The organism is Acetobacter farinalis, assembly GCF_011516935.1.
Classification (GTDB): Bacteria; Pseudomonadota; Alphaproteobacteria; order Acetobacterales; family Acetobacteraceae; genus Acetobacter; species Acetobacter farinalis.
Map to the genome: position 1 here is coordinate 1 of NZ_WOTF01000015.1, position 53935 is coordinate 53935.

Here is a 53935-nt window from a genome sequence, read left to right on the forward strand (position 1 = left end):
CCCCATGACCCTGCCCGATATCTTCATCGATCATAACACCCAGGAAGCCCAGTACGAGCAGGCAGAACTCACCGCCCCCCACATCGTCAAAACCGCTCTCAGCGCGCTGGGCATCGGAGACATGCTTGCAATAAACTTGTCAAACCGTGCTACGGGAACAAAATCATGAGCATGAAAAGTATTTCTCTTCGCGCAGGGCTTGTGCTCGGTCTGGGCATGACACTGCTTCCCGCCGCGGGCATCACCCCGCTTGCTCCCGCTGCACTGGCGCAGGGCGCCCCGGCCAGCGCTGTCAGCGCTCCCGTTCAGGCGCTGTATGCGGCCCTTGATAAGGTCCAGCACGCACACAGCAGCTTTGCAGAACGCAGCCAGATTGTCGGCGCGGCTGTTGATCAGGCTTATGATCTGGATGCCGTGCTGCACGCCTCCATCGGCCTGCGCTACCAGTCCCTCACGCCGGACGACAAGACGAAGCTGCTGGCAGCCTTCCGCAATTTTACCGTTGCGCGCTATGTCTCCAGCTTCAAACCGGGGTCTGACGCCCGATTCACTGTCAAACCGGGCCTTGAAAATTCTCCCGTAGGCGGTAACAAAATTGTGAATACCTATATCGGGGCCGAGGACAGCATGCCCGGCACACCGCTGAGCTACATCATGCACAATGATGCATCCGGCTGGAAAATTGTGGATGTGCTTCTGGGAGAATCCCGCATCAGCCAGGCTGCCGCCCAGCGTTCTGATTTCAGTTCAACACTTGCTTCTGGCGGCGTGTCAGGCTTGATCACCGTCCTCGACCGTAAAGTTAAAACTTTTTCCAACGACTGAGCAGGATAACGAATGTGATGCGTAGCGGACGTACAAACTGCCCGGTTATGGGCCGAATAACGGCTGGTTTGTAATGTCCGCCTTCTCTTCCGCAGCGCTGGCCAGCGGTGTCCTGGCGGTTGCTGGCTGTATTCAGTCCGCTGCCGGGGCCTCTCTGCTTGCCCGCTTCCGGCGGACCGAGCGTCGGCCCGTCACACTCACCCCCCTGCCCCCCGTCACGATTCTCAAACCCCTGTATGGGGATGAACCCCTGCTGGAAGAAGCGCTGGAAAGCTTCTGCACGCAGGATTACCCCGAAATCCAGATTCTGTTCGGGGTGCGGGACCATGATGACCCGGCCATCCAGAGTGTGCGTCGCCTTCAGGCGCGCCACCCGCATCTGGATATGAAACTGGTTGTTGACCCGACCGTACACGGGCTGAACCGCAAGATCAGCAATCTGATCAACATCCTGCCGCATGCACGGCATGATCTGCTGATCATTTCCGATTCTGACATTCATGTCAGCCCGGACTATCTGCTGCATGTTGTCAGCGCCCTGCACAAACCGAATACCGGTCTGGTCACGACACTCTATGCCGGTCTGCCCGCCCGCCCCTCCATTGTGCAGATGCTGGCCGCCTGCCAGATCAACCAGAACTTCCTGCCCGGTGTCATTCTCTCCCGCTATCTGGGGCGGCAGGACTGTCTGGGCGCCACCATGGCGCTGCGGCGCGATATGCTGGCGGCCGTGGGCGGACTTGAAGCCCTGCTGCCACATGTGGCGGATGATGCCCTTCTGGGGCGTCTGGTCCGGGCGCAGGGCAAAGATATTACCATTGCCGACTGCATGACCTGGACAACCATCGCGGAAGACAGCTTTTCCGAACTGCTGTCCCACGAGTTACGCTGGGGGCGGACGGTCTGCACGCTGGCTCCGGCTGGCTATGCGGCTTCCTCCATTCAGCTCCCGCTCTTCTGGGCAACTCTCGCGATTCTACTCCAGCCTCATGCCCTCTGGCCGCTCGTGCTGTTTGGCTGCATATGGGCGGCCCGAGCCGTCACGGCACTCATTATCAATCGCGCCGTTGGCGCGCGCGCCCTCTGGCCGCTACTGCTCCTGCCCGCGCGGGACTGGCTTTCTGCCGCCATTATGGTGGGGAGCGCCAGCGGCACACGGGTGGACTGGCGGGGGCAGACCATGCATGTGGCGCGCCACCCGGTCGGGCCTCCCGCAAGCGGCCAGTTATCACCAGAACGCTGAGACGACTTGTCTCGCCCCTTCCGCAAGAGTAAGTCCCTTCCCATATTCTCTGATTGATTCAGATCACCACGCCCTGTCAGGACACAGACCAAATGATGAGAACCCTCTTTCTTCAGCCTCCTTCCTTTGATGGCTTCGATGGCGGGGCTGGTTCGCGCTATCAGGCGAAACGTGAAATCAAATCGTTCTGGTACCCCACATGGCTGGCCCAGCCCGCCGCCATGGTGGAAGGCAGCCGCCTGATTGACGCACCTCCGGCCCGCATGGGCATGGACCCCATTCTGGAAGACGTGAAGAACCGCGATCTGGTTATCCTTCACACCTCCACCCCGTCCTTCGCCAAGGATGTGCAGGTGGCCCAGATGCTCAAGGATGCCAATCCGAACATCAAGATCGGCATGGTTGGCGCAAAGGTTGCCGTGCAGCCGGAAGAAAGCCTGCTCAAGGGCGCCCCGATTGATTTCGTGGCGCGCAACGAGTTTGACTTCACCATCAAGGAAATTGCCGAAGGCCGCGATTTCAAGGATGTGGACGGCATCACATGGCGCAACAAGGATGGCGTGCTTGTTGCCAACCGTGACCGCGCGATGATCGAGGACATGGACAGCCTGCCCTTCGTGACTGAAGTGTACAAGCGTGACCTGCGGATTGAAGATTACTTCATCGGCTATCTGATGCACCCGTATATCTCCATCTACACGGGCCGTGGCTGCAAATCCCGCTGCACCTTCTGCCTCTGGCCGCAGACGGTTGGCGGCCACCGCTACCGCACCCGCAGCCCGCAGCATGTGGCGGCGGAAATCCGGCTGGCGCAGCAGTATTTCCCGCAGGTGAAGGAATTCTTCTTTGATGATGATACCTTCACGGATGACCTGCCCCGCGCGGAAGCCATTGCGCGTGAACTCGGCAAGCTGGGAGTCACCTGGTCCTGCAACGCCAAGGCCAATGTGCCGCGCGAAACGCTGAAGGTTCTGCGTGACAACGGCCTGCGCCTGCTTCTTGTTGGCTACGAAAGTGGCAACCAGCAGATCCTGCACAACATCAAGAAGGGCATGCTGGTTGACGTGGCGCGCGAGTTCACAAAGAACTGCCATGAACTCGGCATCAAGATTCACGGCACCTTCATTCTGGGCCTGCCGGGCGAAACCAAGGAAACCATTCAGGAAACCATCAACTTCGCCAAGGAAATCAACCCGCACACCCTTCAGGTCTCTCTGGCAGCCCCCTACCCCGGCACAGCCCTGCACAAGCAGGCAACCGAAAACGGATGGCTGGATGAAAGCAATGCGGAGCTGATTGACGAAAACGGCGTGCAGATGGCCCCGCTGCACTACCCGCACCTGTCCCACACCGAAATCTTCAACAGCGTGGAAGAATTCTACAAGAAGTTCTATTTCCGCGCCCCGAAGATTGCCTCCATCGTGGGTGAGATGGTCCGCTCTCCGCAGATGATGAAGCGCCGCCTGCGCGAAGGGGTGGAATTCTTCCACTTCCTGCGCGACCGCAACGCAGCCTGAGCACACGGATCCTGCCCCCGCCCGGCTTCTGCCGGGCGGGGGCAGATCTTTTCAGCCCATGAAACGCGTCATCATTTCCGCCGATGATTTCGGCCTCTCGGTCGAAGTCAATGAAGCCATTGAAATTGCTCACCGTGATGGCCTGCTGTCCACAGCAAGCCTGATGGTGGCTGGCCCGGCGGCAGAGGATGCCATCGCACGTGCAAAGCGCCTGCCCACACTGGGGGTTGGCCTGCATCTTGTGACGATTGAAGGGGCTTCTGTCCTCCCCCACCAACAATTACCCCTGGTGACCGGGGCTGATGGCTGGTTTTCCTCCTCCCAGCTCGGGCTGGGTGTGGACTACTTCTTCCGCCCCGAAGGCCGTCGGGAACTGGCGGCGGAAATCACCGCACAGTTTGAGGCTTTTGCCCGCACCGGTCTGCGGCTGGACCATGCCAACGCGCACAAGCACATGCATCTGCACCCCACAGTGGGCCGGCTGATGATTGATATTGGCCGCCGCTATGGGCTGCGGGCCATCCGTGTGCCGCTCGAACCGCCGGAACCGCTCTACGCCGCTGGAACCTATACCGACACACTGGGCGATGCCGCCCTGCGCCGCTGGACCCGCCTGCTCCGCCATCAGGCCCGTTCAGCAGGCATGGCAACCAATGACTGGTGCTTCGGTCTGGCCTGGAGCGGCCACATGACACCGGACCGGGTTGCCGCACTGGCTGCCCATCTGCCCGCAGGGGTTTCGGAAATCTATTTCCATCCCGCCACCCACAAAAATGCCCTGCTGCAGAAACTCATGCCCACCTATGAGCATGAGGCTGAATTTGAGGCCCTGTGTTCCAGCGGCTTCCGCGCGGGTCTGGCGCATGCGCACGCCACACCGTGTGGCTGGCAGGACATCCTGCCAGCCTGAAAGAGCGGTCTTGTTATAACTAACTCTTGTTATAATATGATATTTTTACCACATGTTCCGTAATTTGTATTTCAGGGGTGCTCACGAGCCTGTCATCACCCGCAGATCGCGTTGACCGCCCCCCGGCTTTCTGATTGTAATCTTGACTGACCACTTAAATAACAATCAAGAAACGGTCTCCTCATCATGTCAGAATGCCTCTTCCCGCATTCGTTTTGCCAGACAGCTTCTCAGGCTGCCTCTCGGGAAGAACGGATTAAGCGGCTCCTTCGCTTGCTTCCAAGCGTATCAGCCGGGTTTTGCAGGTTTCCTGAATACCGCCCCCTCCGGCAAGGCTATCCCGCCTTTGTACGGACACTCGTCGGGCGTGTAGTCACGGCCAGTTTCTGAAGCCAGACAGACCTCCGTCTGGCGGCAGGCGCCCCCGAAAAGCTGGGCCATGCCGGTTTTCCAGCCAGCACTGACCAGCCCATATCCCTCATAAAAATAATAAAGATTGAACGCGGATATGACCTTCACAAAACCACGCCGTTCCCTGCCGCATTGTGCCTCTCTGCGCACCCGGCTTTGCTTTACGTCAACCCTGCTTGGCGTTCTGGCCGTGCAGGCTGGCACCGCGCATACGGCCTTTGCCGCCCCGCTTTCGGCACAAACGCCTGCTGCATCGGTCTCAGGCGCCACCGTCAGTCCGGCCAGCACAGCACGGGCCAAACCGGCCACAGCGGCAAAGCCGATGGATGCAGAAGCGATCGGGCCTGACCCGACTGCCATCAAACGCCCTTCCAACACGCCGATTCCTGCCAGCGGTGTGCCGAGACTGCCGTCAGCCGGCTTCGCGACCATGGACTTCAGCCCGATGACGCCCTCGGAAACCAAGAAATCCGCGCATCAGGTTGAGTTGGACGCCCTGCTCCCCACGGAAGGCCCCTCCGCCCTGCTGCCCCCCGGGCTGGATGCCCTGCGTGACTCTGATCTGAATGACCCGTACTACGTCCCCACTGCTGGGTCCGGGCATCTGGTTCAGGCAATCACCCCCATGCGGGAGTGGTTGCGCCAGCGTGGCTTCGTTTTCTCCCTTTCCTATAAAGGGGAAGCCATGGGGCTGATCAGCGGTGGCCTGAAAAAGGGCATGAGCTATGTGCATGAGGTGACATTACAGGGGATTTTCGACCTCCAGAAAATGGCAGGCCTGAAAGGCTGGTCCGTGCATACGCTGGTGATGGAACGCGCCGGGAAAGCTTTGCAGAACGGGCGTGTGGGGGAATATTACGTCGCCCTGCAGGAAGTCTACAGCCTGTCCGGCAACGTGGCCGCGCATCTGGTCGATTTCTATGCCGAAAAGAAAATGATGAACAACCGGCTGGATCTGACCTTCGGCCGTATGTCCCTCACGCACGTGTTCGCCACCTCTCCGCTGCTGTGCTCCTTCATGGTCACCTGCTCGGCCCCCGTGGGCCTGAAGCAGAATGCAGCCATGAGCGTGTACCCGAAAGCCACATGGGGCGGGCGGCTCCGCTTCCGCCCGACGCGTGATACGGCTGTGCAGGTCGGGGCTTATTCTGTCAGCGCACTGACAGACAACCCCAGCGGCTGGGCATGGGGCGCTGAAGACGCCACCGGCCTTGCCCTGCCGATTGAATTCACGTGGCAGCCCTTCCTGACCCGCAACCATCTGCCCGGCCACTACGTGATCGGCTATTCGCACGATACAACCCGCTATGCCGATAAAATCGGCTCCGTGTATCCCAAGAAACTGGCGAACACCCTGCCGGGCACGCGCTCTGCTCCGGCAGACATGATGTGGGTGGAAGCCGACCAGATGATGTATCGTCTGGGTGGGCGTAACATGATGGCCGGTGGCTATCTGATGGCGGGTTACGTGCACACAACGCCTCGCGTCGCGAATATTTCAGACGAGGCCTATGGCGGCTTTTCCATGGTCGGGGTTATCCCGACCCGCGTGACGGACCGCTTCGGGGTGCTGTATTCCTGGTATCATGTCAGCAACAGACGCCGGCTCAGCCAGCAGCTTGCGGAAGATGCAGGCCTGCCGCTTGGCCCCAGCATTCATGGTGTACAGAGAAACTCTCACATCATTGAAGCCTATTATGCCATTGATGCGTTCCCCGGAATCCTGATCCAGCCGGAATTCCAGTACATGATCCACCCCGGCGAGACTCACCGGATCCCCAATGCCACCATGGCGGGGCTGAAGCTGATCGCCAATCTCTGATCGGTTTCCGATAAAAACCAAAGGCCGGATGCGGGCGCGCCCTGCCCGCATCCGGCCAGAACGCCGCCTTCAGCGGCTGATGCACAGGCACGGACCCTAGGCATGGCAGCATCGCTCTGCTACTCAGCAGGACGAACGTTCATTTCCGTGATCCTGGCATGACTGACACGCCTTCTTCCTCCCCCCCGTCCGGCACCCGGCTTTCTCCTCAGGCGGAGACAGCACAGGCAGCGCGCGCAGCCCGTCAGGCCGCCGCCCTGCGGGCCAACCTGCGCAAGCGCAAAGAGCAGGCTCGCAGCCGGGAAGAGATGGAAGCACAGGCCGCCATCAGTCAGCCGGATGCCTCTTCCCCACCTTCCGGGCCAGATGAACGTATGGCCCGACAGACCTCATCCGCTTCCCAGAAGCCGGATAATGGAGATACAGCACCATGCCAGTGATGCCCGATACATGGATCCGCCGTATGGCGCAGGATCACGGCATGATTGAACCGTTTGTGGAATCCCAGAAGCGTGAGAACGTGATTTCCTTCGGTCTGTCCTCCTATGGCTATGACGCCCGCGTGGCGGATGACTTCCGTATTTTCACGGACGTGAACAACGCCATTGTGGACCCCAAGAATTTCAGCCCCGATGGCTTTGTCTCCCGCAAGGCGGATGAGTGCATTATTCCGCCAAACAGCTTCGTGCTGGCCCATACCATTGAATATTTCCGCATCCCGCGGGATGTTCTGGTGGTCTGCCTTGGCAAATCCACCTATGCACGCTGCGGTATTATTGTGAACGTGACACCCCTGGAACCCGAATGGGAAGGCCAGGTGACCATCGAGATCAGCAACACGACACCGCTGCCCGCGCGGATTTACGCGAACGAAGGCATCTGCCAGTTCCTGTTCTTCAAGGGGGAAACCCCGTGTGAGACCAGCTATGCGGACCGGGCCGGTAAATATATGGGCCAGCGTGGCGTTGCCACGCCCCGGATGTAAGCCCATGGATCGTTTCATTATCCGGGGCGGACGCCCCCTGCACGGCGAAATCACCATTGGCGGCGCGAAGAACGCGGGCCTGAAACTGCTGGTTGCGGGCCTGCTGACCTCCGAACGACTGGTCCTGACCAATGTGCCGCATATTGCCGATATCGGCACCATGCGCGCCCTGCTGGTCCAGCACGGCCTTACGGTGGAAACCGTGGGGGGAGACAAAACCAAGCTCTCCGTGGGCGGTGAAATCACCAGCACCGAAGCCCCGTATGACATCGTGTCCAAAATGCGGGCCTCCATTCTGGTTCTCGGCCCGCTGCTGGCCCGCTGCCGGGAAGCCCGGGTTTCCCTGCCCGGCGGGTGCGCCATTGGCACCCGCCCGGTGGACCTGCACCTGAAAGGGCTGGAAACGCTCGGTGCAAAAATCACGCTGGAAAACGGCTATATCAACGCCCGTGCCCCCAATGGCCTGACGGGTGACCGTATCGTGCTGCCATTCGCCTCCGTGGGTGCTACGGAAAACCTGATGATGGCCGCAACCCTTGCCCGTGGCCGCACGGAAATTGTCAATGCGGCGCGTGAGCCGGAAATGGTGGATCTGGCAGACTGCCTGAACGCCATGGGCGCACGCATTACCGGAGCAGGCAGCGGGCATATCATTATTGATGGTGTAGAAGCCCTGCACGGGGCGGAACACCGCATTATGCCGGACCGCATCGAATGCGGCACCTATGCCTGCGCCGCGGCCATTACCGGGGGTGACCTGCGGCTGGTTGGCGGCCAGATGGACCACCTGAGCGCCGTGGTGCGTGCATTTGAAGAATGCGGTGTGGAAGTCACGCAGGAAGGGGACACCATGCGCGTGCGTCGCACGGGCGCCCTGCGCGGCATTGATATCATGACGGAACCCTATCCCGGCTTCCCCACCGATATGCAGGCGCAGTTCATGGCCATGCTCTCCGTGGCCGAAGGGGCGTCCATGATCACGGAGACCATTTTTGAAAACCGCTTCATGCATGTGCCCGAACTGAACCGCATGGGCGCGCGCATTAACGTGCATGGCTCTTCCGCCATTATCCGTGGCGTGCACAGCCTGTCTGGCGCACCGGTTATGGCCACAGACCTGCGAGCCTCTTTCTCCCTCATTCTGGCGGGTCTTGCCGCGCACGGGGAAACCATCCTCAGCCGCGTCTATCATCTTGACCGTGGGTATGAGGCTGTTGAACGCAAGCTGGCCGCCTGTGGCGCCAAGATTGAACGCGTGAAGGACTGACGTCCTGCCGTTTTTGCGCAGACAATAAAAAAGCCGGATCGGGATTTCTCCTGATCCGGCTTTTTTTGTAAGTCAGGTCTCGTGAATCAGGCGGATTTTATTCCCACCAGACCGACAGAGACCGCACCCCCTGCGCCCCGCGGATCAGCACACCCTGAATATCCGCTGTCGCGGAAGGGCCGCTCATCAGCACACCATAATGCGCGGTGTGGAACTCCGGGCGCTCGGCATAGGCAGTGTGCATGTTGGCCGTCAGATTCTGCTCGGACAAGATCACAACAATATGCTGCGTCAGATGGGCTGCGGAATTCAGGCTGTTGAGCTGAGCCTCACTCAGGAAAATGGAGCCCATTTCCGCAATCCCGAACGGGCTGCGCACAACCAGCACATCCGTTGCGGCAGCCTGCTGGGGAGAGGCCACATCTTCCAGACGAATGGTCCCTTCAAAATCCGGCACTGCCGAGCAGATGACATTCGCATCGGGAAAGCGCTTTGCAATGGCGGACGCCAGAGTGCCTTCTTCGTCAGGGAGCAAAATCTGCCCGCCCAGAAGATGCAGGGCCGCTTCAAAACGCGCCTTGCCTGCATCCATATCTCCCAGCATGGCAACGGGGGGCAGTGGATGGGCCGCAGGATCCGGGCGGTTGGCCCGGAGTGTTGCCAGAATTGTCTCGCGGGACCCCATTATGCTTCCCCTTCTTTTGAGGCCTTGCCATCTTTCAGGCGGTTTTTCTTGTACCAGCTATGAAAGGTCTGTTTGACCGGCTGCGGCAGTTCCCTGTGCTTGCCCCACGGGTTCAGCCAGTTATACAGGATAAAGCGCGGCAGCGTGCTCAGCGCGACCTCCGTGCCATTAATGGCCGTGCGATACAGGGTGGGCTGCCCCATCAGCTTGCCCGCCATATGCATGATCTCACGTTTGACAAACGGCAGTTCGTGATGCTCTGCCAGCACCCGCCGCCATTTATAAAGCTGCTCGTGAATATTGATTTTCACCGGGCAGACATTGGTGCAGCTTCCATTCATGGTGGAGGCAAACGGCAGGGTGCTGTATTTCCGCTCATTAAAGGTCGGGTCAATAATCGCACCAATCGGCCCGGAATACACCGCCCCGTAGGACAGACCACCAGACCGCCGGTAAACCGGGCATGTGTTCATACACGCCCCGCACCGGATACATTTGAGAGACGTCCAGAACTCTTCCATGCCCAGGCGGGCGGACCGCCCGTTATCCACCAGCACGATATGCATTTCTCCACCCTTCTGCGGGCCACGGAAATGCGTGGTGTACTGTGTGATGGGAGAGCCCAGCGCACTGCGGGAGAGCAGACGCACAAACACCCCCAGATCCGCCATGCGCGGCACGAGACGCTCAATGCCCAGTGTGGCGATATGCAGGCCGGGCACGGTAGCACTCAGGTCCGCATTCCCTTCATTGGTGCACACCACGAACGTGCCAGTTTCCGCCACCAGGAAGTTCCCCCCGGTCATGCCGGCATCAGCCGTCAGAATAACCGGACGGGCCGCCATGCGCTGCGCTTCCGCAAGGGATTGCGGGCTGTCGTCATTAGGGTCTGTATTATAATTCTTCGCGAAAATCCGTGCCACGTCCGGCACCAGCTTATGCACCGCCGGAACCACGATATGGCTGGGAAGCTGGTCATCAAGCTGCTGGATCCGCTCACCAAGGTCCGTTTCCGTCACGGTTACGCCGCGCGGCTCCAGATAGGCGCGCATGTCGCATTCTTCCGTGACCATGGACTTGCTTTTGATCAGGGATTTTGCGCCATGTTTCTCCAGAATCTCGCTAACGATGCGGTTGTGCTCCGCCGCATCTGCCGCCCAGTGAACATGAATGCCGTTCTTTTTGGCATTGGCTTCAAACTGCTCAAGATATTCGGGCAGATTGGCCAGAGTATGTTCCTTGATTTCCGAAGCACGCGTGCGCAGGTCCTGCCATTCGGGCAGCAGGTGCATCTGCTGGTCACGCTTCTGGCGCATGTCCCACAGCCGCTCATCATGAAACTTCAGATGCGGGGCATCTTCCAGAAACTTTTCCGCCGCCTTGGCATGATTGACGGGTTTGACCTTCATGACTGCGCCCCATTCAGGATTTCAGCAATATGAATAAACCGGATCGGCACACCTGCGCGCTCGGCACAGCCCTGCTGATGCATCATGCAGGACGTATCAGCCGAGACAATATATTCCGCTCCGGCCTGATGATGGTCACGCACCTTGTCCAGACCCATGCGGGAAGAAACAGCTTCTTCCGTTACGGAAAACGTGCCGCCAAACCCGCAACATTCATCAGGGCGCTGCGGTGTTGCGAAGGAAATACCCTTGACCTTGGAGAGCAGGTCCATCGGTTTTGAAAAGAAGGGTTCCCCCAGTTCCGACATGCTGGCCGAGCGCAGCGAGCGCAGGGTGCCGCAACTGTTATGCAAACCAACCTTGTGCGGGAACTCCGCCCAGGGGAATTCTTCAACCTTCAGAATATCGTGCAGAAATTCCACCAGTTCAAAGGTGTTTTTACGAACATGCAGGACTTCTGGCGTCTGCGGGATTGCATCAAAATTATCCCGCACATGGTGCGTGCAGCTTCCGGAAGGCATGACAATGGCATCATATTTCGCAAAGTTGCGAACAAAAAGCGCCTCGGCTGCCGCTGCATCGGAATTGCAGCCGGAATTGGCCATGGGCTGGCCACAGCAGGTTTGATCCAGCGGGTATTCCACATCCTGCCCCAGCTTTTCCAGCAGTTCCAGCGTGGCAATCCCTGCGTTTGGATAAAACGCATCAATATAGCACGGTATAAAAAGACCTATTTTCATGCAAACCTCCGATATAAAAGCAGGTTTTCAGCCTGTTGTAATCATGATCTCAACAAGGGATGGACCATCGGAAGCCAGAGAAGCCTCAATGGCGGGAGCGATATCAGAGGCGCGTGTGACCCGGCAGGACGGCACACCCATGGATTTTGCCATAGCCTGATAATCGATAACCGGATTAACGATATCCATTGCAGGATATTTCCCTTCACGCGCTGAAAGATAATCCTTTTGCTGTCTCATGAAATTTTTAAGAACATTGTATTCCTGATTGTTCATGACCACGAACGTGACAGGAAGTTTCTCATGCGCCGCAGTCCAGATCGCCTGTGGCGAATACAGGGCCGCACCATCTCCCACCAGTGAAACCACGCGGTCTCGCCCAAGCCCCAGAGAAGCCCCTACGGCGGCGGGCATACCCCAGCCCAGCGCCCCACCCCGCAGAAAAGAATACTGGGCAGGCCATGCACTTTCCAGAAACAGCCGGACATCGGAAGAGGTGGCAATTGCTTCATCCACAATCGCTATATCCGGTCCAATGGCCCGCACAGCCTCCCATGCCGCAACACGCGGCGGAATGGCGTCCTCATTCCGCCGGGCCATGGCTTCTGCCACAGCTTCGGCGCGCTGGGCACGGCGTGCCTGCGCGACCTGCTCGGCCTGCGCCGCATACTCAGCCTGACGCGGCCTTACCGCATTCCGCAGGAGCGGCAGCAGGGCCTGCAGGGAGGCCCGAATATCCCCCACCACGGAGAGAGGCGTATTGAACGTCCGCCCGAGATCACGCACATCTGACGTCATCTGATACACGGAGCAGCCGGGGGGCAGAGCCGGGCCTTCGGTATACAGAATGGTGATGAGCGATTTGCCGCCCAGCGCAAAAATCGCATCATAGGCACTCAGGCGTTCTGCAATGGCGGTTGCCTGTGTTGGCAGGTTTCCACACCAGAGCGGGTGCGCTGTCGGGAACGGCACTCTGGAAGGCCATGAAGAGCCATAAACCGGCGCCCCGAGGCACTCCGCCACTGCGGCCACTTCCGCCGCCGCATCGGACGCATAAACCTCATCTCCGGCTATCAGGGCAACGCGGCCCGGCGCAAGGGCGGCCAGTGCCTTAGCCAGATCCTCCAGCCCGCCCGCAACGGACGCGCGATTGATGACAGACGGCCTGCCGATATCCACCCCGCTCATTTCTTCCATCACATCCATGGGGAGGGAGAGAAACACCGGCCCGGTAGGGGCTGCCATGGAATCATGAAACGCCCGGCGCAGCAGGACGGGCAACTGGTCCGCATGGGCCACTTCCTGCGCCCATTTCACGGCAGGGCGGGCAATCTGCACCAGATCTCCAAACAGGAGCGGGTCGGAAATGGTATGGCGGGAATCCTGCTGGCCTGCGGTCACCACCAGCGGGGTCTGTGAGACGCTGGCATTGAGCAGATTGCCCATCCCATGCCCCAGTCCGCCCGCTGTGTGCAGGTTGAGGAAACCCGGCTTGCGGGCCGCCTGCGCGTAGCCATCCGCCATGGCAACCACACTGGCTTCCTGAAGGCCGAGAATGTAGGCGACATCCGGCACTTCCAGCAGAGCATCCATCAGGGGCAGTTCGGTTGTGCCCGGATTGCCAAAAATATAGTCCACACCTTCACTGCGCAGAATTTCAAGCAGCACGGCGGCTCCACGCTGCACCCCACTCTGCCCTGCTGCATCAAGCGATGAAACCTGCATTCCCATGATCCTTCTGTTGTGCCCTGCCAGAGCAGCCAGCCTGCTTACAGCCTGCCCAACCCGTTATGGCACTCCAGAGAGTATCTGGTAACTCCCACCCGCGTGCCGCAAAGCGCACTCTTCCCTGCCCCGCTGAGGCACAGAGTCCCCTTACGGGAAAAACGATGAGTATCCGGCATATCCAACCTTTGGTCCGCATGTGGCGCTTTCTGTTATAACAGAAAGCGCCACATGAAAACAGCCGGAAACGGATTTGTGTTCTCTCCGGGTTCAGGCTGCTGCCGAGGTCTCCCCAAGCTGGGCCAAAGGCTTCATCAGCAGAGCGTTCTGGGAATAATCAACCGGCACGGCAATCACCACCGGCCCCTCACACTCCATGGCGGCCTTCAGGGCTTCACCAACCCCCTCAGCCGAGGTCACGGTCATGCCCCTGGCGCCGCAGGCCTGAGCATACAGGGCGAAGTCAATCGGCCCGAAATCCACCCCGGACCCACGGCCATATTTCTTCTTTTCCTGCATTTCCACCATATTATAGGCCTGATCAATCCAGACCATGTGGATCAGGTTGCATTTCAGGCGCACAGCCGTTTCCAGCTCCATGCTGGACATCATGAACCCGCCATCCCCCGAAATGGAGATCACTTTCTGGGCCGGGTTCAGCAGGCTTGCGGCAATACCCCACGGCAGACCGACCCCCATGGTCTGCTGGCCATTGCTGATAAGCACCTGCCGCGCCCGGAAAGACAGCAGATACCGCGCCAGCCAGATGTGGAACGTGCCCATATCCAGACATAGCGTGACATCCGGCGTTACAATCTGCTCAAGCTCCCGCACGATCTGTAACGGATGCACAGCGGTGTTACTGGTGCTGCGCGCGTCCCGAAGTGCTGTTGAGCGGGCAAGCTTGTAGCCTTCCAGAATCGCTTCCAGTCCGGGGGAGCGGGCCAGCTTCCCCGTCTCCCGGGCCAGAGCCTTGACCGTAGGAGCAATATCGCCCACCAGCTCAACCACCGGCACAAAGGCATTGTCGAGTTCGGCAGCCACAATATCAATGTTGATGATCCTGCGGGCATCATTCACGTTCCACAGCCACGGATCATATTCCACCGGGTTATACCCGATGGCCACCACCACATCCGCTTCATGCAGAAGCTGATCCCCATGCTGGTTGCGGAAAAGCCCCACGCGGCCACCAAACCGGTCCACCAGTTCATGCGAGACCGCGCCCGCCGCCTGATAGGTTCCCACCACCGGCACGCCTGTTTCCGCCACAAAGGCACGAACGGCCTCTGCCACATCCGGGCGGCTGGCCAGCATACCCAGCAGAACCACCGGACGCTGTGCCTGCTTCAGGAGTCTTGCCGCCTCTGCACGAGCATCCGCCGCAGCCGGGCCGGGTTGCGGCACGGCACGGTCTGCCAGAACAGGCGCCTCCACAGGCATGGAAAGCACATCCATCGGGGTGCTGACAAACGCAGCCCCCGGCCGGCCACTTTCAGCAAACCGGAAGGCATTTGCCATGACTTCCGAAATAGCCTGCGGATTGGTAATTTCCACACTGTATTTGGTAATCGGCCTGAACAGGCTGACTGTATCCATGGTCTGGTGCGTCAGCTTGAGGCGGTCTGCCAGTTTCACGGCCCCGCCAATGGCCAGAACCGGGTCTCCTTCCGAATTGGCCGTTGCCAGACCTGTGACAAAATTGGATGCACCGGGGCCGGACGTTGCCAAAGCAACGCCTGCCCTGCCTGTCAAACGCCCAAGGCCACCGGCAATAAACGCGGCATTCTGTTCATGGCGGGTCACGACTGTCTGGATAGGAGAGTCAACCAGCGCATCAAACAGGCGGTCAACCTTGGCGCCAGGAATCCCGAAGACGTGTGTGACGCCATGCGCCACCAGATTTTTGACAATAAGCTCCGCACCGCACTGTGCGGTGTGATCAGACGATCTGCTCATTTCATTACGCCCTGTAAAAAGACCACAGCACCGAGGTGCTGTGGTCAGAAAAGCCTCAGCCGCCTTCAGCAATCCGAATGGCTTCACTCAGATAATCAGGATTAAGGTTTGCTTTTGCAAACTGTTCTGTCCGTGGAAGCTGAATTTCAAGATCAGAGATCACCGCAACTTCAAGCTGCCCCCGCACCAGCCTGTATTCCGTCACATGGCCGCCGCGTGTCTGGTCTTCTGTCAGGAAGTGCAGATGGTAACCCGCCACATTCACCCCCTGCATATAGACCGGCGTGCGGAATCCGATCATGGTTCCTGTTACGGAATTCATGGTCAGGGTCGGCTGTTTTTTCACAACATCCAGCATATGCGGATACGGCTTGCACTGGCAGAACACGGTGCGTGTATCCACCCGCTCAAACTGCCCGGTGAACCGCACAGCCGCAAACAGGTTCGGGTTCCCCACCAGATGATCAACCAGCGCTTCAAACGTTTCCTTTGTCTGCGGTGCATCGATCATGAGCGTTTTTTCCGGCTCAAAAAAGGTCACGCAGGCAAATGGCGTTTTCAGGGAACCCGGCACCGTGTCCGCCTGCCCTTCCGCCCGAAACTGGCGCACCACACCCTCTGTCACAATCATCTCGCCATCCAGCGCGTTGAATGTGCCAAGGCCGAAGTTCCCGTGGTGCAGCACTTCGTCCAGCGTGGTTTCACCATCATAAACAGCATCCAGCAGGGCCGCCATGGTCGAGGTCTGGTAAAGACGGTTCGCCACCGGCTTTTTTCCGACCCCATTCCCAAGTGCGGAAGACCGAACGTCCATATCAGTCACCGGGCTGTTCTTCATGCTGCGCACTGTTTCAAACTCGTTGTTGCTGATCTCACAGGGACAGACGTTATAACGGCGAAACCCAGTCTTCCAATATATATTGAATGCATTATCCATATCGAATAAATATGCATTATGGATATCAGACACCTGCGCTACTTTGTGACTGTGGCAGACCACGGCAGCATTACCCGTGCCGCCGAAGAGCTGGGCATGGAACAGCCTCCCCTGAGCCAGCAGATCAAGCAGCTTGAACAGAAGCTGGGTGTCGCCCTGTTTGAACGGCAGACACGCGGCGTAACGCTGACAGAAATCGGGGCGACTCTTCTCCCCCGCGCCCGCACAATTCTGGATCTTCAGAGCCAGTTTCTTGTAACCGCCCACGGTCTGGCCCGTGGCGAACTCGGGCATATCCGACTGGGCCTTGCCGGGGCTGTGCCCCTCCTGCCCGTTATTCCTCTGGCCATCAGACGTTTCAGGGAGAGCGCGCCGGATATCACGCTTTCTCTGGAAGAGAGCAACACACCGGCCTTATGTGCCGCCCTGCATGACGCGCGCATTGATATTGCCATTGTCCGCCCACCTCTGCCGGACCCGTTCCGTCTTTCCGTATTTCCTTTGCTTGATGAACCCACCGTTATCGCCCTGCCGCGCGGGCACCGGCTGGCGCATCACCCCGTCATCAGTCTGGACACCGTAGCGGATGACCCGCTGATTATCTTCCCTCGTGAGCTGGGGCCGGGGTTTCATGATGCCATTCTCTCAGCCTATCAGCGCGCGGGTGTCACCCCTACCATGGGGCAGCAGGCACCGCAGATAGCAGGCACCGTGCCGCTTGTTGCGGCGGGGCTGGGAGTATCTGTTGTTCCCCACTCACTCAGCCAGATTCACGCAGGGGGCGTGACGTTCCATGCCCTGAGTGAACCGGCTCCACGGGCCACACTGGCTGTCGCTGTCCGGTCCGGCCAGACCATGCCACTGGTAACAAAATTCCTGAAAATTCTGCGCGCAGCGTGCCGGAAATGGGAGGCTGACCCTACGGAAGACCTGCTCCCTTCGCCATGACTCCGGGCAAGCTCTCCTGCGAGAGTATAGAGGCCGTGGCCGAGACAATGACGGACTTTTGCCGTTCGAAGAGAATGGGGTTTTGAGAGAATGAGCGTCCGGCCTGATATTTTCATATCAGGCCTTCATATCCCACCTTCTCAAATAGATCTTTTCACCATCCGTCGGTTCCCGGTCCTGAAACAGAGCCTTAAAGACCAACAAGCTTTCTGATAGCGGGTTCCGCACTGATCATCAGGCCACCGGCCGAGAACGCCGTGCTGGAAAAAGACCCTGACAAATCGGCCGAGCTGTTAAGAAGCGTGTCTTCATGGTCAAAAATCTGCTTTTCTGCCGCTGAAAGTTTCACCTTGTGTCCATTCAGGGCTTTCAGCCCTGCACTGGCCATCACCGCCAGATTATGAGACGCCGGAATGGCTTCTGAAAGCCCACGGACCGTTGCAACCTCCTGAAAAGCTGCATCGTTGTCCTGCCAGATCTGCAACTGGGCTTTCAGGTCTGGCACCACTGAATGATCCCCTGCGGCATACCGATCCACAAGCTGTGCAAACCGCACCGCCGGGAATGGGTCAGGGGAAGCCACCTCACCAATTTCATCCAGCGCGTGGTTATGGTGGGCAACATAGCGGTTCATCACGTAATTGCGCAAAGGCACCGTTGCACCGGCCAGACACGCCACCGGGTCCGCATCGCCGGGGGACAGACGCAGGGCCATCCGGTGTGTATTGGCCTGCGCCTGAAGCCCTGTTATCTGGAGTTCAGCATTCACCACAGCAAGACGCCGATACATGTCCGGCACATCCCGCACGGACGCAGGGGACCAGAAACGCTCGGCAATAGCCGCAGCACGCGGCCAGAAGCGGGCATCCAGCATTTCATCCGTCACCAGTTCGGACCATAGCGGGGCTTCGCCCCCCAGAATATAAGACTTCTGCTCATCGGTCAGCGGTGGCGGCGCAGGCTCCTTCAGGAAGGCATTCACCAGATCAGGCCTGCCTCCTTTTGCCAGCAGGGCATCAGCCTGCGCCCGCGTGATCCCGTTTGCGGCAGGGTCATACGGGTCAACCAGATAATGCTGGGAAGCAGGCTGCAAAAGATCCAGATAATATCCGGCGGAAACAATAACCGGATGATGATCAGCCGAGGCGGATGAAAGGAACTTGGAACTTCTCCACACATCCATAACAACATCTTTCGGGATGGGCGCTTCACTCACCTCATCCCACCCGACCATGATCTTGCCCTGGTCAGCAAGGATTTTCTGAACTTCCACCGTGAAATGCGCTTGCAGGGCCTGGGGCGTCGCGAAGCCATTTTCTTTCATATAAGCGACAATTTTCGGGTTCTTGAGCCATTCATCCGGGTCCACCTCATCCCCCCCCGAATGGAAATAGGCATCTGGGAAGAGCCTGCCCATTTCAGCATAAAGCCTGCGCACCAGCCGCAATGTGCCCGGAACAGTCGGGTCCAGAGCCGCTGTATTTTTATTCTTCGGGTCCGGGTTCACCGGGCTCTGGGCCGCCAGTTCAGGGTGTGCTAGCAGCAGGGCCAGCGCATGGCCCGGCACATCGAATTCCGGCACAACACGAATCCCGCGATCCGCCGCGTACGCCACCAGATCTTTCAGTTCACGCTGCGTATAATATTGCCCGTGCGACCCTTTTGCCGTCAGTTCCGGCAGCGTTTTGCTTTCAACACGGAAGCCCGTGCCATCACTCAGGTGCAGATGCAGGACATTCAGCTTGAGCAGTTCCATCGCGTCAATCTGCCGCTGGAGCGTGCTGACCGCCATGAAATGCCGGGATGTATCAATCATGATGCCGCGCCAGGGAAAACGCGGACTATCCGTAATATCGGCAAAGGCCAGCTTCGGGCCGTTTTCATCCCGCGTAACAAGCTGCGCAAGTGTTGCCAGACCATGCACAACACCATCCGGGCCGTCCGCCGTCAGGGTCACGCCGGTTGCATTCACCTGAAGACTGTAATTTTCCTTTGCGTGCACAGTCAGGGCATCGGGGTCTTCTCCCACATGGATAAAGACCGGGATACTGGCAACCTGCCCGCCTCCCGCAGCACCACCCGCAACAGGGAAAACACGTCCCGCAAGCGCATCAACCCGGTGTGTAAAGCGTTCAGCAGCGCGGGCCAGCATGGGGGAAGGCGCGTGATCCCACCGGATTACAACGCCGCCTGAAAGCGGAAGCGCCCCTGCCGGAAGAGAGACGGACACGGGAACTGGCATGAGCGCTGGCGCTGCCGCTGTCACAGCCATGGCAGCACCAGAAGGCTCTGTGACCGCCGTGCCCGGACTGGCACTGGCAGCATGGACCGGAGCACTCAGGACTGCCAGACCAGCAGCACTTCCCAGAAGCATACGACGAAATTTTGAAAAACCCTGCTCTGTCATGGTCTATCCTGTTCTTTTGCACTATCTGCTTAAGGGCTGGGCCCCGATCGGTCGCCAGCGTTATACGGCCAGAAGGTCTCGCAGTTCCGGATCATGCTGCATCTGCCACAAAATGGCGTCACGCTGGGAAAGGCGAGACGCCGCGGCTTCATCCAGCACCACAAGGCAGCGGGGATGAAGTTGCAGGGCGGAGCCCGGCACCAGAGCAGTGAGCGGCCCTTCAATAACCCGGCCCACAATTTCGGCCTTTGTATCCCCCGTAACCACCAGAAGCGCTTCCCGCGCATCCAGAATGGTTCCTGTACCCATGGTCAGCGCCCGTGTGGGCACGCGCGCCATATCATTCCCGAACATTCCGGCATTCTGCTTCAGGGTTGCCTGCGCCAGTGTGACGACATGCGTGCGGCCGCTCAGGGCGGAAAGTGGCTCATTAAAGCCAATATGACCATTCTCCCCCAACCCCAGAAGCTGGAGATCAATTCCGCCGGCTTCACGAATACGCTCTTCGTAAGAGCGTGCCTCAGCCTCCGCATCTGCTGCGGTTCCATCAGGAACATGCGTGTTTTCAGCAGCCACAGTCACATGCTGAAAGAGATGGGCCTGCATGTAATAGCGGTAGGATTGCGGGTGCTCCGCGCCCAGCCCGATATACTCATCCAGATTGAATGTGGTCACACCGCTGAAATCAATAGACTGCTGCCGGGCTGTTTCCGCCAACAATCCATAAATGGCTTCCATGGTGCGCCCGGTTGCAAGCCCCAGCACGGATGCCGGCTTGGTTTTGACCTGCCTGGCAAGAACCTGTGCCGCAAGCCAACGCGCCCGGTCTGCATCTGGACAAATAACAATTTTCATAAAAACTCAGTCTCCCGCCATGGTAACGCGTGATTTTGCAACGGGAGCCCCTGTTTTGGCACGCAGCGCCAGCGCCCAACCCCCGATAAAAAGATAGGACGGAATAGCCAGCACCATGAACGCCAGTACATTTCCGAGCAGGGGCGCCGCATGCACAAAAAGCTGCGGCAGCACGGCGCCACCGGAATAGGCCATGACCAGAAAAGCCGTTGCCTTCCCTGCGTCAGGCCCGGCCTCCGCCAGCACAATGGGGAAGAGGGCGGGCAAAATCATGGCATTGGCAAAACCAAGCAAGGCAACACAAAAAACCGGAATGATGCCGGGAGCCACCAGAGCCACAAGGCAGATCAGAATGCCGAGCAGGCAGCAGGCCAGCATATAGCCATCCTGACTGATAAAGCGCGGCACCACCACCATGCCCACCAGATACCCGGCCATCATGGAGGCCAGCGTGAGCGCCGTGAGGTATTTTGTAATATCCAGAGAAAGCCCGAAAGAATGCCCGAAGAGGCCTATGGCATCTCCAGCCATCACCTCCACCCCCACATACAGGAACATGGAAAAGACGCCCGTCAGAAGCCAGAGCGGCTGAGCCTTGCGCACAGGACCTTCAGAGGCGGACGCAGCCTCCAGAGAGATCTCCGGCAGAGGCGCGCGGGCCACAAGAACAGCCAGCAGAACCAGAAGTGCTGCCATCGCCTGATACGGCACATGCACAGCATGGGTGAACTGCGCCAGCACACTCTCCCGCTCGGGGCCAACAGGTGTCTTGCTGATATTGGCCACCACCTGCCCGACGTCCGGCATCACCACCAACGCGAACAGAACCGGCGCAACAATCCCGGCAAATTTGTTGGCAACCCCCATAATCGCAATACGCTGGGCGGCGCGGTCATGATCCCCCAGCAGACTGACGTAAGGGTTGACGGTAATCTGAAGCAGGGAAAGCCCCGCCCCGATCACGCTCAGCCCGCCAAGAGCCCCCGCGTACCACCGGCCATTCACACACTCCCCAAACAGCAGGGTGCCCACAGCCATAACGGCAAGAGCAACCACAAGGCCGCGCCGCAACCCGATCCGCTTTGCCAGCAGCGTGGCCGGCAGTGGAAAAACCAGATAGGCAAGGTAGAAACAGACCGGCACCAGAAAAGAGGCCACATCACTCAGGTTAAACGCAATCTGCACAAACGTGATGAGCGGCCCGTTCAGCCAGGTCACAAAGCCGATACTGAAAAAGAGCGCGGCCATAATCAGCACAGGCCACCAGCCATAGGCCCCTGCAGGACTTGTCATCGGAAACCTGAGCACTGCGCTCCCCTTTCAGCTGCGGGCCGGAGAGGGGCTCCGGCCTGATCAATCTGTTTGATGCCCGGCTGTTTGATGCCCGGCGTGTGGGCGGTGCGCACCGCCCACCCCGGCCGCCCCCCTCAGAACCCGGTCGAGACCGAGACCATAGCGGCAAACACACCCCCGACATAGTAGACCGGAGCGCTCCCCGCCGCGACAGCCCCGGTGGAGGTGACATGCGCATGCGCATTCGACGTATAGCTTGACCCGGACAGATAGTGGTTATCCCCGATATTGGTCAGGTTAAGCTGGATCTGCGGATGCTTGAGGTAGCTGAAGGATTTCATGCGATACCCCAGTGTCAGGTTGGAGGTGACATAGGCGGGCATTTTTTCATCATTCATGAATGTGGTGTACTGTGTATCCACATACCGCACATCAAAGTTTCCAAAGAACCGTCCGTCATCATAGCTCAGGCCGATGGCACCGGTAAATTTGGGAGCCTGCACCGCCACTTTCCCGGCTGTTGGCAAATAACCCTTTCCGGTATTGAAATTATTATCAAACGTGGAGTGCAGGAACTGCCCGGAAATATACGGACTGAAGTGGTGCCAGCGCGCCAGACCGAATTCCGCCTGCACACCGCGGGATGTCTGGCCGCCAATATTGATGGGTGAGGAGACCATCATGTTTGTATTGGGGATATAGCCTGTGGACGTCACCTGATGGTTTGTCAGATTGATGTTAAACAGGGACATAGAGAAATTGTAGAAACTGCCCTGATGCCGGTACCCGAGTTCTTCACTGATGGAATATTCCGGCTTCAGGCTCTGCGGCTGCATGACGGCATGCGAGGCATTGGGGTCAAAAATCTGGGAATAAGCTTCCACAGATTCCGGCGCACGGAAGGATGTCGCGCCATTGAGGTAAATCTGATCCTTCGGCGTGATCATGTAACTTGCCGAAAACTGCGGCAGCGGTTCAAAATAGTTCCCCTGCATCTTATATGGGTCCGCACCGGGAATAAGGTTCGTACCCTGGCGAGACACCATGGCGACGCGGAAGCCGGCACTCAGTGTCAGCTTATCGTGCAGAAGCTTTTGTGTATCAGCAATGAACAGCGTGTTGACCTGCTGCATGAAGTTCAGGTCGTATCCTGAGAGAATTTTACCGTTCACCCGGATAACATCGCCCGACCAACCACTGCCATCAGCATAAACCGGACGGAAATCCGAGAGTTCTTCATGTGTGGTATAGGCATACCACCATCCGAACGAGAACGTGTTGCTTCTGGAAATACGCCAGTCCATCGACGCATTCAGGCCGCCGGTTTTCTGGTTCCACGGATCACGGCTGGATGTCAGGATTGCGCCATTCACCGGCGTTCCCACATTCAGGGGTCCGTATTGCTGCGTGCCATAATACCCGCCGGACGCCGGAATATTTTCTCCCCCCAGAGACGGGCCGAACTGATGCACGTAATAGGGAGAAACATGCAGGTGCAAATTATCCGCCAGCGTGAAATGCATGGGCATGACAAGCAACTGCTGGTTCAGATTCTGCTGGTTCAGCTTATAATATCGGGCATCACCCGGCGTGAAAGACTTATCATAGGCAAACCCGACCCCATACTGGCTCCACTGCGCCTTAGTTGGTGAGCGCCAGGAGGCCGCCTGCTGCCGGTTATAGGAGAAGATGGCGGAAATACTGTTGCCATCACCCCATTCTTTTACAAATTTTGAATCCAGGTGATACCGGAACAGGCCGCCCGGCCCACGCGCGCCGTTATTATACCCTGTATGGGAGAACGAAACATACCCGCGCACACCGGAACGCCCGATATCCCCGGTATCAAGACGGATAAATTCCTTATTGTAACTGTAAGAACCGCCACCAACATCCAGAAACCCACCGGCATTGTGAGACGGATTGATGGCTGTTGCGGTAATCTGGCCGCCAACCGCATTATAAAATGGCGCATTCAGATCGGGCGACCCCTGAGAGACCGTTACCGAGCCAAGATTTTCCGAATCAACCAGAGTGGACGTATAGGGTGCATAGTTGATGGGATCAGCCAGAGGCGCGCCTTCAAACAGATAGCCCATCTGTGTTTCATTCAGCCCGCGCACCTGAAGATGATCACCAGTCATGCCGAACGGATCCTGGCTGGAAACCGTAACACCCGGCAAATCCGCCACCAGCGACGTGATGTTTGATGACGGTGCCTGTTTGGCAATAAAATCCCGCGTAATGCCGCTTTGCGAGCGCGGGGCTGTCTGGTGCGGCATGAGGCCGCCGCCAGGTGTACGATTGGTCACGCCTGTGGCGGACACGGAATGGCTGGTGACAGAAATTTCTTCCACCCCGCCGGTAAACTGCCCCAGAACAGAAGAGCTGAGCCCGTTTTCCGCAGATGATTTTTTCCGTACCACACCAGAGGATTTGGCAGGCTTTTTGAAATGCTTGCCGGAAACCGGTCTTGATACTGGCTGCGCCTGCGCTGCCGCGGCCCAAAGGCCTGTCAACGCAACACAGGAGACTGAAAGCTGACGTAGTGAAAGACGCATGATGACAACCCCCTCCGCCGATCGTGAGAATGCCATTTCATTCACAAACAGGAACATAATCCTGCAAACGCTTCAGTTAGTATGCAATGGGGGTTTAAGAAGAACGATTTAATTCATATTATGAATTAAAACTTTCGCGCATGTTTTGGCTTATCGTTGCGGAAAAGACACGTTTTGGGCCGCATTTGCATGCCGCTTACACATCACCATGCCCGAAAATGAAATACCGCGCGGCAAGGCTCGCCGCCCCCCGTGCAAAACTGTCCGGCTCAAAATCACGAAAATTGATCATGGTATGGGTATTGGGACGATGCAGAATATGAGAGTCCGCTTCATGCTGGAGTGCGTGCCCATACACGCCATCCTTCAGGGCAGAATCCAGCATCACGACAACATGGCTGGGGTCCAGCATCTGAATAAGTTGCGCCGTGGCAATGCCCATGGCTGATCCGGCCCTGTGCAGAATGGTCAGGGCCTGCGGATGCCCTTCTGCCGCCAGCAGCGTGAGTTCCCGCGTGCTGGTGGGCAAACCTGCCTGCCGGGCAGCATTACCAATTGCCAGAAGAGAAGCCACCGTTTCCAGACACCCGCGATTTCCGCATCGGCATGGCAGGGCCTGTGTTGCATCCACAGTGATGGGGGCATGAGAAATTTCCCCTGCCCCGCCGGCATTCCCCCATAGCAGCCGCCCGTTTACAATATGGGCGCACCCGATGCCGTGGCTGACAAAAACCATGCTGAAATCCGGGCTGCCTTTCAAAGGCCCGAAAAGCTGCTCCCCCAGAATCAGCGCCTTTGCATCATTCTCCACCCACACCGGCAAGCCGGTCCGTTCGGCCAGCACGGTTCCGATATTGAGGTTACGCCACCCCAGCGCCGTGCAGGCCAGACAGGTCTGCCTGTCCTTGGCCACAAACCCCGGCAGCGCTACGCCAATTCCTGAAATTTTCTCACGGTTTTTCCCAAGAGACTTCCGTAAGTCCCCAACCGCTCCGGCAAGGGAGGCCAGACAGGCCTCCGGGTCAGGCAGGCGGGGGAGTTCAATTCTGGCAAGCGTTGTGCCGTGCAGGTCTGTCAGCACCACAACCGCAGGATCATCCTGAAGGGAAATACCGATAAACCAGGCCGCATTTGCTCTCACAACCAGCGGCACGGAAGGACGGCCTGCTCCGTAAACAGGCTCCTGCTCACACAGAATATCCTGCTCCAGCAGATCGCGCACCAGCGCTGTGAGGGCTGCCTTGCTCATCCCCAGATCCTTTGCCAGCTCACTCCGGCTTCTAGGCCCGAAACGGCTGAGTGTGCTGAGAATCTGATAATGCCCTGAAGACAGCATGGCCTGCCCCTTGCCTGCAAAAACGGGAACGAAGATAATTTATAGCATGAAACAAGTAGGGGAGACAGGTGGAATGTTATTTACAAACCCCCTCTGAAATACTAACCCGGAAAGACGCCTTGCCTTACCCGGCAGGAGCCCCTGCGCTCCTTGGTCCTTCAGTGCCTTTCAATCACGGATGCCCTTATGCTTCTCTGTGCAGACATCGGCGGGTCGTTTATCGATTTTGCTCTCGTCCATCCTGATGGCAGACTGGAACATCGTCAGACCGTACCCACTCCGGTAGCGGATTCTGAAAACTTCATAGGTGCTCTCAAGGCATTATGTGCGCCATATCCCGGCATTCCGCTGCATATCGCAATTGCCGGAGTGGAAGACCCGCTGACCGGCCGGGTAAATGCCGCAAATATTCCCTGTCTGAACACGCTGGCCGTGAGAGAGCAGCTCAGCCACCACACGCAGCGTCTGGTTCGCATCGGGAACGATGCAGACTGTTTTGCTCTGGCGGAGGCCCGGTTTGGCGCGGCAAAGGGGCATCGGAATGTGTTCGGCCTCATTCTGGGCACGGGGGTTGGCGGCGGATTTGTGCTGGACGGGCAGCGTGTGCCCGGTCTGGGCGGCGTGACGGGCGAACTGGGGCATGCCCCCGCCGTTATTGCCCCGCCATTTCTGGCGGACCCGGAAGAGGCGCTCTCTCTGGTGCCCCTGTTCCCCTGCGGCTGCGGGCAATCGGGCTGCCTTGATACGCTGGCAGGCGCGCGCGGTCTGGAGCGCCTGCATGTCTGGGCTGGCGGACGCGCTGAAACCAGCCACGCCATTCTGACACTTTGGGAACAGGGCGACGCACAGGCCACAAAAACCATGTCTGTCTGGATGCTCTATACCAGTGCGGCGCTGGCGCATGTCATTAACATCACAGGCAGTACGGTGGTACCTGTGGCGGGGGGGCTGAGCAATTCAGCCGCCCTGATTGATGCGCTGGACCGGGCCGTGCGTGACCGTATTCTGGTTCCCACCACACAGCCGCTTCTCCGCCGTGCAATGCTGGGCAAAAATGCCGGAATTCTGGGGGCCACCTGCCTTGGGCCGGAGATGTGTCATGAACCGTGTTGAAATCTGCATCGAAACACCACAGGGCGTTGATGCGGCCCATGCCGCCGGAGCGGACAGGCTTGAACTCTGCGCCTCACTGGATGTGGGTGGCCTGACGCCAAGCGTGGGGCTGATGCGCTATGCCGCCCGCTGCCCGCTGCCATGCCTCGCCATGATCCGCCCGCGTGCAGGTTCCTTCCTGTTTGATGCCGAAGAAGCTGCCGTGATGAAGGACGATATCCGGGCAGCCCGTCAGGCAGGGCTGGCGGGTGTGGTGCTGGGGGCCAGCAGGCCCGACAGGAGTCTGGACCGGGATCTCCTCCTGCGTCTTTCCGAGGAATGCCACGGGATGGAGCGCACGCTGCACCGGGCGTTTGATCTGGTGCCTGACCCGTTTTCTGAGCTGGAATTTGCCATTGAGGCCGGGTTTACGCGCATCCTGACCTCCGGCCAGAAGCCTTCCGCGCTTCAGGGGGTGGAAGGCCTCGCCCGTTTGCAGCATCTCGCACAGGGCCGCATTGTCATTCTGGCAGGCAGCGGCGTGACTGCTGGCAATGTACAGACCGTGATCACCCGGACCGGTGTGACGGAAGTTCATGCCTCGTGCCGCAAACCTGCGGCCCCTCTGGCTGGAGACGATGCTTTCGGGTTTGGCTCCCAACCGGTGATAACAGACCCTGATGCAATACGCGCTCTGGTTGCAGCCACCCGTCAGGCCGCAGGAAATCAGCCCTTATGAACAGTGCCGATCTGATTGTCATGCTGGCCTATCTGGCTGGCATGCCGCTGCTGGCCGTCATGCTTTCAGGCCGCCAGTCTTCCACCGCGGCCTATCTGGAAGGCGGGCATGATCTGCCCTGGTGGGCCCTGTGCCTGTCCATGGTGGCAACAGAAACTTCGACACTGACAGTCATCAGCGTTCCCGGCGTGGCCTTTGGGAGCGGCATGGTATTTGTGGGGCTGGCGCTGGGCTATCTTCTGGGCCGCGCCCTTGTGGCGTGGAAATTCCTGCCCCTTTACAGCGCGGGCCGCATGCTCAGCGCGTATGATTACCTCGGCCAGCGCTTTGGCCAGCGGATGCAGCGTGTTGCATCCGCCACCTTTCTGGGCACCCGCGTTCTGGCGGAAGCCGTCCGGCTGTTTGCTGGCATGCTGCCCCTCACTGCCATGCTGGCCGCTACCCACATGGCGGTGCCGCATACCGTGCTTCTGCTGGGTGTTGTCGGTATCACGCTGTTTTATACCGTGTGTGGCGGCCTGCGGGCCGTTGTCTGGTCTGATGCCATCCAGTTCTGCCTGTATCTGGCAGGCTCAGCCATGTGTGCCGCCCTTTTGCTGCATGGCCTCCCCGCTGGAGCTGCCACAACCTTGCGGCAGGCTGGAAAATTCAACCTGTTCCTCCATGGCACTGCCCCTTTCAGCAGCGCCTTCACCCCCATTGCCGCCATTGGCGGTGGCGCGCTGATGACCCTTGCCTCCCACGGGACAGACCAGCTTATGGTGCAGCGTGTGCTGGCCGCCCGCAGCCTGAAGGACGCCCGGCTGGCGCTTATGGGGAGTGCTGTCGGGGTGACGGCACTGTTCTTCCTGCTCTCCGGGGTAGGGATCCTGCTCTGGATGCATCACGGCCAGCTTTCGGTTCAGGCCGCAGGGTTTTCCACGCCGGACGCCATTTTCCCGGACTATATCGTCCATGGTCTGCCCGCAGGGCTGCGCGGGTTGATGGTGGCGGCCATTCTGGCGGCCACCATGGGATCTCTCTCCTCCACCCTTTCCGCCATGACAGCCGCCACAATGGGAGATTTTTCCTCCGCCTGCTCGGCACTGAGCCGGAAACTTTCTCTCACCCCCCTTGGCCTGGCCCGTGTGCTGACTGTGTTCTGGAGTGCCGTGCTCGTCGGGTGTTCCCTGCTGTTTGCACAAGGGAGCCAGTCCGCCGTGCTGCTGGGGCTCTCCATTGCGGCATGTGGCTATGGCCCCATGCTGGGGACATTTCTGGCCGGTATGGCGCTGCCCTCCGCCCGGGCGGCGGACCTGCTTCCGGCGTTCTGCCTGACGGTGCCCCTCGTGCTGCTGGCCATGGCCGCGCTGCATCCCGGCGGGCACGCGCTGGCATTCCCCTGGCTGATTCTACTGGGCATTATCCTGCTGTTTGCCTTTGCTGTGTGCGCTCGTCTGGTGCGAGGCGTTTTCCCACGCCTGACACGGACACCAGAAGCATGAACGCCAGCCGCCTCTTTTCTCTTGACCACAGGAGTTTCACCGCATGAGCCGACAGGCCTCTTCCGCTCTCAGTGCGCCCGCCAGAACCGAAACCTATGACCCCCGGTATGAAGCGCTGGACCTCTGGCCCACCGGCACCCTGCTGGATGCCCTGCTGGAAAGCCAGTTGGGGGCGGTCGCCTCCGTCAAGGCGGCCCTCCCCGGCATGGAGGACGCCATTGCCGCCGCCCTGCCACGCCTGCAGCGCGGCGGCCGCCTGTTTTACGTGGGTGCCGGAACCTCCGGCCGCATCGGTTTGCAGGATGGTGTGGAACTGATTCCCACCTACGGGTGGCCGGAAGAGAGGCTCGTGCTGCTGCTGGCCGGGGGTGATGCCGCCCTGTTCCAGCCGGTGGAAGGCGCGGAAGATGATGAAGACGCCGCCCGTGCCGCCATGACCACCCATAAAGCCGGGCCGGATGATGTTGTGATTGGTGTTGCCGCCAGCGGCGGCACCCCGTACACCTGCGCAGCACTCGCCTGTGCCCGCGCGGCGGGGAGCCTGACCATTGGCCTTTCATGCAGCCCGGACACCCGCCTCCTGCGGGATGCGGAACTGGGCCTGCTGATTGAAACCGGGCCTGAAGTGGTGGCCGGTTCCACCCGCATGAAAGCGGGCACGGCGCAGAAGGTCGCGCTGAACATGCTCTCCACAGCGCTCATGATCCGCCTTGGCCATACCTGGCGCGGGCAGATGGTGGATATGCGGATTGTCAACGCCAAGCTGGTGCTTCGGGCGCATCGCATGGTGCAGCAGCTTACAGGCTGCACGGAAGATGAAGCCCGCAGCGCGCTGGAAAAGGCAAATGGCAGCATCAAGCTGGCCGTGCTGGTGTGCTTTGGGTTTTCACCAGAGGAAGGCAGCACGCTGCTCAGGCAGCATGCGGGCAACCTGCGGGCAGCGCTGAAAGACCGCTGAAACCGGCCAGAACGCCCGGCGGGCTTTTTCGCACGCCCGGCAGGCTCAGGGCCGCCCGGACCGATGATACGGATGGCCCGCGGCAATGGCCTGTGCGCGGTAAATCTGTTCCACCAGCATGATACGCACCAGCATGTGCGGCCATGTGAGCGTGCCGAAGGAGAGTTTGGCATCGGCGCGCTGGATGACGGAAGCGTCCAGCCCTTCCGCCCCGCCAATCACGAAACAAACCGGCCGCCCGGAGGCGGACCAGTCCGCCAGAGCGGCGGAGAATGCCGGACTGTCAAAACACCGCCCGGCTTCATCAAGGGCAATCAGAAAGGCCTGCTGCGGGCAGGCTGCAAGAATGGCCTGTGCTTCCCGCCGTTTGATTTCCTCCGGGCTGCCCCGGCCATCGGCCAGTTCAACCACATCAAGCTGCGGGCGCAGGCGCTTGAGATAGCGCGCAACAAGCGCCTGCTCGGACTTGTCTTTCATACGCCCGACGGCAATCAGCTTCATGAGGAGACGACCTCCGGCTTCTGAAAAAAGAGCGTGTATTCCAGCATCCGTCTGAAGGCAGGCTGATACAGAGAAGGGGAAGCACATCTGCTCCCCCTTTCTGCAAGCACGTACACAGGAACGGGTGAAAGATCAGACAGGCGTGACCGCCTCTGCATGCCCGTCATCCAGTTCAGCGCCCCACATTTTTTCCAGACCATACAGTTCGCGCGCTTCGGGCTTGAAAATGTGGACAACAATATCCCCGGTATCCAGCAGCACCCAGTCAGACCCGTTTACCCCCTCAACCAGCACACGCTTGATGCCAATATCTCTCAGCTTGCGCTCAATATGCTGGGCCATGGCGGAAATCTGGCGGTCGGCCTCACCGGTGGCAATCACCATCCGGTCTGCAAACGAGGCACGGCCTGTCAGGTCGATCACAACGATATTTTCGCCCTTGTCATCTTCCAGACTGCTGATGATCAGAGCGAGAGACTGTGCGATCACATCCGGGGAGGCAGACTCACGCTTGACCTTGCCTTTCGGCCCGGCAGCGACGGCTTTTTTGCGGACGGACCCTGTCACTTTGGCAGCACCAGCCAGAGTGGGTGTGGCGGAGGCCGCTTTTTTGGTGGCTGCCGTGGAGGACCTGCTGCGTGCAGATGCTTCGGCGGGTGGCTTGCTGACTATGACCATTCTCCTGAATTTGATGTATCGGGCGCGGCGGCATGGCCCGCACCATCCCTGAAACCACCCCGCTGACGAATTGATGTTGCAGATATACCGTTTTGTCGCCCCGGAAGAAAAGTCCATACTGGAGGCGAAAGCCCGGGCAACAGACGGGCCTGCCGCGATGGCAGGCGGGCATGCGCCAGATAGTGCGCCGCAGCCCCCCGTAAAGCCCGCATATTCTGCCCCGGACGCGGCATAACCGCCACAGGCACCCGGTGCAGCAGGCGTTTCCAGCCCTTCCATTTAAGAAGGGTGGCAAACCCGTCCGCCCCGGTCAGCCAGACAAAATGCACGTTCGGAAACCGGGTCTGCAGCTTGCCCAGCGTATCAAACGTATAGCGGGTGCCGAGTCGGGCTTCTATATCCGTCGCCACAAGCCTGTGCCCATCCGCCAGAGACGCCGCCGAGGCCAGCCGCTGCGCGAAGGGGGCCATCCCCTCAGCAGGTTTAAGCGGGTTCCCCGGTGAGACCATCAGCCAGACCTGATCAAGCCCCAGCGCCACCAGAGCGCGGCGGGCAATGGTCTGGTGCCCCAGATGAGCAGGATTGAAAGAGCCGCCAAGCAGACCAATCCGCGCGGAACGGCGGTCTCCCCCTGTCGGAATTCTATCCTGCCACACCATGGCGGGGTTCAGGTCCGCACCTGCCCTGTGCCAATCACCTCATACCGGAAGGTTGTCAGCTGCTCCACGCCCACCGGCCCGCGTGCGTGGAAGCGGCCTGTGGCAATCCCGATTTCGGCGCCAAAGCCGAATTCACCACCATCACAGAACTGCGTAGAGGCATTCCACATCACAACGGCGCTGTCCGTTCCATTCAGAAAGCGGGTCGCCACGGCTTCATCCGAGGTCACAATGGCTTCCGTGTGGGACGATCCATAGCGCAGGATATGGTCCAGCGCTTCATCCACGCCATCCACCACGGCGATATTCAGCACGGCGTCCAGCCATTCCGTTGCAAAATCCTGCTCCGTGGCCGGGGGCAAGTCCGGCATGATCTCCCGCGCTTCGGCATCTGCCCGGAAGGTGCAGCCGAACTCGGCCAGATCACTCACCAGCAGCGGCAGAAGAGAGGGCGCGATAGCCGCATCAATCAGCAGGGTTTCCGTGGCGCCGCAAATCCCCACGCGCCGCATCTTGGCATTCAGCACAATACGCCGCGCCATGCCCGGATCGGCCGCGGAATGCACATAGGTGTGGCACAGGCCATCCGCATGGGCCAGAACGGGCACACGGGCCTCCTTCTGCACACGCTCCACCAGAGAGCGGCCGCCACGCGGAATGAGCAGGTCCACCAGGCCAGCGGCCCCGAGCATATCCGCAACATGGGCGCGGTCTGCATCGGGGGCAATCAGCACGGCATCTTCCGGCAGGCCTGCCGTGCGCAGCCCCGCCTGAATGGCGGCATGAATCGCCCGCGCGCTGTGCAGGCTTTCAGACCCACCGCGCAGCAGCACGGCATTCCCGGATTTGATGCACAGGCCCGCAGCATCCGCCCCCACATTGGGGCGGCTTTCATAAATCACGCCAATCACGCCCACCGGCGTTGCAACACGCCGGATGCGCAGGCCATTGGGGCGCGTCCATTCTTCCAGAATCCGCCCGACAGGGTCAGGCAGGTCCGCCATCTCCTCCAGCCCCAGCGCCATGGCTTCCACCCGCTCGGGGGTCAGGGTCAGGCGGTCCCGGAACGCATCACGCGCGGTGGATGCCTCAAGATCTTTCGCATTGGCGGCCAGAATGGTCTTGCTGGCTTCGCGAATGGCCGCGGCAGCCGCCCACAAAGCCCTGTCCCGCGCAGAAGAGGGGCTTTGCGCCAGAGTGCGGGACGCCAGTCTGGCCCGACGCGCCAGGGCCACCATCGGGCCTGGCACAGCTCCGGAACCCGTTTGCTGTGTCATGCCGTGCTGCCCGTCTTCCTGCGCCTTCATGATGGCGTCCCTTATCCCCGTTTCTCAGTGTTTGTGAAAATCTGCGCGTTTCGGCTCAGACGTTAAAGCGGAACAGCAGGACATCCCCGTCCTTCACCACGTAGTCCCGCCCTTCAATACGCAGGCGACCAGCTTCCTTCGCGCCGGCCTCGCCACCGTACTGAATGTAATCATCATACGCGACAGTTTCACATGCAATGAAGCCGCGCTCAAAATCATTGTGAATAACCGCCGCTGCCTGCGGGGCCTTCGTGCCCTGGGTAATGGTCCAGGCCCGCGTTTCCTTCGGCCCCACCGTAAAGTAGGTCCGCAGGCCCAGCAGGCCGTATCCGGCCGCAATCACGCGGTCCAGACCGCTGTCATGCATGCCCAGCCCTTCCAGAAACTCGCGGCGTTCTTCATCGGCAAGCTGGCTGACTTCCGCCTCGATCGCGGCGGAAACAATCACCACCGCAGCGCCTTCCGCCTCTGCCCTGACCTGCACCTTTCTGGAAAAATCGTTTCCGGTGGCTGCGGACTCTTCATCCACATTGCACACGTACAGAACCGGCTTGCTTGTCATCAACTGAAGGCGGCGAACAGCCTCTTCCGCCCCGGCCGGAATGGCGGTGCGGGCCGGGCGGCCTTCCTTGAGCGCTTCAATCAGCGGTTCCATAACCTCCATCTGCGCCATGGCTTCGGCATCGCGGTTCTTGGCGCGCTTCTGCAGGGCGGGAAGGCGTTTTTCCAGCGAATCGAGATCCGCCAGCATCAGTTCCGTTTCAATGATTTCGGCATCACGCACGGGGTCCACCCCGCCTTCAACATGCGTGATGTCATCATCCTCAAAGCAGCGCAGCACATGGATAATGGCGTCCACTTCCCGGATGTTGGCCAGAAACTGGTTGCCCAGCCCTTCCCCGCGGGAGGCACCACGCACGAGGCCCGCAATATCCACAAACTCCAGGCTGGTGGGCACCACCTTCTGGGATTTGCCAACCGTTGCCAGCTTTTCCAGCCGGGGGTCCGGCACCGCCACACGGCCCACATTGGGTTCAATGGTGCAGAACGGATAATTGGCCGCCTGCGCTGCGGCTGTTGCTGTCAGCGCATTGAACAGGGTGGACTTGCCCACATTGGGAAGACCGACAATACCGCAATTAAACCCCATCAGCCTTTACTCCCTGTCTGGCAACGCAACCTGCGTCATGAATTGATCCGACCGGCCTTCCGCCAGAAGAGGAGCCGCATCTGCCATTTTATCCAGCAGAGGCTCAAGCCAGGTCTGTCGGTCCGTGTCTGTAAAATTTCCAAGCACCCAGCCATGCACGCGTTCCTTGCTCCCGGGATGCCCGATCCCGATGCGCACGCGCCAGTAGTCCGGAGTGCCAAGCATCTTGTCCATGGAGCGCAGGCCGTTATGCCCTGCCGCCCCGCCGCCCCGCTTGACCCGCACCTTGCCGGGCGCAAGATCCAGCTCATCGTGAAACGCGGTGATATGGTCCGGCGTAACCTTATAAAAGGCCGCGGCTTCCTGCACACTTTCACCGGAAAGGTTCATGTATGTCATGGGGCGCAGCAGCAGCACACGGTGCGTGCCCACCCGACCTTCCGCAACATGTCCCTTGAAACGTGTCCGCCACGGAGAAAACCCATAGCGGCTGGCAATGGCATCCACTGCCATGAACCCGACATTGTGCCTGTGTCGGCTCATTGAAGACTCGGGATTACCGAGTCCGGCCCAGATCAACATCACTGGTCCTGTATCTCGCTGAGTGTGGGGCGCATGCGCCGCATGCGCCCCGGCACTCTGTTTTCAGAACGTCAGTCCGGCGTTCAGGCAGACGCAGCAGCCTCGCCTTCCGCTTCATCAACGCTCGGTGCCGCGATAGTGGCGATCACGAAGTTGGGGATATGCACCAGCGGAGTCACGTTTTCCGTGCCCTTCAGGTCGTCCCAACGCACGTTATCATTGATGTCCAGAGCGGACAGATCAACCGTGAAGAATTCAGGGATGTGTTCCGCATCCGCTTCAACTTCAACCGTGTGACGCACGATGTTCAGAACGCCGCCGCGCTTGAGGCCCGGAGCTTTTTCTTCACCCGTGAAATGAACGGACACTTCAACTGTCACCTTCTGGCCAGCGGCCAGACGCATGAAGTCAACATGCTCCGGGGTGTCTTTCACAGGGTGGAGCTGGATGTCACGAATCAGGGCGCGTTCGGTATCACCACCGGCAACCTTGATTTCGTAAACGCGTGAGCGCCAGCCGGAAGCCTGAATCCCCTTGACGACGATGCGCGGGTCAAGTGCGATCAGAGTCGGTTCTTTCTTGCCGCCGTAAATCACGGCCGGAACCAGACCAGCACGCCTCGTTGCACGCGCTGCCCCCTTACCAGCCTTCGCGCGCGCCGAAGCTTCGATAGATGTAATCTTGGACACGTTAATTCTCCTAAAAACCAGAACATACGGGCCTCCAGGGGTGCCCGTACGGTGCGGTCGCCTTACCGGAAACAGGGAGAAAAAGCAATGCATCCCCCCTTTCCCCGCAGAAAGCCCTGCCCCGGGGCGGGTATGAAAGGGGCCTCCGCCGCCACGAAACCCGCAGCACCCCGCAGGCTTCTGTGCGTCTTTCCCTTGACATCTGCGCGGCTCCCCGGCTTCCTCCCGCGCAGTATATTAAGATGACTGGCACCGCCTGCCCGGCTCCCCCGGGCGCAGGCCCTCAAATTTCAGGACGAGAGAATGCATCCTTACCGTACCCATAGCTGTTCGGCCCTTCGCGCGCAGGATGCCGGCACCACAGCGCGCCTGTCCGGCTGGGTCCATAGCAAACGGGACCACGGCGGCCTGCTGTTTATCGACCTGCGTGATGAAACCGGCATCACCCAGATTGTAATCCCGGCGGGGGACCCGACCCTTGCACAGGCGGAATCCGCCCGTGTTGAAAGTGTGATCACGGTAACGGGTGAGGTGGTGCGCCGCGAAGAGGCCACCCGCAACCCCGACCTCGCCACAGGTGACATTGAAGTGCGCGCCCGCGAGCTTGTCGTGCAGTCCTCCGCGGCGGTTCTGCCGCTGCAGGTGGCGGGCCATGAAAACTACCCTGAAGACCTCCGCCTGCGCTATCGCTACATCGATCTGCGCCGGGAGAGCGTGCACAGCAACATGCTCCTGCGCTCCCGCGTTATCCAGAGCATGCGCAAGCGCATGACGGACCTGAACTTCATCGAACTTCAGACCCCGATCCTGACAGCCTCCTCCCCCGAAGGCGCACGGGACTTTCTGGTTCCGGCCCGCATGCATCCCGGCAAGTTCTACGCCCTGCCGCAGGCGCCGCAGCAGTTCAAGCAGCTGGCCATGGTGGCCGGGTTTGACCGCTACTTCCAGATCGCACCCTGCTTCCGGGATGAAGCCTCCCGCGCGGACCGCTCCCCGGGTGAGTTCTACCAGCTTGACTTCGAAATGGCTTTCGCCACGCAGGACGAAGTCTTCGCGACGCTGGAAAATGTCATGTCCGGCCTGTTTACCGAATTTGGCAACGGCCGCACCGTCAGCCAGGCTCCGTTTGAACGGATCCCCTATGCCCGCGCCATGAAGGTGTATGGATCTGACAAGCCCGATCTGCGGAACCCGCTGCTGATTACGGATGTCACGGAAGAATTCGCAGGCTCCGGCTTTGGCCTGTTTGCCCGCATTGCCGCGGATGGTGGCGAAATCCGCGCCATTCCCGCCCCTGGTGCTGGCGAGAAGCCCCGTGCGTTCTTTGACAAGCTGAACAACTGGGCCCGTGAGTCCGGCGCGGGTGGTCTGGGCTACATCATTTTTGCCGAAGATGGCGGCAAAGGCCCGATTGCCAAGAATCTGAAAGCGGACCGCGTTGAAGCCATCCGCGCAAAGCTGGGCCTGAACGCGGGGGATGCCGTGTTCTTTGCCGCTGGCAAGGCAGATGAGGTGGTGAAGTTCTCCGGTCTGGTGCGCACCCGCGTTGCGGAAGAGCTGGACCTGATTGAAAAGAACGCCTTCCGCTTCTGCTGGATCACGGATTTCCCGATGTATGAGCTGAACGAGGAAACGGGACGCATCGACTTCTCGCACAACCCGTTCTCCATGCCGCAGGGCGGGCTGGACGCGCTGAACACCAAGAACCCGCTGGAAATCAACGCCTACCAGTATGACATTGTGTGTAACGGCATTGAGCTTTCCTCCGGCGCGATCCGTAACCACCTGCCGGACGTGATGATCCGGGCCTTCGAGATTGCCGGATATCCGGAAAGCGAAGTGGAAGCCCGGTTTGGCGGCATGCTGAACGCGTTCCGCTATGGTGCGCCGCCGCACGGTGGGTCCGCTCCGGGGGTGGACCGTATTGTCATGCTGCTGGCGGATGAACCCAATATCCGCGAAGTCATTCTGTTCCCGCTGAACCAGCAGGGTGAAGACCTCATGATGGGCGCTCCGGCCCCTGTTCCGCCGGAACGGCTGAAGGAACTCTCTCTGGCGCTGGACCTGCCCAAGCCGAAACTGGCCGCCAAAAAAGACTGACGCACGTCAGATGGCACATCCGGGGTGGTTGCGCTTCCGCCCCGGATGCTCTTTTCTCAGGGCATGACCGGATTACCGCACAGCCCTGCCCGCCTGACATGCCGCCTTGCCCACACATCCCGACCGGACGGGACAAGGCGCGGGACAAACCCCCTGCGTGGCTGCGTGGCCTCAGCGCTTCTTCTTGCAGCGCTCCCATCCGTCGGCCTTGCCGCACGCCCCACCGCTTCAGCACCCGTACCGGCTTCCGCGCCAACATCCGCTGCTGTACCCGCGTCCGGCCCTCTGGTAGGCCAGCGCGCCGCATATGACCTCACCCTGACTGAATCAGGCGGCAACACACTCTCCGCCAACGGCACAATGACGTATGTGGTGCACGATACCTGCACGGCGTGGTCCAGCCAGCAGCATCTGGAAATCCAGAGTGTCACGCGCAACGGCGGCGCTGTGACCATGGAGTCCGATTACACCACGCTGGAAAGCAAGGATGGGCATCACCTCGTTTTCCGCACCGTACAGAAATCCAACAATGCCGTGCTGCAGACCGTGAGTGGAGAAGCCACTGTCGATGCGCACGGGCATGGTTTTGTGCAGTATGAAAAGCCGCTCCATAAAAAGCTGACCCTGCCCGCTGGCACCCTGTTCCCCATGGCGCATACCGCCGCCATTCTTGCCGCAGCACAGAAGGGCCTGCCCAACATCGCCCCCCTGCTGTTTGATGGCACCAGCCCGGACGGCGCACAGGAAACCTACATCACACTTCTGGGGTGGGGCCTGCCGAAAGACGGGCCTCCCTTCCCTGCCCTGACCGGCCTGCCAGCCGGGCGCGTTCATGTTGCTTTTTTCAGCCGGACACCAGAGTCCATTTTGCCAGATTACGAGATTGGCATGCGCTATTTCGCAAATGGTGTTTCAGATATGCTGGATATGGATTTCGGAGATTTCCACATGCAGGGCACTTTGCACACCCTGACCCTGCCGCCTCGTTCCGCCCATTGCTAAAGAGTGTTATGCACTTCGAGAAAGCAGTTGAGCCACGTTTCTGAGCATGACGCCCGAGAAGGTGATGATGCGCATGGCGGCGAGTGTTGAAGGCCAGCGCCAAGGCCGAAACACGCCCGCCAACCTCATGTTGGCGCATAATCTGAAATTTTTCTCAGAAAAATCGGGAATTTTTAAAAACGGGTGACGCCATGACAACGCCACCCGCCGGAGCAGCGCCCTTCCGGTTCAGGCCGGAAGGGGCTGTCATTGCGCTAAAATCGCCGCGCTTATAGCGCCACGCCTTACTGCGCGGGGTGATGCTCGGCGCGCAAAACAGTCACCAGATCCTGCAACTGTTGCGGATTGGATTTCAGAATTGCAACATTCTGGGCATCCGGTGTCGGGATCCTGCTGGTTGCCTGCCCCGGCGGCACGTTCATCAGGCTGCCCGTCAGGCCGACGCAGGTCAGGCTCATCACAAACTCACGCGGCGTAAAGCCATTGGTTTTCAAAATAGGGTCCAGACCCGGCACTTTTCCAACCATAGCAACCTGCTCTTCAATCGACATCCCCAGCCGCCCGGGAGGCTGAATATGTGCGGCCTGAATGGATTTCAGGGCAGAGGTCAGGCGCGGCACCACATCAGGTGCCAGCTTGTAGTGCAGGGCGGTATTCATGTCGCGCTGCAAGGTTGTCACCTGCTCAGGTGTCAGGTTGGGTCTGGCAGCCGGGGCCGGCGCTTGCGCCGGTGAGGCTGTCTGGGCCGGAGCGTTCTGGGCCAACGCATTCTGGGCCAGAACGGGCTGAACCAGCATGCTCCCGGCCATCAGGGCGACACTCAGCGCCATTTTCGTCACTGCATTCATCAAAGACATCTCCTTCCTGAAAACAGACGTGTTTTTCACACTCTGCGTCATACTGAAACAGCCCATTCGCCTTTGCGCATCAGGGGCACGGCGGCTCCGCTCGCATCAATGCCATCCACATCAATTTCACCTGAACCAATCATCCAGTCGATATGAATCAGGCTGCTGTTCGCCCCGCGCGCGGCCAGAGCGGCCTCATCCTGCCCGGCCGTATCCAGCATGCATTTGGTATAGGCCTGCCCCAGCGCGATATGGCTGGCGGCATTTTCATCAAACAGCGTGTTCTGGAACAAAATCCCGCTCTGCGAAATTGGTGAGGAATGCGGCACAAGGGCCACTTCTCCCAGCCTGCGCGCCCCTTCATCCGTATCCAGCACACGCGCCAGAACGTCTTCCCCTTTTGCGGCGTGCATCTCGACAATTTTGCCGCCATCAAACCGCACACGGATCTGGTCAATCAGCGAGCCTTGATGAGACAGGGGCTTGGTGCTGGCCACATACCCATCCACCTTCAGACGGTGCGGGGTGGTGAACACTTCTTCTGTCGGGATATTGGGGTTACAGACAATGCCATTCCCCGCTTTTTCCGCCCCCCCGGCCCAGTCATGCCCATCGGCCAGCCCGACAATCAGGTCCGTGCCCGGCCCGGTAAAATGCAGCGCGGCATAACGAGCGTCATTCAGGAACGCGGCACGGCGATGCAGCGTGACATTATGAGCGGCCCAGTCTGCCACAGGGTCTTCCCCCGTCAGGCGGGAGGCTTCAAAAATCGCCTGCCACAGCCGCGCCACAGCCTGATCTTCCGGAAAATCAGGAAACACCATTCTGGCCCATGCCGGGGTGGCGGTTGCCACAATATTCCAGTTCACATCAAAACTGGTGATGATTTCCATAGCCGGCCTGTTCACGCGGGAGGCCGCACGGCTGGCGCGGGAAATATGCTCGGGGTTCTGGCCTGCCAGCAGAGCGGGATTACTGCCGGTAATGGCCAGCCGCGCCGCACCGGCCCGAAAGCCATCGGCCATGCCATGAGCGAGCCATTCAGCCGCCGTATCAAACGTCTCCTCATGCCCGAAGCGGTAGCGGGCCAGCGTTGTCTCTTCATCCGTATAAAGGGTGGTCACGAGTGACGCCCCGGCTTTATAGGCATGCTCCGTCACCCGCCGGACCAGCGGCACAGCCTCCAGCGGTGCGGTAATAATCACCTGCTGTCCGGGGGCCACATTGAGACCGGTACGAACGGCCACTTCCCCCAGCCGGTCCAGCATGCTTTCCAGCGTGTTCTGTTCCTGCCCGGCATTCTGCCTGTGAGACGAGCCTGTCATTCCAATCCTTTCCCTTTACCCTGGGGTATCACCCTTCCCGTTCCGCACGCCCCGAGCGGCAGGGCGGCACGAACTGTCTGGGCTGATCGGATACTGAAGCCGCGCATCAGTCAACCGTCTGCACCGCCACGCACCCCCGATCAGGGCGCAGGCAGCAGAAACGGCTTGAGTGCTGCAGGCAGGTAAAGCGGGTGGCAGGGCCGCCCATTCACCCCGACTTTCAGGGCATAAACGGCAATGCCGTTCTGCTGGAGATACTGCACAACCTCCGGCCCGCGCGCGCGCAGCCCCTTGTGGTGCGGAGCGCCATAGGCGGCAATAACCAGATCCGCCTCCCGCGCCATGCCCAGAAGGGCGGCATCATTCTCCGGCCCCACAGGGTCTGCCGTTTCCAGCAGACGCTTCTGGTCCGTGCAGCGATAGGCAAAGGTATTTCCCACCAGAATACCCCCGTACCCCCACGCACGGGCATAGCGCTGGCATTTGGCCACAGTACGGTCATCCCCCACTTCCGTGGCGACGGACGGGTTCATCATCAGCCACATGACAACGGGACGTGAGGCATCCCACACACGCTTCAGCGTGTAACGATAGCACTGGTCCGGCCCGCCATAGGTTGCGGTGCTGACAACATCATCAGACAGGCCAAGGGGGCGTGAGTCCCCCACATGGTGTGCGTTGAAAAGATCCTGCATGAGCGATCCCGAACCGTGGCAACAACAGTCTTCTCAGGAAGACTGACCTCCGGTTTTAAACAGAAAGCCGTGTCAGGGAAGCCATGTCAGGGAAAATGCCGCCTCTACTGCGCCGTGCGCGCACTCTGGGGCAATGGTGGTCAGGCCCGGAAAACCGGCCCGCCCCGGACTGACGTCATTCTTCAGGAATGACGGTCCGGACATCTGTGTTTGCCTCGCAAGGGCTGACATGCAGCCGGAACAGGCAACACAGATTAAAGCAACTCCGCGTATGCGGAACGCTCAGACTGTGCGGTCAGAAAACACCGTGGCCAGCATCAGCATGGCAACACTCGGCAGGAAGGCAAGCATAGGAGCCATCGGAGCAACCTGCATGGCAGCAGAAATGGCGTCATTAACAACATGAATAAGCATTATGTTTTTTCCTCATGGGTGATCGTGTGGGTGGGCTAGAACCACACCTTCCTTTATTTGCGCAACAGGAAAATAAAGAGACCCAGACCTCAAGAAAATGCATTGCAACTTCTTCTGCCATGGAAGTGATGGCACACTCATCATTCAAATCAACCAGCGTGCTTTCTCACCTTATACCGGGAATATTTGTAGTATAAAAAACAGGCAGTGCACGGCCAGCACCCCGTTCCAACGCCCAAAAAAGATTATTTTCCATTCACATGATTAAAATTTGAGCATAACTGTTTCGTGATCAAAAATCGGCTGTTTTTCGCAGTTTTTCTCATCTCTCGCCGGAAAAACATGCTGCCTCCACACATCATGCCACCCAACCCCGCCGGAAATGCCGGGATTCGCCGCATGTATGGCGCCCCGCCCTCAGCTTGCACTCGGCGTCTTTTGCGCTCACGGTACTGGCCCACATCCCAGCTTGCACCCTTATGGACCAACGATACCGCATTCCGCCTCTGGCTGCCCTCAATGCCTTTGCCGCTTTTGCCCGCACCGGGGGCATCCGGCGTGCCGCGGCGGAACTGCGGGTGGACCATGCCGCCATCAGCCGGCATCTCCGTGATCTGGAGCAAAGTCTCGGCACAACACTGCGCGACCGCGCAACGGGCGGCCTCACCCAGGCGGGACACACTTACTATACGCAGATCACACCGCATCTGGACGGGTTGGCACGCGCCACCGCGGAGGTCCGGCAGCAGGCCCCCAGCCTGACCGTGACCTGCGTGCATGGCTTTGCCTACCACTGGCTCCTGCCGCGCCTTGCCGCCTTTCGCCGGGCACATCCGAAAATGGAGGTCCTCCTCCGCCCGATTGATGCCAGCACACCCTTCCACGCCCCCGGTATTGCTGCCGAGACACATGCAGACATTTGCTACGTGCGGGATGATGCCACCACACCCACCCCGCGTGGCCTGTGCAGCGTCACCATTGCGCGGCCACCGGTTTTTCCCGTGGTGTCACCCGCCGGGCTGGCGGCGCTGGGCGGGCAGCCGGACACCGTGGCCGATCTGCTCCACGCCCCCCTGCTTCAGGAAGAAGATGAGACCGAGTGGCGGCTGTGGTTCGAGGCCCAGCATGTTCCCGCCGGAACCATTCCCAGCGCCGGGCGGCTCTGGCAGGCACATATTACACTGGCCGCAGCCCGCGCCGGAGAAGGCATTGCGCTCAGCAACCCGTTCCTGCTGGGGGATGATCTGGAAACCGGCCGCCTGCTCCGCATCCAGCCTGCCCGGACCCCGCTGGAAGAAACGCCTCTTGGCGCCTACGTGCTGCGCGCCACAGAGCGTGGCTGGGAAAACCATGCCCTGAGCCTCTTCCGTGCCTGGCTTCTGGAACAGGTAACAGACGCCCATCTGTGCTGACGGTATGGAAAGAGGCCGCCACGCCTCACCGGTGATACAACATCACCAGCCACACTGAAAAAAATCGCCTCCCGCTGTAGCGAAAAACCATTTACGGCCTTGGAACACGTCTGTCGGGTTCGCCCTTCTCCCGCGCGCCCATCGTTCAGGAGTCCAACGGTATGAGCACCACCAACACTGATCTTCTGGCCCGCCGCGCCAACGCAGTCCCGCGCGGCGTTGCCTCATCCACTCCGATTTTCGCAGATCGCGCTGAAAATGCAGAAGTGTGGGACGTGGAAGGCCGGCGGTATATTGATTTCGGCGGCGGCATTGCCGTGCTGAATGTCGGGCACCGTCACCCGAAGGTTGTTGCGGCTGTCAAAGCGCAGCTTGAGCGCTTCACGCATACCGCCTTTCAGGTCTCCCCTTATGAATCCTATATCGCGCTGGCCGAAAAGCTGAATGAACGTGCTCCGTTTTCCGGTCCGGCCAAAACCATCTTCTTCTCCACCGGAGGCGAGGCCACAGAAAACGCCGTCAAGATAGCGCGTGCGGCAACCGGCCGGAATGCGGTTATTGCATTCTGCGGGGGGTTTCATGGCCGCACGCTGCTCGCCTCAGCCATGACCGGAAAAGTTCTTCCTTACAAAGCACCTTTTGGAACGCTTCCCGGACAGGTCTATCACATTCCGTTTCCGGATACGGATGTCACGGTGGAAGAAAGCCTGAAAATGCTGCACTTCCTGTTTGCCGCGGATATCGCGCCCACGCAGGTTGCGGCCATTATTATTGAGCCCGTGCAGGGTGAAGGCGGCTTCCGTGTTGCACCTGCGGCCCTTCTGAAAGACCTGCGCCGCCTGTGCGATGAGCACGGCATCCTGCTGATTGCGGACGAAGTACAGAGCGGCTTTGCCCGCACCGGAAAACTGTTCGGCATTGAACATTCCGGCGTGGAGCCTGATCTGGTTTCTGTTGCGAAATCCCTCGGCGGCGGTTTGCCGATTTCCGGTGTGATCGGCCGAGCAGACCTGATGGACTCCGTGCCCCCCGGTGGCCTTGGCGGCACATATGCCGGAGCACCGCTGGCCTGTGCGGCGGCCCTTGCCGTGCTGGACATTATTGAGGAAGAAAAACTGCTGGACCGCGCCAATGCCATGGGGGCACGCCTGCGCACCCGCATTGAAAGCTGGCACAAACGCACCGATCTGCTCCCCATCAGCATGCCCCGCGGTCTGGGAGCCATGATTGCGTTTGATCTTCTGGAAGAGCGCGGCAGCACACAGCAGCATGCCGGGGCCGCAGGCAGGCTCTGCACTCTGTCCTGTGAAAAAGGGCTGATCCTTCTGGCGTGCGGTGTGCATGGCGCGACCATCCGTATCCTGACACCCCTGACCGCCTCTGACGCCATTCTGGACGAGGGCCTGGCCCTTCTTGAAGATGCTCTGGCGCGCCCGGCATAATCAGCTACTGCCACCCACCATCAGGCACACTGTCTGAGCCGGAATGCAGGAAAAAAGATGCCCGTTACAGGTGGGGTAACCCCAGCCAGTGCGGGCGCTTCCTCTCCACCCAGGCCAGCGCCCTGTTGGTCAGGCGCTTCAGGGATGGAACATCTTCTGAAAGCAGCAACACGCCCAGCGGCAGCATCCACAGCCCAAACACCGGCAGAATGGCCAGACAGCCACCCAGAATGAAAAACACGCCGGCAGGCATGCGAACCCAGCGCGCTTCCGGCTGCCTCAGCCTGTGCACAAACGCCTGCATCCGCACGGGCAAGCGTTTGACAAGAAGCCCTATCCGCCGTTCACGATCACGGATTTCCTGAAAAACTTCCTCTTCCGTCAGCATAGTGATGCCCTTTCTGCTCTGGCAGAGTGAGCTTTCACACACTCTCTTTCCATTTAAAACCATGCGGCCCTGCGTTGCTGAAGACTCTCCCCCCAGAGTGCCTGCCTCCCTCAGGCGACGCAAAAAGCCGGAATAGAAGCGAGACGCGGATGGGACATATCTCTTCCCTCCTGACGGCAGACATTAACTTTCCAGACAAAGGCCAAGCCCGACAGGTTACAAAAACCAAAGACCATAAATCAATATAGTATTATCTCTATATTTTTACAAAGCGCCAAAAAGTTAATTTTCATTATCCGAACCACCAATGGATAATGACATGATCAAAGTCTTCACGTTCTCAGAGAGAATGAAAAACTACAGAACTTATGAAAATATGGTTCGGGCGCGAGCCGATGTCTTTCACACACGCATGAACTGGGATGTGAAAGTAGAGCACGAGCGGGAAGAAGATGAATATGACAGGGAATACAACCCTCTCTATATTGTTGTAGAGCGCCCTGATGGTTCACACGCGACATCAATAAGACTTCTGCCGACAACCGGCCCGACGATGCTGCGCAACGTTTTCCACCGCTTTTTCCCTGATTGCCCCGATATCTACGGCTCAAACATCTGGGAGGTGACCCGCTATTGCGCCACCTACCGGAAAGAGGACCCCGCAGCCTATACGGGAGAGCTTTTTGTAAAACTTTCAGAAATATGCCTTGATGGTGGCATTGACGTTGTAACAGGGGTTTTCTTCAAACCCATGTATCGCATCCTGATGCGCTCCGGGTGGGACCCGGTCCCTGTCACGACCTCGGTATGGGACGATAAGCCCATTGTTCTGGGAACCTTTGAGATGTCCGAAGCCCGCATGCGGGACATAGCGCATCGCTACGCACTCGCATCATAGACAGACGCGCGGCACGCTCATACAGTATCAGGCCTCTCCTTCAGAGTGTGCCTGACCTGTATGACAAGCTCGGAATTTGATCCCGATTTCATCAAAATATCTGATGCCTCTTTTGATGAAATCGATGAATCAGACACGCATGATGATATTTTGAAAGTCGTCGAGACCATAAAAGCATCGTCTGGTCTGCAAAATATCACGTACGCCTTCCTCTCCTCCATTCCTGAACAAAGAAAAAACCCTTCCATTATCACAACATATACTGAAGAATGGCAGGAACTGTATCTTTCCAAGGGTTTTATAAAGGACGATCCAACAGTCAAAACTGTCTTCCAGAGCGCATTACCTTTTGACTGGTCAGAAATTGTCTGTGAAACCACGCGGGAAAGTCACGTTATGGAGGTATCCCGTGATTATGGCGTTGGAAAATCCGGATTAACCATCCCTTTGCGGGGCCTGAGAGGAGAACTGGGCATTCTGACCATAACCAGTCAGAATGCTTTCCTCCCGTCCGTGAGAAGCCGGTACGCCCGAACGTTCAGCCAGGTTGGCATCTACCTGCACGAATGGCAGGCCCGCAAAGCAGGCTTGAGGTTGAACATGGAGATCCCAAGCCTTTCTGCACGCGAAAAAGATTGCCTCTCCCTCTGCGCGGACGGCCTGATGGCGCAGCGGATCAGTGAAAAACTGGGGATTTCCGAAGCCGCAATCCGCCTTTATCTCTCTTCCGCACGCAATAAACTCCGCAGCCAGACAACCTGCGGCGCTGTTGCCCGGGCCATCCGTCTGGGGATCATCTAACGGTTCACCTTGCCCGTTCGCACACATCAACGCACCCCCACCATACCTTTCATGCACGCCAGACTCCTTGCCAGATTTTGGAAACACGCCGCAGTTTTTCCACAAGAAATCAAAAAATGTTTCATAGAATACAGGGGATTTCATGTCAGACGATAGAGAGACCGTTGCCCCGCTGTAGCGGGTGTTATGCACATTGGACCATCTGTGGAGCGTGATTGAGCATGTCTTGGCGAATACGATGCCGTAAAAGCCAGCAAGGGTGGTTGCATATTTCTCGTGGCCATCGCCGGTAACGCTTATGGCAACACCGGGTTCCACGGGAAGATCACCCTCATGAAGGTAAAGGCTGTCATTCCTTCACAGGGCACGCGCAAGCCCCTCATGCCGCACGACCGTATTTTTTACAAAAGTCGCAACTGTATCGAGGAATATCTCAATCATTTCAAACATTTTCATCGTTTCGTACCGCGTGACACTTGCAGAACCATCCATTCCACAGGCTTCATTCATCTCGCGGCAGCCATGACCTGAATTAAGTGAATGTCGATCCGCCCTGCTATATTTTCCTACCCATACATCTCTGTCTCCTCACCAGTGCATTTCCCTCACACCCCAACATTGTGAAAAAAAATTTATCTATCGCGCCGGGCGTTTTGATTTCCCTCAATGCCCACCGACAGGACTCCGATTACAAAAGCTCCATATTACACGGGGAACAACCATGCCCTTGAAAATCGTTACCCTCAAAGAAACGGAGGCTGGGGAACGGCGCGTCGCGCTCGTTCCGGACGTCGCAGCACGGCTTGTGAAGCTGGGCTGCGGGCTGGCTCTCGAAGCAGGCGCGGGCGTTGCGTCTTCCTATCTCGACAGTGCCTACAAGGACGTCTCCATCGAAACCTCCCAGCGCGACATGGTCGCTTCGGCGGACATCGTGCTTGCTGTTAATCCGCCATCGCTCAGCGCGATTTCGGCCATGAAGCCGGGAGCAATCCTCATCTCCCTGTTCTATGGCCGCAATCATCCCGAACTGGTCAAGGCGCTGCGTGATGGAAAAATTTCCTGCTTCGCGATGGAGCAGGTGCCACGTATCAGCCGCGCGCAGGCGATGGACGTACTGTCGAGCCAGGCAACACTGGCCGGGTATTACGCCGTCCTGCTCGGTACCACCCATATGCAGAAGATCCTGCCGATGATGACAACGGCGGTCGGCTCCCTGCGGGCCGCCCAGGTTCTGGTCATGGGGCTGGGTGTTGCCGGGCTTCAGGCTCTGGCCACGGCGCATCGTTTGGGTGCAGTGACCGAGGGGTATGACGTTCGACCGGAAACGAAGGAAGAGGCGCACTCTCTTGGCGCCAAATTCGTCGATACCGGCGTGGATGCGACGGGTCAGGGCGGTTATGCCCGCGAACTGACGGAGCAGGAAAAGGCCAAGGTGCGCGCCGTCCTGACCGACCATATCGCCCGCGCAGACCTCATCGTGACGACGGCCGCCGTGCCGGGCCGCCGCGCGCCGCGCCTGATCGACGCGGAGCAGATCGCGAAAATGAAGCAGGGCGCGGTCATTGTGGACATGGCAGCCGAGGGCGGCGGCAACTGCGAAGGCACGAAAGCGGGTGAGACCGTTCAGGTCGGTCCGGCCATGATCGTCGGCCCGGTCAATCTGCCGTCCTGTCTCGCTGAACAGGCGAGTGAGCTTTATGCCAAGAATGTCCTCAATCTGCTTCAGCAGATTATCAAGGACGGCAAGATCTCGCTCGACATGACGGATGAAGTCATCGCGAAAACGCTCCTGACCCATGACGGCAAGATCACCAACGATGGCGTGCGGCAGGTGGTCGAAGGGGCGGATCCCGCGCCGACCGCCGCTCCCCCCGCGCCAGCGACGAAAGGATAATCCGATGGCCATTACCTCAATGACCTTCGTCATTGCCCTCTACATCTTCATGCTGGCGGCCTTCACGGGCTACGTGGTCATCAGCCGCGTGCCATCAATCCTTCATACGCCTCTGATGTCCGGCTCCAACTTCATTCACGGCATCGTGGTTGTGGGCGCGCTTTCGGCGCTGTTCTCAGCAACCACAATTCCTGAACAGATCGTCGGTTTTATCGGGGTCCTGTTCGGGGCCGGTAACGTCATGGGCGGCTATGTCGTGACCGATCGCATGCTGGCCATGTTCAAGCCCAGCGCCGCGACCACAGCCACGAAAAATGCTGCAAACCAGAAGGCGGCGTCATGACACTCATCGACTATATCATCGGCCTGAGCGGTCTTGTCGCCTCAGGGCTGTTTATCTACGGCCTGAAAGGCATGTCATCTCCCGTCACGGCCGTACGCGGCATCGTCATCGCGGGATGGGGTATGGCGTTCGTCGTGGTCATCAGTTTCCTCGGCGTGGTTAATGTCCCGGACGACGTGCGTAGCCATTTGCCGGTCAATATTGGTCTGGCCGTGCTCGCGCTGCTGATTGGCGGCCTGTGGGCAGGACGTCAGGGCCGCACTGTTCCGATGACGGCGATGCCCGAAATGGTGGCGCTCTTCAACGGCATGGGCGGCGGCTCGGCCGCAGCGGTGGCGGCGGTGGCGCTGCTGCGTCATCAGGAGAGTTCGGCGCTGCATCTCGGCGTCACGGTCGCGGGCGGTCTCATCGGCTGCATCTCGCTGACGGGTTCGGTGATCGCCTGGGCGAAGCTCGCCGGGCATATCAATAACCCGATGCGTTTTTCAGGCCAGCGTCTTTTTAACGCTCTCGTTTTCGCGGCGACGCTGGCTATCGGCGTGATGACCGTTGTGGCGGGCACCCAGGGCGCGGAGAATGCCGGGCTTTACTCCGGCCTCTTCTTCTTGGGCGCGCTGTTCTTCGGCGTGTGCATGACCATGCCCATTGGCGGCGCCGACATGCCGGTCGTGATTTCACTCTACAACGCGTTCACCGGTTTGGCCGTCGGCCTCGAAGGGTATGTCATGGCCGATCCGGCTCTGATGATCGCCGGTATGGTTGTGGGTTCGGCGGGCACGCTCCTGACAGCGCTGATGGCCAAAGCCATGAACCGCTCGATCATGAACGTCCTGTTCAGCAACTTCGGGGCGACATCCGCCGCCGCCGCGGGGCCGCAGGGCGAAATGAAGAGCGTCGATGCAGGCGATGCCGCGACAAGCATGCGCTATGCGTCCAGCGTCATCATTATTCCGGGCTATGGTCTGGCTGTCGCACAGGCCCAGCAGAAGCTCTACGAGATGGTGAAGCTGCTGGTCGCGGCGGGGGTGGACGTGAAGTTTGCGATCCATCCGGTCGCGGGACGCATGCCGGGGCACATGAACGTGCTGCTCGCCGAGGCCGGCGTGCCGTACGACATGATTTTCGACATGGACGACATCAACGACAGCTTCAAGACGACGGATGTCGCGCTCATCATCGGTGCGAACGATGTGGTCAATCCGTCCGCGCGGACAGACAAGTCCTCGCCGATTTACGGCATGCCCATTCTCAATGCTGATCAGGCGAAACAGGTTTACGTCATCAAGCGCGGTCAGGGAACCGGATATTCCGGGGTCCAGAATCCCCTGTTCTTCAATGAAAACACCACGATGATCTTTGGCGATGCCCAGGCTGTTCTGAGCAGGATGGTGGAAGCCCTGAAGGCACTGGGAAGCAATTAACGCTTCGGCTTCTCACGCCGGACATGCGGTCCGTCGGCAGAGGCAGGCACGAAGCAGAGCGTGAGACAAGGAGTGAAAACATGTGCGCCAAAATGAAGGCTGCCGTTGTTCGTGAGTTTGGAAAGCCGCTGACGATCGAGGAACTCGAAATTCCCACCATCGATCAGAACCATATTCTGGTGAAGATGGAAGCCTGCGGTGTCTGCCACACGGATCTGCACGCCGCACGGGGTGACTGGCCGACGAAGCCCACGCCCCCGTTCACGCCGGGCCATGAAGGTGTCGGGCGTGTTGTGCAGGTCGGCAGCAATGTCAAATGGGTCAAGGAAGGTGATCGCGTTGGTGTGCCGTGGCTTTACTCAGCCTGTGGCCACTGCGAACATTGTCTCGGCGGTTGGGAAACGCTCTGCGAAAAGCAGGACGACACGGGGTATACCGTCAATGGTTGCTTTGCCGAGTATGTCGTCGCGGACCCGAATTATGTCGCGCGTATCCCGGACGGTGTTGATCCGATCCAGATCGCGCCTGTGCTCTGTGCCGGTCTGACTGTCTACAAGGGCCTCAAGATGACGGAGGCCCGGCCGGGAAACTGGGTGGCTATCTCCGGTGTCGGGGGGCTTGGGCAGATGGCGGTTCAATATGGTATCGCGATGGGCCTGAACATCGTGGCGGTCGATATTGATGACGAGAAACTCGAGACGGCGCGCAAGCTTGGGGCCGCCCTGACAGTCAATGCCAAGAATACGGACCCGGCAACCTTCGTGCAGAAGGAAATCGGGGGGGCTCACGGCGTGCTGGTGACGGCGGTATCAAGGACAGCCTTCGCACAGGCCATGGGCTATACGCGCCGCGGCGGGACAATCGTGTTGAATGGCCTGCCTCCTGGCGATTTCCCGCTCTCGATTTTTGACATGGTCATGGCGGGAACGACCGTGCGGGGCTCGATCGTCGGCACACGTCTGGATATGATCGAGGCCTTGTCCTTTTTCGCGGAAGGGAAAATTCATTCAGTCGTGAAGACGGACAAGCTCGAAAATATCAACAGTATCTTTGATGACCTGCAGAACGGTCGCATTGATGGGCGAGTTGTGCTTGATTTTCGCGGTTAACGTGATTGTGGCTTCCACATTGCTTCCGAAATCGCTCAAATAGCTCCCAAAACGATAAGGATCCGAGTTATGGCCTATGCTACCGTCAATCCGTTCACGAATGAGCAACTCAAGGTCTTTCCGAACGCGACAGACACCGAAGTAGACACCGCGCTCGACAAGGCTCATGCGGCTTTTCTCTCATGGCGGGAGACCTCTTTCGCCCAGCGCGCGAAGGTCATGCAGAATGCGGCCGACATCCTGCGCCGCGATATCGACAGCTATTCCAGGCTTCTCACCCTCGAAATGGGCAAGCTGTTTGCTGAAGCGAAAGCCGAAACGGAACTGTCGGCCGCCATCTTCGAATATTATGCGAAGCATGCGGAGGCGCTGCTGGTTCCTGAGGACCTGCCCGTTGCCGATCCGCAGGAAGGGCGCGCGAAGATCGTTCACCAGCCGCTCGGTATTCTGCTGGCCGTCGAACCGTGGAACTTCCCGTTCTATCAGGTCGCCCGCATTATCGCGCCGCAGCTTTCTGCGGGGAACACAATTGTCCTGAAACATGCGTCCAATGTTCCGCAATGCGCAGCGGCCATGGACAAGCTGATGATCGAAGCCGGCCTTCCTGACGGCGCTTTCCGTAATCTTTACCCAAATTACACACAGATCTCGCGCATCATCGCTGATCCTCGTGTGCGTGGTGTCGCGCTCACGGGTTCGGAAGGTGCTGGGGCACAAGTTGCATCTGAGGCCGGTCTGGCCCTGAAGAAATGCACGATGGAACTGGGCGGCGCGGACGCCTTCATCGTTCTGGAAGATGCCGATCTCGAAAAGACGGTGAAGTGGGCGGTGTTCGGCCGCCACTGGAACGCCGGTCAGGTCTGTGTGTCATCCAAGCGCATGATCATCGTTGATTCGATCTATGATGAGTTCCTCGCGCGCTATCGCGAAGGCGTCGCCAAGCTGAAGATGGGTGACCCGATGGACCCGACCACAACGCTGGCCCCGCTTTCCTCGCAGGGCGCGGTGGATGGCCTGCGCAAGCAGGTCGAACGCGCCGTGAAGGCCGGTGCGAAGGCCGAGGAAATTCCTCTGGACCAGCCGAACAGCGGGGCGTTCTTCCGCCCTGTCATTCTCACGGATGTCGATGAAAACAACCCCGCCATGCGTGAGGAGTTCTTTGGCCCGGTCTCCATGCTGTTCCGCGTCAAGGATGAAGACGATGCGGTCCGCATCGCGAACGACTCTCCCTATGGCCTCGGCGGCTCTGTTTTCACCAGGGACGAAGCTCGTGGGGAGCGTGTTGCCAAGCGTATCGAGACGGGCATGGTGTTCGTCAACCATCCGACGATGGTGAAGGCCGATCTGCCGTTCGGTGGGGTGCTACGGTCTGGTTTCGGCCGTGAACTCGTCGGTCTCGGTATCAAGGAATTCGTGAACCACAAACTGATCGACGTCGTCGATATCGACGCGCCGTTCTGAACATAAAGAGGTCAAGCCGCCGATAGGCGGCTTGACCGATCAAAATCACCGTAATCCAGGGTGGACGAGGCACGGTTCAGTTCCGGCGGGTGAAAACGCCCGTAAGCTTTCAGTGAAAATGAGGGCGAGGATTTATCCTTCCGAAAGACCGGATTCTACGAGCCGCAATACCATCTCCCCGGTCGGGCGGCCCGTTACACGATCCACGACAACAGGCTCAACAGGTACGGCCGTCTGCGCATCCACCAGTTGGCTGAACTGACGGTCAGCGAAGTGCCGCTGTGTCCAGGCACTGAGCGCGTGCAGGATGGGGAGGTAATCTCGTCCTGCTTCGGTCAGCACAAATTCGTCTCTTGGCGGCCTGTCACAATACTGCCGACGTTTGAGAAGCCCCTGATCAACGAGCATCGTGAGGCGGCGCGTCAGGATATTGGGCGCTATGCCGAGGCTTTTGTGGAACTCATCGAATCGTGAAAGGCCCAGCCCCGCGTCGCGCAGGATCATCATGCTCCACGCATCCCCAACACGGGCGACACCATGGGCAATGGCGCATTTTCCGCCAGAGATTTTTTCGCAGTCCATTGCATCTTGATAGCGGTAAGCTTCCGGAGTGAGACGCCTTGTTGAGTTTATAGTGTGGTGATGTGTTCTGTTCATGACAGAGCGATCAGAACAGAATGATGCTGTCGCAGCGACATTCGCTGCGAC

Annotated in this window: 51 protein-coding genes; 26 read left to right on the plus strand and 25 right to left on the minus strand. The window is 59.2% G+C overall.

Annotation, left to right across the window (positions count from 1 at the left end; translation table 11 throughout):
- The first annotated feature begins 171 nt into the window (after positions 1–171).
- The 4 genes from GOB82_RS10225 (at position 172) to hpnK (ending at position 4495) form a co-directional block, all read left to right on the plus strand.
- Positions 172–825, plus strand: a complete 654-nt coding sequence (locus GOB82_RS10225; protein ID WP_166122821.1) for an ABC transporter substrate-binding protein — start codon at positions 172–174, stop codon at positions 823–825.
- A gap of 73 nt (positions 826–898) precedes the next feature.
- Positions 899–2068 (plus strand): bacteriohopanetetrol glucosamine biosynthesis glycosyltransferase HpnI, encoded by a 1170-nt coding sequence (gene hpnI, locus GOB82_RS10230; protein ID WP_166122730.1) that lies wholly within the window; start codon positions 899–901, stop codon positions 2066–2068.
- Positions 2069–2160: 92 nt separating this feature from the next.
- On the plus strand, positions 2161–3585 hold the full coding sequence (gene hpnJ, locus GOB82_RS10235; protein WP_166122732.1) for a hopanoid biosynthesis associated radical SAM protein HpnJ: 1425 nt from the start codon (positions 2161–2163) through the stop codon (positions 3583–3585).
- A 58-nt stretch (positions 3586–3643) separates the two neighbouring features.
- Entirely contained in the window at positions 3644–4495 is an 852-nt protein-coding gene (gene hpnK, locus GOB82_RS10240; RefSeq protein WP_166122734.1) for a hopanoid biosynthesis-associated protein HpnK, read from the plus strand.
- Between the two features lie 288 nt (positions 4496–4783).
- Here the strand turns inward: hpnK and GOB82_RS10245 are convergent, their stop codons facing one another.
- Complete coding sequence (locus GOB82_RS10245; RefSeq protein WP_166122736.1) at positions 4784–5014, minus strand: hypothetical protein; 231 nt, start codon at positions 5012–5014, stop codon at positions 4784–4786.
- On the opposite strand from GOB82_RS10245, the gene GOB82_RS10250 reads away from it, so the two are divergent.
- The 4 genes from GOB82_RS10250 (at position 5004) to murA (ending at position 8980) form a co-directional block, all read left to right on the plus strand.
- Entirely contained in the window at positions 5004–6728 is a 1725-nt protein-coding gene (locus GOB82_RS10250) for a carbohydrate porin (RefSeq protein ID WP_166122738.1), read from the plus strand. The two genes, GOB82_RS10245 and GOB82_RS10250, sit on opposite strands and share 11 nt — an antisense overlap.
- A gap of 158 nt (positions 6729–6886) precedes the next feature.
- Positions 6887–7168, plus strand: coding sequence for a hypothetical protein (locus tag GOB82_RS10255; RefSeq protein WP_166122728.1), 282 nt, complete (start codon positions 6887–6889; stop codon positions 7166–7168).
- On the plus strand, positions 7159–7713 hold the full coding sequence (dcd, locus tag GOB82_RS10260) for a dCTP deaminase (protein ID WP_166122740.1): 555 nt from the start codon (positions 7159–7161) through the stop codon (positions 7711–7713). The genes GOB82_RS10255 and dcd overlap by 10 nt, the downstream gene beginning before the upstream one ends.
- Before the next feature lie 4 nt (positions 7714–7717).
- Entirely contained in the window at positions 7718–8980 is a 1263-nt protein-coding gene (murA, locus tag GOB82_RS10265; RefSeq protein ID WP_166122742.1) for a UDP-N-acetylglucosamine 1-carboxyvinyltransferase, read from the plus strand.
- Positions 8981–9077: 97 nt separating this feature from the next.
- On the opposite strand, the gene GOB82_RS10270 is transcribed toward murA, so the two are convergent.
- From GOB82_RS10270 to budA, 6 genes are all read right to left on the minus strand, one after another.
- Positions 9078–9665, minus strand: coding sequence for a LutC/YkgG family protein (locus GOB82_RS10270; RefSeq protein ID WP_166122744.1), 588 nt, complete (start codon positions 9663–9665; stop codon positions 9078–9080).
- Complete coding sequence (locus GOB82_RS10275) at positions 9665–11074, minus strand: lactate utilization protein B (protein ID WP_166122746.1); 1410 nt, start codon at positions 11072–11074, stop codon at positions 9665–9667. Before GOB82_RS10275 ends, GOB82_RS10270 begins: the two co-directional genes overlap by 1 nt.
- Positions 11071–11814, minus strand: a complete 744-nt coding sequence (locus GOB82_RS10280; RefSeq protein WP_166122748.1) for a (Fe-S)-binding protein — start codon at positions 11812–11814, stop codon at positions 11071–11073. The genes GOB82_RS10275 and GOB82_RS10280 overlap by 4 nt, the downstream gene beginning before the upstream one ends.
- 27 nt (positions 11815–11841) lie before the next feature.
- The gene (locus GOB82_RS10285) at positions 11842–13539 is read right to left on the minus strand and encodes a thiamine pyrophosphate-dependent enzyme (RefSeq protein WP_166122750.1); all 1698 of its coding nucleotides are present in this window, start codon (positions 13537–13539) and stop codon (positions 11842–11844) included.
- Positions 13540–13809: 270 nt separating this feature from the next.
- On the minus strand, positions 13810–15498 hold the full coding sequence (alsS, locus tag GOB82_RS10290) for an acetolactate synthase AlsS (protein WP_166122752.1): 1689 nt from the start codon (positions 15496–15498) through the stop codon (positions 13810–13812).
- A gap of 55 nt (positions 15499–15553) precedes the next feature.
- Positions 15554–16336 (minus strand): acetolactate decarboxylase, encoded by a 783-nt coding sequence (gene budA / locus GOB82_RS10295; protein ID WP_166122754.1) that lies wholly within the window; start codon positions 16334–16336, stop codon positions 15554–15556.
- A 117-nt stretch (positions 16337–16453) separates the two neighbouring features.
- On the opposite strand from budA, the gene GOB82_RS10300 reads away from it, so the two are divergent.
- Positions 16454–17383: a LysR family transcriptional regulator gene (locus GOB82_RS10300; RefSeq protein WP_166122756.1), complete on the plus strand. Its 930-nt coding sequence runs from the start codon at positions 16454–16456 to the stop codon at positions 17381–17383.
- Positions 17384–17573: 190 nt separating this feature from the next.
- Here the strand turns inward: GOB82_RS10300 and GOB82_RS10305 are convergent, their stop codons facing one another.
- The 5 genes from GOB82_RS10305 to GOB82_RS10325 all read right to left on the minus strand — a co-directional run bounded on the left by GOB82_RS10305 (position 17574) and on the right by GOB82_RS10325 (position 25748).
- Positions 17574–19790, minus strand: a complete 2217-nt coding sequence (locus tag GOB82_RS10305; RefSeq protein WP_242007344.1) for a beta-N-acetylhexosaminidase — start codon at positions 19788–19790, stop codon at positions 17574–17576.
- A 60-nt stretch (positions 19791–19850) separates the two neighbouring features.
- Positions 19851–20645: a glucosamine-6-phosphate deaminase gene (gene nagB, locus GOB82_RS10310; protein ID WP_166122758.1), complete on the minus strand. Its 795-nt coding sequence runs from the start codon at positions 20643–20645 to the stop codon at positions 19851–19853.
- 6 nt (positions 20646–20651) lie between these two features.
- Entirely contained in the window at positions 20652–21938 is a 1287-nt protein-coding gene (gene gluP / locus GOB82_RS10315) for a glucose/galactose MFS transporter (protein WP_166122760.1), read from the minus strand.
- Between the two features lie 134 nt (positions 21939–22072).
- A complete protein-coding gene (locus GOB82_RS10320) occupies positions 22073–24499 on the minus strand; it encodes a TonB-dependent receptor (protein ID WP_166122762.1) in 2427 nt (808 codons plus the stop codon).
- A gap of 196 nt (positions 24500–24695) precedes the next feature.
- Positions 24696–25748 (minus strand): ROK family protein, encoded by a 1053-nt coding sequence (locus GOB82_RS10325; protein ID WP_166122764.1) that lies wholly within the window; start codon positions 25746–25748, stop codon positions 24696–24698.
- 273 nt (positions 25749–26021) lie between these two features.
- Between GOB82_RS10325 and GOB82_RS10330 the strand changes: the two genes are divergently transcribed.
- From GOB82_RS10330 to GOB82_RS10345, 4 genes are read left to right on the plus strand one after another with little or no spacing between them, the layout of a single operon-like run.
- Positions 26022–26948 carry an ROK family protein gene (locus tag GOB82_RS10330; RefSeq protein WP_166122766.1) on the plus strand — a complete coding sequence of 309 codons (927 nt, stop codon included), beginning with the start codon at positions 26022–26024 and terminating at the stop codon, positions 26946–26948.
- Positions 26935–27666, plus strand: a complete 732-nt coding sequence (locus GOB82_RS10335; RefSeq protein ID WP_166122768.1) for a copper homeostasis protein CutC — start codon at positions 26935–26937, stop codon at positions 27664–27666. The genes GOB82_RS10330 and GOB82_RS10335 overlap by 14 nt, the downstream gene beginning before the upstream one ends.
- Complete coding sequence (locus tag GOB82_RS10340; RefSeq protein WP_166122769.1) at positions 27663–29150, plus strand: sodium:solute symporter; 1488 nt, start codon at positions 27663–27665, stop codon at positions 29148–29150. Before GOB82_RS10335 ends, GOB82_RS10340 begins: the two co-directional genes overlap by 4 nt.
- Before the next feature lie 43 nt (positions 29151–29193).
- Positions 29194–30108 carry an N-acetylmuramic acid 6-phosphate etherase gene (locus GOB82_RS10345; RefSeq protein ID WP_166122771.1) on the plus strand — a complete coding sequence of 305 codons (915 nt, stop codon included), beginning with the start codon at positions 29194–29196 and terminating at the stop codon, positions 30106–30108.
- 45 nt (positions 30109–30153) lie between these two features.
- Here the strand turns inward: GOB82_RS10345 and GOB82_RS10350 are convergent, their stop codons facing one another.
- The 7 genes from GOB82_RS10350 to GOB82_RS10380 form a co-directional block, all read right to left on the minus strand.
- Complete coding sequence (locus GOB82_RS10350; RefSeq protein WP_166122773.1) at positions 30154–30609, minus strand: 23S rRNA (pseudouridine(1915)-N(3))-methyltransferase RlmH; 456 nt, start codon at positions 30607–30609, stop codon at positions 30154–30156.
- Between the two features lie 132 nt (positions 30610–30741).
- Positions 30742–31194 carry a ribosome silencing factor gene (gene rsfS / locus GOB82_RS10355; RefSeq protein ID WP_242007347.1) on the minus strand — a complete coding sequence of 151 codons (453 nt, stop codon included), beginning with the start codon at positions 31192–31194 and terminating at the stop codon, positions 30742–30744.
- 83 nt (positions 31195–31277) lie between these two features.
- A complete protein-coding gene (locus GOB82_RS10360; protein WP_166122777.1) occupies positions 31278–31946 on the minus strand; it encodes a nicotinate-nucleotide adenylyltransferase in 669 nt (222 codons plus the stop codon).
- Between the two features lie 8 nt (positions 31947–31954).
- Positions 31955–33223: a glutamate-5-semialdehyde dehydrogenase gene (locus tag GOB82_RS10365; protein WP_166122824.1), complete on the minus strand. Its 1269-nt coding sequence runs from the start codon at positions 33221–33223 to the stop codon at positions 31955–31957.
- A gap of 85 nt (positions 33224–33308) precedes the next feature.
- Complete coding sequence (ychF, locus tag GOB82_RS10370; RefSeq protein WP_166122779.1) at positions 33309–34403, minus strand: redox-regulated ATPase YchF; 1095 nt, start codon at positions 34401–34403, stop codon at positions 33309–33311.
- A 6-nt stretch (positions 34404–34409) separates the two neighbouring features.
- The gene (gene pth / locus GOB82_RS10375; RefSeq protein ID WP_166122781.1) at positions 34410–34985 is read right to left on the minus strand and encodes an aminoacyl-tRNA hydrolase; all 576 of its coding nucleotides are present in this window, start codon (positions 34983–34985) and stop codon (positions 34410–34412) included.
- An 83-nt stretch (positions 34986–35068) separates the two neighbouring features.
- Complete coding sequence (locus tag GOB82_RS10380) at positions 35069–35674, minus strand: 50S ribosomal protein L25/general stress protein Ctc (protein ID WP_166122783.1); 606 nt, start codon at positions 35672–35674, stop codon at positions 35069–35071.
- 303 nt (positions 35675–35977) lie between these two features.
- Between GOB82_RS10380 and aspS the strand changes: the two genes are divergently transcribed.
- The 3 genes from aspS (at position 35978) to GOB82_RS10395 (ending at position 38963) form a co-directional block, all read left to right on the plus strand.
- The gene (aspS, locus tag GOB82_RS10385) at positions 35978–37774 is read left to right on the plus strand and encodes an aspartate--tRNA ligase (protein WP_166122785.1); all 1797 of its coding nucleotides are present in this window, start codon (positions 35978–35980) and stop codon (positions 37772–37774) included.
- A gap of 63 nt (positions 37775–37837) precedes the next feature.
- Positions 37838–38776 carry an EipB family protein gene (locus tag GOB82_RS10390; protein WP_166122787.1) on the plus strand — a complete coding sequence of 313 codons (939 nt, stop codon included), beginning with the start codon at positions 37838–37840 and terminating at the stop codon, positions 38774–38776.
- Between the two features lie 46 nt (positions 38777–38822).
- Positions 38823–38963, plus strand: coding sequence for a hypothetical protein (locus tag GOB82_RS10395; RefSeq protein ID WP_166122789.1), 141 nt, complete (start codon positions 38823–38825; stop codon positions 38961–38963).
- Between the two features lie 97 nt (positions 38964–39060).
- Here the strand turns inward: GOB82_RS10395 and GOB82_RS10400 are convergent, their stop codons facing one another.
- The 4 genes from GOB82_RS10400 to GOB82_RS13555 form a co-directional block, all read right to left on the minus strand.
- Positions 39061–39624, minus strand: coding sequence for a hypothetical protein (locus GOB82_RS10400; RefSeq protein ID WP_242007345.1), 564 nt, complete (start codon positions 39622–39624; stop codon positions 39061–39063).
- Positions 39625–39671: 47 nt separating this feature from the next.
- Positions 39672–40949, minus strand: a complete 1278-nt coding sequence (locus GOB82_RS10405) for an aminopeptidase (protein WP_166122793.1) — start codon at positions 40947–40949, stop codon at positions 39672–39674.
- Positions 40950–41089: 140 nt separating this feature from the next.
- Positions 41090–41644, minus strand: coding sequence for a DUF1643 domain-containing protein (locus tag GOB82_RS10410; protein WP_166122795.1), 555 nt, complete (start codon positions 41642–41644; stop codon positions 41090–41092).
- 282 nt (positions 41645–41926) lie between these two features.
- Positions 41927–42058, minus strand: a complete 132-nt coding sequence (locus GOB82_RS13555; protein ID WP_265794504.1) for a hypothetical protein — start codon at positions 42056–42058, stop codon at positions 41927–41929.
- A 479-nt stretch (positions 42059–42537) separates the two neighbouring features.
- Between GOB82_RS13555 and GOB82_RS10415 the strand changes: the two genes are divergently transcribed.
- The gene (locus tag GOB82_RS10415; RefSeq protein WP_166122797.1) at positions 42538–43470 is read left to right on the plus strand and encodes a LysR substrate-binding domain-containing protein; all 933 of its coding nucleotides are present in this window, start codon (positions 42538–42540) and stop codon (positions 43468–43470) included.
- Positions 43471–43631: 161 nt separating this feature from the next.
- Positions 43632–44912, plus strand: a complete 1281-nt coding sequence (gabT, locus tag GOB82_RS10420; RefSeq protein ID WP_166122799.1) for a 4-aminobutyrate--2-oxoglutarate transaminase — start codon at positions 43632–43634, stop codon at positions 44910–44912.
- Between the two features lie 64 nt (positions 44913–44976).
- On the opposite strand, the gene GOB82_RS10425 is transcribed toward gabT, so the two are convergent.
- Positions 44977–45300, minus strand: coding sequence for a hypothetical protein (locus GOB82_RS10425; protein ID WP_166122801.1), 324 nt, complete (start codon positions 45298–45300; stop codon positions 44977–44979).
- A gap of 376 nt (positions 45301–45676) precedes the next feature.
- Between GOB82_RS10425 and GOB82_RS10430 the strand changes: the two genes are divergently transcribed.
- The 8 genes from GOB82_RS10430 to GOB82_RS10465 all read left to right on the plus strand — a co-directional run bounded on the left by GOB82_RS10430 (position 45677) and on the right by GOB82_RS10465 (position 53227).
- Positions 45677–46198 carry an acyl-homoserine-lactone synthase gene (locus GOB82_RS10430; protein WP_166122803.1) on the plus strand — a complete coding sequence of 174 codons (522 nt, stop codon included), beginning with the start codon at positions 45677–45679 and terminating at the stop codon, positions 46196–46198.
- A gap of 60 nt (positions 46199–46258) precedes the next feature.
- Positions 46259–46999 (plus strand): helix-turn-helix transcriptional regulator, encoded by a 741-nt coding sequence (locus GOB82_RS13680; protein ID WP_166122805.1) that lies wholly within the window; start codon positions 46259–46261, stop codon positions 46997–46999.
- 276 nt (positions 47000–47275) lie between these two features.
- Positions 47276–47530 carry a hypothetical protein gene (locus GOB82_RS13685; protein ID WP_166122807.1) on the plus strand — a complete coding sequence of 85 codons (255 nt, stop codon included), beginning with the start codon at positions 47276–47278 and terminating at the stop codon, positions 47528–47530.
- 190 nt (positions 47531–47720) lie between these two features.
- The gene (locus GOB82_RS10445; protein WP_166122809.1) at positions 47721–48893 is read left to right on the plus strand and encodes an NAD(P) transhydrogenase subunit alpha; all 1173 of its coding nucleotides are present in this window, start codon (positions 47721–47723) and stop codon (positions 48891–48893) included.
- Positions 48894–48897: 4 nt separating this feature from the next.
- Positions 48898–49236 carry an NAD(P) transhydrogenase subunit alpha gene (locus GOB82_RS10450; RefSeq protein ID WP_166122811.1) on the plus strand — a complete coding sequence of 113 codons (339 nt, stop codon included), beginning with the start codon at positions 48898–48900 and terminating at the stop codon, positions 49234–49236.
- Positions 49233–50657 carry an NAD(P)(+) transhydrogenase (Re/Si-specific) subunit beta gene (locus GOB82_RS10455; protein ID WP_166122813.1) on the plus strand — a complete coding sequence of 475 codons (1425 nt, stop codon included), beginning with the start codon at positions 49233–49235 and terminating at the stop codon, positions 50655–50657. The genes GOB82_RS10450 and GOB82_RS10455 overlap by 4 nt, the downstream gene beginning before the upstream one ends.
- 80 nt (positions 50658–50737) lie before the next feature.
- A complete protein-coding gene (gene adhP, locus GOB82_RS10460; protein WP_166122815.1) occupies positions 50738–51766 on the plus strand; it encodes an alcohol dehydrogenase AdhP in 1029 nt (342 codons plus the stop codon).
- 69 nt (positions 51767–51835) lie between these two features.
- Positions 51836–53227, plus strand: a complete 1392-nt coding sequence (locus GOB82_RS10465; RefSeq protein ID WP_166122817.1) for an NAD-dependent succinate-semialdehyde dehydrogenase — start codon at positions 51836–51838, stop codon at positions 53225–53227.
- A gap of 132 nt (positions 53228–53359) precedes the next feature.
- On the opposite strand, the gene GOB82_RS10470 is transcribed toward GOB82_RS10465, so the two are convergent.
- The gene (locus GOB82_RS10470) at positions 53360–53809 is read right to left on the minus strand and encodes a winged helix-turn-helix transcriptional regulator (RefSeq protein WP_166122819.1); all 450 of its coding nucleotides are present in this window, start codon (positions 53807–53809) and stop codon (positions 53360–53362) included.
- Between the last annotated feature and the right edge of the window lie 126 nt (positions 53810–53935).

Excerpts from the sequence above, each read along its gene's own strand:
- GOB82_RS10225 (WP_166122821.1), top strand. The coding sequence starts at position 172 with ATGAAAAGTATTTCTCTTCGCGCAGGGCTTGTGCTCGGTCTGGGCATG.
- hpnI (WP_166122730.1), top strand. The coding sequence starts at position 899 with ATGTCCGCCTTCTCTTCCGCAGCGCTGGCCAGCGGTGTCCTGGCGGTT.
- hpnJ (WP_166122732.1), top strand. The coding sequence starts at position 2,161 with ATGATGAGAACCCTCTTTCTTCAGCCTCCTTCCTTTGATGGCTTCGAT.
- hpnK (WP_166122734.1), top strand. The coding sequence starts at position 3,644 with ATGAAACGCGTCATCATTTCCGCCGATGATTTCGGCCTCTCGGTCGAA.
- GOB82_RS10250 (WP_166122738.1), top strand. The coding sequence starts at position 5,004 with ATGACCTTCACAAAACCACGCCGTTCCCTGCCGCATTGTGCCTCTCTG.
- GOB82_RS10255 (WP_166122728.1), top strand. The coding sequence starts at position 6,887 with ATGACTGACACGCCTTCTTCCTCCCCCCCGTCCGGCACCCGGCTTTCT.
- dcd (WP_166122740.1), top strand. The coding sequence starts at position 7,159 with ATGCCAGTGATGCCCGATACATGGATCCGCCGTATGGCGCAGGATCAC.
- murA (WP_166122742.1), top strand. The coding sequence starts at position 7,718 with ATGGATCGTTTCATTATCCGGGGCGGACGCCCCCTGCACGGCGAAATC.
- GOB82_RS10270 (WP_166122744.1), bottom strand. The coding sequence starts at position 9,665 with ATGGGGTCCCGCGAGACAATTCTGGCAACACTCCGGGCCAACCGCCCG.
- GOB82_RS10275 (WP_166122746.1), bottom strand. The coding sequence starts at position 11,074 with ATGAAGGTCAAACCCGTCAATCATGCCAAGGCGGCGGAAAAGTTTCTG.
- GOB82_RS10280 (WP_166122748.1), bottom strand. The coding sequence starts at position 11,814 with ATGAAAATAGGTCTTTTTATACCGTGCTATATTGATGCGTTTTATCCA.
- GOB82_RS10285 (WP_166122750.1), bottom strand. The coding sequence starts at position 13,539 with ATGCAGGTTTCATCGCTTGATGCAGCAGGGCAGAGTGGGGTGCAGCGT.
- alsS (WP_166122752.1), bottom strand. The coding sequence starts at position 15,498 with ATGAGCAGATCGTCTGATCACACCGCACAGTGCGGTGCGGAGCTTATT.
- budA (WP_166122754.1), bottom strand. The coding sequence starts at position 16,336 with ATGAAGAACAGCCCGGTGACTGATATGGACGTTCGGTCTTCCGCACTT.
- GOB82_RS10300 (WP_166122756.1), top strand. The coding sequence starts at position 16,454 with ATGGATATCAGACACCTGCGCTACTTTGTGACTGTGGCAGACCACGGC.
- GOB82_RS10305 (WP_242007344.1), bottom strand. The coding sequence starts at position 19,790 with ATGACAGAGCAGGGTTTTTCAAAATTTCGTCGTATGCTTCTGGGAAGT.
- nagB (WP_166122758.1), bottom strand. The coding sequence starts at position 20,645 with ATGAAAATTGTTATTTGTCCAGATGCAGACCGGGCGCGTTGGCTTGCG.
- gluP (WP_166122760.1), bottom strand. The coding sequence starts at position 21,938 with ATGACAAGTCCTGCAGGGGCCTATGGCTGGTGGCCTGTGCTGATTATG.
- GOB82_RS10320 (WP_166122762.1), bottom strand. The coding sequence starts at position 24,499 with ATGCGTCTTTCACTACGTCAGCTTTCAGTCTCCTGTGTTGCGTTGACA.
- GOB82_RS10325 (WP_166122764.1), bottom strand. The coding sequence starts at position 25,748 with ATGAGCAAGGCAGCCCTCACAGCGCTGGTGCGCGATCTGCTGGAGCAG.
- GOB82_RS10330 (WP_166122766.1), top strand. The coding sequence starts at position 26,022 with ATGCTTCTCTGTGCAGACATCGGCGGGTCGTTTATCGATTTTGCTCTC.
- GOB82_RS10335 (WP_166122768.1), top strand. The coding sequence starts at position 26,935 with ATGAACCGTGTTGAAATCTGCATCGAAACACCACAGGGCGTTGATGCG.
- GOB82_RS10340 (WP_166122769.1), top strand. The coding sequence starts at position 27,663 with ATGAACAGTGCCGATCTGATTGTCATGCTGGCCTATCTGGCTGGCATG.
- GOB82_RS10345 (WP_166122771.1), top strand. The coding sequence starts at position 29,194 with ATGAGCCGACAGGCCTCTTCCGCTCTCAGTGCGCCCGCCAGAACCGAA.
- GOB82_RS10350 (WP_166122773.1), bottom strand. The coding sequence starts at position 30,609 with ATGAAGCTGATTGCCGTCGGGCGTATGAAAGACAAGTCCGAGCAGGCG.
- GOB82_RS10360 (WP_166122777.1), bottom strand. The coding sequence starts at position 31,946 with ATGGTGTGGCAGGATAGAATTCCGACAGGGGGAGACCGCCGTTCCGCG.
- GOB82_RS10365 (WP_166122824.1), bottom strand. The coding sequence starts at position 33,223 with ATGACACAGCAAACGGGTTCCGGAGCTGTGCCAGGCCCGATGGTGGCC.
- ychF (WP_166122779.1), bottom strand. The coding sequence starts at position 34,403 with ATGGGGTTTAATTGCGGTATTGTCGGTCTTCCCAATGTGGGCAAGTCC.
- pth (WP_166122781.1), bottom strand. The coding sequence starts at position 34,985 with ATGTTGATCTGGGCCGGACTCGGTAATCCCGAGTCTTCAATGAGCCGA.
- aspS (WP_166122785.1), top strand. The coding sequence starts at position 35,978 with ATGCATCCTTACCGTACCCATAGCTGTTCGGCCCTTCGCGCGCAGGAT.
- GOB82_RS10390 (WP_166122787.1), top strand. The coding sequence starts at position 37,838 with ATGACCGGATTACCGCACAGCCCTGCCCGCCTGACATGCCGCCTTGCC.
- GOB82_RS10395 (WP_166122789.1), top strand. The coding sequence starts at position 38,823 with ATGACGCCCGAGAAGGTGATGATGCGCATGGCGGCGAGTGTTGAAGGC.
- GOB82_RS10400 (WP_242007345.1), bottom strand. The coding sequence starts at position 39,624 with ATGAATGCAGTGACGAAAATGGCGCTGAGTGTCGCCCTGATGGCCGGG.
- GOB82_RS10405 (WP_166122793.1), bottom strand. The coding sequence starts at position 40,949 with ATGACAGGCTCGTCTCACAGGCAGAATGCCGGGCAGGAACAGAACACG.
- GOB82_RS10410 (WP_166122795.1), bottom strand. The coding sequence starts at position 41,644 with ATGCAGGATCTTTTCAACGCACACCATGTGGGGGACTCACGCCCCCTT.
- GOB82_RS13555 (WP_265794504.1), bottom strand. The coding sequence starts at position 42,058 with ATGCTTATTCATGTTGTTAATGACGCCATTTCTGCTGCCATGCAGGTT.
- GOB82_RS10415 (WP_166122797.1), top strand. The coding sequence starts at position 42,538 with ATGGACCAACGATACCGCATTCCGCCTCTGGCTGCCCTCAATGCCTTT.
- gabT (WP_166122799.1), top strand. The coding sequence starts at position 43,632 with ATGAGCACCACCAACACTGATCTTCTGGCCCGCCGCGCCAACGCAGTC.
- GOB82_RS10425 (WP_166122801.1), bottom strand. The coding sequence starts at position 45,300 with ATGCTGACGGAAGAGGAAGTTTTTCAGGAAATCCGTGATCGTGAACGG.
- GOB82_RS10430 (WP_166122803.1), top strand. The coding sequence starts at position 45,677 with ATGGTTCGGGCGCGAGCCGATGTCTTTCACACACGCATGAACTGGGAT.
- GOB82_RS13680 (WP_166122805.1), top strand. The coding sequence starts at position 46,259 with ATGACAAGCTCGGAATTTGATCCCGATTTCATCAAAATATCTGATGCC.
- GOB82_RS10445 (WP_166122809.1), top strand. The coding sequence starts at position 47,721 with ATGCCCTTGAAAATCGTTACCCTCAAAGAAACGGAGGCTGGGGAACGG.
- GOB82_RS10450 (WP_166122811.1), top strand. The coding sequence starts at position 48,898 with ATGGCCATTACCTCAATGACCTTCGTCATTGCCCTCTACATCTTCATG.
- GOB82_RS10455 (WP_166122813.1), top strand. The coding sequence starts at position 49,233 with ATGACACTCATCGACTATATCATCGGCCTGAGCGGTCTTGTCGCCTCA.
- adhP (WP_166122815.1), top strand. The coding sequence starts at position 50,738 with ATGTGCGCCAAAATGAAGGCTGCCGTTGTTCGTGAGTTTGGAAAGCCG.
- GOB82_RS10465 (WP_166122817.1), top strand. The coding sequence starts at position 51,836 with ATGGCCTATGCTACCGTCAATCCGTTCACGAATGAGCAACTCAAGGTC.
- GOB82_RS10470 (WP_166122819.1), bottom strand. The coding sequence starts at position 53,809 with ATGGACTGCGAAAAAATCTCTGGCGGAAAATGCGCCATTGCCCATGGT.